The organism is Methylotenera mobilis JLW8, assembly GCF_000023705.1.
GTDB lineage: Bacteria > Pseudomonadota > Gammaproteobacteria > Burkholderiales > Methylophilaceae > Methylotenera > Methylotenera mobilis.
In genome coordinates this window covers 1,845,488-1,903,158 of the sequence record NC_012968.1, presented here as the reverse complement: position 1 = coordinate 1,903,158, position 57,671 = coordinate 1,845,488, and the positions used below count along the sequence as shown (strand labels likewise).

Sequence of the window (57,671 nt, the reverse complement as noted above, 5' to 3'; positions counted from 1 at the left end):
GCTGATGATAGTGGCGAGTTGTGCAATACGTTGTTTGGGCAATACGTGGGCGTTGTGCAGTGCGCCTGCAATTTGCTGTGCGCGTTGATGCTCGGCGGCGCTGGCCCAAGGTAGGACTAACTGTAAATTTAGCTTGGCTAATTCCGTTCCTAGTTGAATCCAGTGTGCGACTGGCCATAATTTACTGTCACGGCTGGTACCGTGTAGCCCCACCACGTAAGGAGATGTTAGATTTATGTCAGCTTGTGCAGAAGCGGCAATGCCGTAATTAGGTAAGTCAGTGGGAATGCTGTAGTCAAAAGTGAGTGCAGCCAGTGTGCGGATTCTGGCTACCGCATGTTGATTGCGTGTTACCGGGTGGCTGGTATTGTAAAAGTGGCTAGCGAGTGGTTCGCGTGCGGAGTTTTTATCAAAGCCATGTTTATGCCCATGACTCATTGCTGTAATCAGGCCGCTTTTAATTAATCCTTGCGTATCTAAAATCACATCATAAGAATGTTGGCTGATGCTGCGCTTGGCTGCTTTAATTTCAGCCCAGGTATTTTGGTTAAAAATTGCTTTGCGCCATCTGCGTAGTGCGACTGGAATTACACGGTTCACGCCGGGGTGCAGCTTGGGGATATCAGCAAAGCTTTCTTCCACTACCCAGTCAATCTCAGCATTTGGATATTGAGTGCGGATATCATGGATGATAGGTAGATTATGAATGACATCGCCTAATGACGAAGTTTTAACGATAAGCAGTTTCAGCATATGTGGCATTTTCGCATACAATTAGATTTTTTCATCCCCTGTATAAAGTTTCCTAGTCCATTGAAGTTTGCATTTCTTATTTTTAAAGTGTTTCCTTATGGCGGCGTGCAGCGCGATATGCTGCGTATTGCCCATGACTGTGTGGCTGCTGGGCATGAGGTGACTATTTATACAGGTGAGTGGCGTGGTGATATGCCTGATGCGCGTATCCGTGTGGAGATTTTACCTAGCCGTGGCTGGTTAAACCATCAACGACATCAGTCGCTGATTCAAGCCATGCAGCAAAAGCTACAGCAGCAGCCTGTAGATTTGGTGGTTGGCTTTAATCGTATGGCTGGTCTGGATGTGTATTATGCAGCAGATCCTTGTTTCGTTCAGCGTGCGCATGAAGAGCGCTCGTGGTTTTATCGCATGACCGGGCGCTATCGCTTTTTTGCCGCAGCAGAAGAGGCGGTGATGGGTGTGAATAGCACTTGTCAAATCCTGTTACTTACTGAACGCGAAAAACTTAGCTTTCAACAGTGGTATGCCACGCCAGACGCAAGATTCCATCTGCTGCCGCCTAGTATTCCAGCCGACAAGTTTGCTAATAAAGATCGCGAACAGTGCCGCAGTTATGCGCGACAGCAGTTTAGTTTGCCGGCAGATGCTAATATCGTGCTGACGGTAGGCTCTGCGTTTATACGCAAAGGGGTAGACCGGGTCATTGATGCGATGGCTGCCCTACCCAAAGACCTGCAAGACAAAACTTGGCTGGTTGCGATAGGGGAGTATGAGTCAAATAGTAATATCGCTGCTTATTGTGAGAAGCGCAGCATTGCCCATCGTTGCTTGCCTGTGGGCGGCCGTGCCGATGTTGCCGATTTGATGCTGGGTGCTGATGTGTTCGCGCATCCGGCACGCTCAGAGCTCGCAGGCCTGGTGCTGATTGAAGCGATGACTGCGGGCTTGCCGGTGCTGGTAACCGATGTGTGCGGTTATGCACCGCACATCGCACAGGCCGATGCTGGCGTGGTACTACCTGCGCCTTATACTCAAGCTGAAATGAACCGCGCGCTGATGCAAATGTTGCAGTCGCAGCAGCAGGCTACATGGCGAGATAATGGCATGCGTTACACGAACAATATTAAGAATACATCGTCAGATAGTGCTGAAGCGGATTACATTATCGCGCTAGCGCAAACCAAAGGTGGCTGTCGTGGCTAAACTAGATTTACCAGCTTTTATCAGTAAGCATTTAGGTGTAGATGCATTTGCTCAGATTATGCAATTGCGGGGGCGAGTGTACCGTAATGTAACTGGTAGGCGCACGGTGCAGGTGCAGTTTGGGGATGAAAGCTACTTTGTGAAGCAGCACTTTGGCGTGGGTTGGCGAGAGATTTTTAAGAGTTTTTTAAGCTTTAAAAAGCCAATTCTGGGTGCACTTACCGAGGTGCGCGCAATTCAGAAGTTGAATGAGATTGGTATCGACACTACGCCCCTAGTCGGCTACGGGGTGCGTGGCTGTAATCCGGCGACGCAGCAGTCTTTTATCATCACCAAAGATTTAGGCGATATTATTTCTTTAGAAGACTTATGTGCGAACTGGGTGAGCAATCCGCCGGATGCTCGCTTTAAAAGGCGCCTCATCATTGCTGTAGCAGCGCTCTCAAGGACACTGCATCAAAGCGGGCTGAATCATAGAGACTTTTATCTTTGCCATTTGTGTTTGGATGCGCAGGCTTTGCAGCAAAACCAGATCAAACTATATTTAATTGATTTGCACCGTATGCAAGTTCATGCACGGCCTGCGATGAAGGCGGTCATGAAGGATATTGCTGGCTTGTATTTTTCCAGCATGGATGTTGGGCTAACCGCGCGCGATTACCTGCGCTTCAAGCGCTATTATGCAGCTGATTTTTCTGAGGTGGGCGCTGGTTTTTGGCAAAGTGTTACCGCAAGGGCAGGTAAACTCTATGCCAAATTTCACAGTGCTAAGTTTCAGAAGCGGTTACAACAAGAGCACGCTGCAGTCGATTAAGCGGTTGATGTTATGTGGTTAGGTCCTTACATTTAAACTTTGACGATGCCAAGCGTTTAGTAACCAAGCAGGGCATGACACTACATGACCAGATAACCAAGCATAGTCTGATAACACGTGTGTGTTTAAAGGTCGTTTTCTGCTTTTCTTTGCTCGCGTTTGAGTACGCGGTTTCTTACCCTGTAGCGCGGGTATTGCCATAAATACTGCACAATATTGTTACTTACCTGCTGCTCTATCGCTTGGTTTAACAACGCGGGTGTGGCAACGGCACCTTCTTCCAGTTTGGTCATATGTACCTGAAACCCCTCACCGTTACTTAGGCGCTCGCCAAACACCATAATCACGGTAGCACCGGTCTTCTCTGCTAATTTTCCCACTAAAGTCATGGTGTATGCGGGCTTGCCGAAAAAGGGTGCCCATTCGCCTTCGCCTCTGCCTGGTACCTGGTCAGGTAAAATGCCTACCGCCTCACCACGTTTTAATGCTTGTATCAGGGTACGTACGCCTTGCAGGTTAGCTGGCGCTAACTTCACCTGCTGGCGAGTGCGGCCAGCTATTGTTAATGCATGTAACCAGTGTAATTTTGGACGGCGATACAGCACGGTAATGGGGTGATGTGCGCCGTAAAAAATAGAAGTGATTTCAAAGCTGCCCATATGCGGCGTTAAGAAAATTATCCCTTTTTTCTTGGCAATCGCTTCTTCCACCACATGCCAATCGGCACAAGGCTTCACCCACGACAAGACTTCTTGATCATCTTTTTGCCATAGCGCTAGGCTCTCTAGCAGCGATTTTCCAGCCTCAGCCATGTTCAGTTTAATTAGCGCTTTCATCTCGCAGCCTTGAGGCATTAAGCCGCTTTGTGTGAGATTTTCAGTAATAATAGTTTTGGCTTGGGGCATCAATAAATAGAGGAGTTTTCCCAGTGCAGTGCCTAATTTATGGATAGTTGGAAGCGAGAGTGAAGAAAGGGGCTTGAGTAGCAGTTTAAACATTGTTGAAATCATAGCATAGCAGGGGATAAAGGCTAGAGGAGTGAATCTGGATTAACTGATATAATCCTCTGGTATACGTAAAAGACTAGTCTACGCATAAAGAATTATTAGCTAAATTTTCATTCATGACAACATCATTCACTGCGCCATTTATTTCATCTCGGCATACTTCCATTTTAAGCCAGCACCAGCTCAATCGTTTTGATGCGGTTTGGGATTATGAAATTCAATGGTTTGAAGAACCGAATCATCGTCGTGGTGGCTGGAGTGGCGTTGGACGCATCGCGCTGGAGCATAATGGCGCAAGCCCGCTATTTTTATTTGTAAAAAAGCAGCAAAATCATGGCCGCAAAACCTTGCTGCATCCACTAAGTGGCGAGCCAACCTTCAGACGTGAGTTTGCATGGCTGCAGTTTTTAGAAGCGCGTCAGTTTCATGCGCCTAAAGTGGCCTTTTATGCGGAGCACGGCAGCGGCGAGCATCAGCGTGCGGTGTTGATGACGGTAGCTTTGAACGAGTATCAGCCGCTGGATGTTTTATCTGACGACTTACGTGCCAATGTGAGCCGCAAGCAGCAAATGGTGTTGATACAAAAAATTGCAGAAGAAATTCGTCGTTTTCATGACTTTGGCTTAGTGCATAGGGCGTTGTATCCTAAGCATATTTTTGTTAAAGATGCTGAAGGTGCCCCGGAAATTGCCTTGATAGACTTGGAAAAAACCAGAGCTAGCCGCTGGTTCATGTTTCGCGCTTTCTTTGATTTGGCGGCATTGAATCGCCATGCTGAAGGCTGGCGCTTTACGCAAAGGTTGGCTTTCTTTAAGCACTATTTGCATATTAATAAACTGAATTTTTTGAGCAAAATATTGTGCCGATTGATTATTAAGCGCTCGAGAAGATAAGATTAAACCCATTCTACCCATGGAATTAAATTGAACACTACGCCTACTCAAGCTTTGCCTAAATTTAGCATTGCGTTAGTTAATTACAAGACCTTAGAACTCACTAAGATTTGCCTAGAGTTATTAAAAAAACATCTGGATAGTGCAGATCTTGACCCTAACAGTGTGGATGTCTGGGTGGTGGATAATCACTCTCAAGATGAGAGTGTTGAATACTTACGTACGCTGGATTGGATTCATTTGATTGAAAGAGCGCCCACCGAGCATGAAGAAGGCTTTGTGGCGCACGGTAGAGGTTTAGATCTGATTTTGCAGCAAATCAAAACAGATTATTTATTCCTGATGCACACAGATACCTTTATCTACGACGCTAGCGTTTTTGGCTGGGCGTTAAAGTTCTGCCTCGCCGATGGAAAGGTGGCGGCAGTGGGTTGCCTGGAGCAGCTGAATCGTGGGTATTTGCGTACCGCATGGCGTATTAGTTCAAGGTTCTGTAAGCATTACTCCAGAAGATTTAAACTGTTTTTTGGTTTGAACGCAAGGCAACCTAAGCCTTATGTTGAGGCGTATTTAAAAAGCTTTTTTGCTTTATGGAATGTTAAGTTGATGAAGCAGCAGGGCTACGTGTTCCTGATGGAAAACCGTATCCCCGGCTATGCATTGCAAGACAAATTAAAGCAGGATGGTTATAAGCTGAAGGTCGTATCACCGATGAAACTGTTCAAGTTTCTAGATCATATTGAAGCCGGTACCGTGGGCTTGCGCGCGTTGTATAGCGATATGAATCGCCGTGTGAAAAGGAAAAAATCAATTTTGAAAAAGTTTGAGAGTTAATGATGAGCGACGTTAAATCACTGTTACCAATTGAGTCTACCGATGGTTTTGTGCTGGATCAGGCGGTATCGCGTGCGATAGGCGAAGATTTGATGGGTGAGTATGCTTTTGCAGAGCCATACCCGCACATAGTGATTGATAACTTTTTGCCTGCCGAAATGGCGGAACAGTTGTTGGCACATTTTCCAGAAGATGCTAAAGCACACGACAAGACCTATCAGAAAGGTTATGGCGGTACGCATAAGCGCCAGATACTGCCTTATGACTGTGATGTTTACATGCGTGATGCGTTTGCCTTTTTTAACTCGGCAGCTATGCTGCAGTTTTTAGAAGGCGTGACCAATATTCGCGGCCTGTTACCTGATCCGTATTTTTCAGGTGGTGGCTTGCATGAAACAAGCAACGGCGGCCTGCTGGGTATCCACGCTGATTTTAGGGTGAACGAGTCGCTGCAAACCTTAAGGCGCGTTAACCTGCTAATTTACCTCAATAAAGATTGGCAAGACGCATACGGTGGCAAGCTTGAGTTGTGGGATAGGGAAATGACCGCTATGGTGAAAAGTGTTTCTCCTGTTTTTAACCGCTGCGTGATATTCAATACCGATGAAGATAGTTTTCATGGTCATCCTGACCCTTTGACGTTGCCGGACGGCGTTAGTCGCCGGTCAATTGCGCTTTACTATTATACGGCAATGCCAATTAGCAATGATTCCGGTGAGTCTAGACATACGCTTTACGTAGCAAGGCCACATGACAGCGAGCAGGTGAAAGCTGACGTGCGTAAGCTCGCAAAAAAACGGGAAAAGCGCGCGAAAAAGCTGTTTCAAGCCCATGAGCAGCAGTCTATGAAGCAGAAGTTAGCCAGCATTAAATCGCGTTTGCTTAGCTTGTTTAAATGATTAAGTCTGAGCGTATTTAATCAGCAATGAATACAACCGCAACTGCGTTAAAGTTGGAGCAATTTGGCCTCGAGCATCACGCCATTACACTGGCCGATGGCACCGTGCTGGAGATTCTTGATGTGGTGCGTGTCGTGCCAGCCAAGCGCTTAGTGTGCCAGGGCATGTGGTGCGGGCAGTGGGTGTATGCCAAACTATTTTTTGGACAAGGTGCGGCGAAGTATTGGGCGCGAGATAAGCAGGGCGTAGCGTCGTTGCAGCATGCCAACATTGCCACGCCGCCATTGTTGTTCACGGGGTTGTCGCAAGATAAACAGCAGTATGTGTTGATATTGCAAGCGATTACGCCAGCAAAAAATGCAGAAGTGTGTTGGAGTGAATTAGCCCTGGATGCAGCCGCACGTCTGCAACTGGCGAAAAAACTAGTGCTGGAGGTGGCTGCGCACCATCAGGCGGGCTTGCTGCAAACAGATTTGTACTTAAAGAATTTTTTGCTACAAGCTACTACGGCAGGTGATGGTCGAGGTGCCAAGGTATTCACCTTGGATGGAGATGGCATTCGTCGCATGCCACGTTTGTTTGCATCACATGCGCAGCAGCAAAATCTCGCTACACTGTTTTCTAAAATGGATGTGCTGGATGATCACCATATTCCAGAGTTGTATAGGCTGTACTGCGAGCGTTTAGGGAAGCAGAGCTCACATCAGGCTGAAGCTAAAATCTGGCGGTTAACGCAGAAAATACGCCGACAGGTTGCGAGTGGCTATGCGGATAAGAAAGTGTTTAGAACTTGTACCGACGTTAAAGTAGCCACTAGCGCCAAGTCTTTTATTGCTGTTGCCAGTGCGTTTAGGGTGGAAGATTTTGCAGTACAAATCTTGGATGGCGCCTTGCTGGATAAAGCTGCCAACTTCAAGAATGGCAACACCTGTACGGTGGCAAAAGCTAGCGTAGCAGGTAGCGCTGTGGTGATTAAGCGTTACAACATCAAGAATTTTTGGCATGGCTTGAATCGTGCGTTACGTAGCACTAGGGCGGCCAAGTCGTGGGCTAATGCCTATCGCCTGATGATTTCCGGCATTTTGACGCCAGCACCGATTGCGCTGGTAGAAGAGCGCTGGGGCTGCCTGCGGCGCCGTGCATATTTTGTGAGTGCCTATGTTGAAGCGCCGGATGCGCAGCAGTATTTTGCACAGACCGTGAGCTTGCAAGCTAAAAAAACAGTGGCGCAGAATCTGGCGGCATTGTTTTATAAAATGTATTTACTCCAGTTTGCGCATGGGGACTGCAAGGCCACGAATATTAAAATAGTGGATGGTGCGCCGCTGCTGATTGATTTGGATAGCATGAATGCCTACCCCTTGCACTGGTTGGCTACAGCATGGTTCAAGTTGCAGCATATCAAGGATTTGAAAAGACTGATGAAAAACTGGGCGGATGACGCCGAAACATTGACGTTATTGAAACAAGCTTTTGCTGAAAAATACGGGCAAAACGGCTTGTGTGCAGAAGATAATATTTTAATTCGTGCAAAAATAGCTTAAGCCAGTAAAATAGCGGAAATTGTATTAGTCATAAAAACGGTATTTGCGTAAGAACATAATTTGAAAGTAATCGCATGATTGTATTAGGTTTATCTGGTGCTTTAGGTCACGATGCTTCGGCTGCTATATTGGTCGATGGTAAAGTGATTGCTGCAGCTGAAGAAGAGCGTTTTATTAGAGATAAGCACGCCAAGAATCAATTTCCGTATGAGGCTGCCAAGTTCTGCTTAAAGCAAGCGGGAGTTAAGGCTGAAGATGTGGATATTGTTGCTTTCCCCTATGCGGAAATCCCTTTGAGCACAAACGCGCGTTGGCACTATGCCAAGCGCCACTGGTATGCACCTGATCGTGCATTGGACGCTATTTTTAACGGTAACCGCCGTTTCCGTCGTAACCGTGATAAATCATTGAAATTGATGGCGGATTTAGGCTTAACTAATGCCAAATTCGTGCCGGTTGAACACCACTTGGCACACGCCTCCAGTGCTTATCATTTAAGCGGCTTTAAAGAAAAAACAGCGATTGTAGGTATTGATGGTAAGGGCGAGTACGCGACTACTTTTTTTGGCTACGGCGAGAACGGCAAGATCCATAAAATCAAAGAGTTTTATGACCCGGACTCTTTAGGCGGCATGTACGGTGCGATTACCGAGTATCTCGGTTTTGAGATGCTGGATGGCGAGTTTAAAGTTATGGGCATGGCGCCATATGGGGATGCCAGCAAATATGATTTGTCTAAGCTAATCACATTTGAAGATGGTGACTTGCGTGTCAACACCAAACTGGTAAACGTGGTTGGTTTGCGTCGCTATAAAGAGAATGGTAAAGGCTATTACTTCACGCCAGAGTTGATTGAGTGGCTAGGTCCTAAGCGTCATGGCGATGAGATTGATGACCCATACATCCATTACGCTGCTTCTGTGCAGGCGCTGCTAGAAGATGTTGCACTGAAAATGATTGATTACTACCTTGGTGACATTATCAAGGAAACCGGCCGCATTGCTATGGCTGGCGGTGTTGCGCTGAACGTGAAGTTGAATCAGCGCATTATCGCGATGCCTCATGTGAAAGAGCTGTTTGTGCAGCCAGCATCTGGCGATAACGGTACTTCATTGGGCGCTGCCACTTATGCTGCGCACTTAGCGGGCGACACCGTGCAGAAGATGGAGCATGCCTACTTAGGTCCAGCCTTCACTTCGGATGAATGTGTGGCGGCCTGTGAAGCGCACCCAGAGAAACCAATCTTCACCCGTGTAGAAAATGCTCCGCAAAAAGCGGCCGAGTTGTTGGCGAGCGGTAATCCGCTAGCATGGTTGCAAGGCCGAATGGAGTTTGGTCCGCGCTCGTTAGGTTGCCGTAGTATTTTAGGTGACCCTAGCTATCCAGGTGTGGCCGATCGCATCAATGCGCAGATTAAATACCGTGAGCGCTGGCGTCCATTCTGCCCGAGCATGTTAGACCGTGTTGCGCCGGATATTTTGCAAACCGAGCATCCTGCACCATATATGACGTTTACCTTTGATGTTGCTGAGCATTGGAAGTCACGTATTCCCGAGGTGGTGCATGAGGACGGTACTGCGCGTGCGCAAGTGGTCACCCGCGAAACCAACCCGCGTTATTACGAGCTGATTGAGCATTTGGAACAGTTGCGCGGGGTACCTGTGGTGCTGAATACTTCATTGAACCGCCGTGGCGAACCCATGATTTGCTCACCGACAGATGCCTTGAATATGTTCTACGGCTGCGACCTGGAGTATTTAATGATGGAAGATGTCTTAGTGACAAAAAAATGATTTGATATCAATCAATTAAGTCTAAATTTATATCAAACAGGCCGCTAAATCAGCGGCTTTTGTTTGACGATAAGCCTTAGTTTAGCGATAATCGGGGTTGAGGTTTGTCATTAACTTAGTAAGTCATTTTTATTATTAAGTTCCGCTAGTTAAGTCAGTTATCTGAGTAGAGTGTCTAAAATTATGAAACAGTCCCATATAGAAGTTACTGAACGTATTATTGAAAAAAGCCGCCCAACGCGTACGGCTTATTTGAACCGTTTGGATGATATTGTCAATCGACCACGCGGTGCTGACCGTCTGGGTTGCGCCAACGTTGCGCACGCTTTTGCTGCGATGCCAGCAAATGATAAGTTACGTGTTGTAGTAGAAAAAGCACCTAATATTGGTATTGTCACTGCATACAACGAGATGCTTTCAGCACATCAGCCGTATGTGAACTACCCAGATATTATTCGCGATGAAGCCCATAAATATGGCGCTACAGTGCAAGTGGCAGGCGGCGTGCCTGCAATGTGTGATGGCATTACCCAAGGTGAGCCTGGCATGGAGCTGTCACTGTTTAGCCGTGACACGATTGCCATGAGCACGGCGGTTGCGCTTTCACACGATGTGTTTGATGCCGCTTTGTTATTGGGCGTGTGCGATAAAATCGTACCAGGCCTATTAATCGGTGCCTTACAGTTTGGTCATTTGCCATGTGTATTCGTACCGGCAGGCCCGATGAGCACCGGTATTGATAACACCACTAAATCTAAAGTACGTGAGCAATATGCACAAGGTAAAGTAGGGCGCGAAGAGTTGCTTGCATCTGAATCTGCTGCTTACCACGGTGCAGGTACCTGTACTTTCTACGGTACAGCCAATAGTAACCAAATGTTGATGGAAGCCATGGGCTTACATGTGCCAGGTGCTGCATTTGTGCATCCACACGAAGGTTTACGCGAGTTGTTAACGCGTGAGTCTGTGAAAATGGTTTTGAACAACGTTAAAAACAAAAACTTTACGCCAATTGGTCGTATGGTGGATGAGCACGTGATTGTGAACGCGATGGTGGCCTTGCTTGCGACTGGTGGTTCAACCAACCATTTGATTCACTGGGTAGCGATTGCGCGCGCCGCAGGGATTATCATTGACTGGACCGACTTCTACCACTTGGCGAAAACCACACCATTGTTGGCGAGTGTTTACCCGAACGGTAAAGCTGACGTGAACGAGTTCCAAGCGGCTGGCGGCCCTGCATTTGTGATTCGTGAGTTGATTGATGCTGGTTACATGTTCCCGGATGTGCTGACGGTTGCGCATGGTGGTTTACGTGAATACGGTAAATTGCCAGTTAAAGAAGAAAACAAAGTAGTGTGGAAAGACCTGCCAAAAGAAAGCAGCGATGAAACCATCGTGCGTACCGCGGCATTCCCATTCAATGAGTCAGGTGGTTTACGCTTACTTAAAGGTAACTTGGGCCGTAGCGTGATTAAGATTTCAGCAGTGCCTGAAGACCGTCACATTATTGAAGCACCGGCGATTGTGTTTGATGCACAAGAAGAGTTATTGGCCGCTTTTGACCGTGGTGAGTTAGAAAAAGACTTCGTGGCTGTGGTGCGTTTCCAAGGCCCTAAAGCCAATGGTATGCCAGAGTTGCATAAACTAACCCCGCCGATGGCTGTGCTGCAGAATAAAGGCTTTAAAGTTGCGATTGTGACTGACGGTCGTATGAGTGGTGCATCAGGCAAGATTCCTGCTGCTATCCATTTAAGCCCTGAGGCTTCAGCTGGTGGCCCATTAGCCAAGGTGCGTGATGGCGACATTATTCGCTTAAATGCAACCGTTGGTATGGTGAATGTGCTGGTGGATGAAGATGAGTGGGCAGAGCGTGAGTTTGCCGAGCTGTCTGATAACAAACGCCATAGTAACGCGCATGGTTTTGGTCGTGAATTGTTTGGTGGTATGCGTAAAAACGTACTGTCAGCAGAAGAAGGCGCCGTCACCTGGTTATAACCGTTTGAAAATATAATTTATGCGGCGTTACTTTCGCTTGCCGTTCTGTTCGTACAGTCTGCGCTCAAGTGCCTTGCCTAAATTAATTTTGAAACGGTTTCTAGTTCTGAAAATTTTAAACACATGATTCACGCGTAAGCGGGAGTCGAATTAAATTAATATCATAGGTAGAAAACATGAGTACATTAGATTTAGCTAATCACGGCCCAGTGATTCCAGTGATTGTGATTAACCGCGTAGAAGATGCTGTGCCAATGGCAGAAGCGCTACTTGAAGGTGGTATCAAGGTATTAGAAGTAACATTGCGTACTTCATGCGCATTAGCTGGTATGGAGCAAATTGCTAAACACGTACCAGATGCGATTTTGGGTTCAGGTACTGTACGTAATCTTAAAGATGCACAAGCTTCTAAAGACGCTGGTTGTCAGTTTGCGGTAAGCCCAGGTTACACCAGTGAGTTGGGTCAGTACGCACGTAAAATCGGTTTGCCATTATTACCAGGCGTTTCTACCGGTTCTGAAATCATGATGGCGAATGCTGATGATTACTACTTCTTAAAACTATTCCCAGCTGTTGCTGTAGGCGGTATTAACCTGTTAAAGGGCTTTGCTGGCCCATTCGGTGATGTGAAATTCTGCCCAACTGGCGGCGTAACGGTTGAAAGCGCACCACAGTTCTTGGCACTACCTAACGTTGTGGTTTGCGGTGGTACATGGTTAACACCAGCTGATGCTGTTGCGCGCGGTGACTGGGCACACATCACTAAATTGGCTAAAGAAGCGAGTGCAATTAAAGCTGCTTAATTGAATGGGCTGAGCTGTGAGTGAGTGTCATTCCAGCTTCATATCAGCATTTATCTTACTAGCTGACTTACACGCTATCTGAGGCTTTATACTAAATGGGCTTTGTACTAAATTAGTGCAAAGCCCTTTTTGTTGGGGGTTTGAGCTTTTTTATTGGGCATTGTTATAGGGAATTTAATGCAGCTAGATATAACAAAATATAAAACGATTGTGTTTGATTGCGATGGTGTTGTGCTGGATTCTAACCTGGTGAAAACCGAGGCGTATTTTCGCACTGCCAAAAGCTTAGGCGCAACGGATGCGCAGGCACAGGCGCTGGTTGATTACCATGTGCGTTTAGGTGGCATTTCTCGCTATCATAAGTTTGATTGGTATCTGCGTGAGGTGCTGAACCAACCTGCAACGCAAGAGGCGGTTCAGGTATTGTTAGACGAGTTTGCACGCGAGCTTGAAGTGGTGCTGATGGAGTGTGCCGTTGCCGATGGCTTGCCTGAGTTGCGTGCGACGTCATCTGCTAATTGGATGATACTGTCTGGCGGTGACCAGCAGGAGATCCGCACTTTATTTGTCAAGCGCGATTTAGCCAAGTATTTCGACGGTGGATTATTTGGCAGCCCTGATAATAAAGACACGGTACTTGCGCGTGAAAAAGCGAATGGTCACTTACAGTTTCCAGCCTTGTTTATCGGTGATAGTAAATACGATTATGAGGCGGCAACTCGCGCAGGCTTGGATTTTGTCTTTTTAAGCGCTTGGACTGAGGTAGCAGATTGGCAGCAATATTGTGCTGAACACCAAATCCTGGTGTTGCCTGCACTTAAGGATCTGTGCGCGTAACTTTTTGTTCCCAGTTCCATGCGTGTTGCACTATCGTGTCTAGGCTGGAAAGGCTAGGATGCCATGTCAGCTCACGCTGTGCGCGTGTCGCGTCGGCAATCAGGCGTGCAGGATCTCCCTGGCGACGAGGGCTATCAATGACGTGGATAGCCTTTTCTGTCACTCGCTGTACGGTGTTAATCACCTCTTGTACAGAAAAACCTTTGCCGTTGCCTAAATTAAATTGATTGCTTTGCTGATGTTGTTCTAAATTCTTTAGGGCGAGTAAATGCGCTTTGCATAAATCTACGACGTGGATGTAGTCGCGAACGCAAGTGCCATCTTCCGTATCATAATCTCTGCCAAATACATTGATGGTAGGCTTACGCCCTGAGGCCACCTGTAGCAGCAAGGGAATAAGATGTGTTTCTGGCTCATGGCGCTCGCCAAGTTGACCTTCGGGGTCTGCACCTGCCGCATTGAAATAACGCAGGCAAATCGACTTTAAGCCGAATGCTACATCATAGTCGGCCAGTGCTTGCTCAATCATCCACTTGGATTTTCCGTAGGGATTCACTGGCTGCTTAGGGTGCAGTTCATCTATTGGCACTGCAACAGGCTCGCCAAAGATTGCTGCCGTGGATGAAAAAATGAATTTTTTCACATCATGTTTCACCATGGTATTAAGCAGGTTAAGCGTATTGCTGACATTGTTCTGGTAGTAAATGTCAGGGCGTTTAACTGATTCTCCTACCTGGATGTAAGAGGCAAAATGCATTACAGCTTCTGGCTGGTGTTGCGTGAATACCTGGTCTAGGGCTACAGTGTCAGCCAAGTCACCCTGTATAAACTCACCACCCAACACTGCATCACGATAGCCGCTGGATAGATTGTCAAAAGTCACCACCTGATGGCCAGCAGCCAGCAGCATTTTTAACATGTGCGAACCAATATAACCTGCGCCGCCAACTAACAGTATTTTCATCTGACTTTTAAACTCCCAATAACTAACTGGCCTGAGCGCCATACCTGACATTTGCTAGCCAACGTTTGCTACGTCTGAGCAGACTCTTCCAGTTGTATTTTTTTCTTCTGGCGACCTGACTAATATCGCTGACTTCATCTGGTGCTTGGTAGGCTACTGGCGGCTCTACCAGCAAAGTTTTCACATGATTCTGTAGCTGTTTGGCGTAAAAGTCGTCAATCGTCATGTTGGCTTGTGGTGCCTCATTGATTATTTTGTCATAGATGCTGGCTCGCACCATGTAGGCGTGGGTTAGGGTGATGCCAGTCACTGCAACCAGGTTCTTGCTTTTACGTTGGCGTAGGCCATATTTCTTTTGATTACCGCCTAAGTACAGCATATCCCAATCCAAGTCACTTACTTGCTCCATGACACGTTGCATGACGGTATTGGTGTACGGCTCAAACTCGCAGTCATCTTCTAAAATAAGCACATACGGCCAGTTTTGTGCTTTAGCATGCTTAATTACTGCTACGTGGCTGGATAAGCAGCCCCACATGGCTTTGATTTGATGCTCAGCGTTTTTTGCTTCATTTTTACGCTGCAATGCGGCCATAATCTTGGCTTTAAAGCCTTCTGGCGGCGGGTTGTTTTGCAGCTTTTCAAATGACACCGCAGAAAATCTTTGTGCATCTACAATGTTTACTTTGTTAAACTGGGTTTGCATGCCTTCCCAGCGGTCGGGACGAGAGTCTAGATTAATACAGCAAATGTACTTAAAAAAAGGTAGGTTCATATTCAGATTTTTGAGATGCTTGTGAATGGTACGGCTAATGGGGGGGTTAGTCGTTATTTCCGTGAATCTTCGTATAAATATGGCGAGCAAGCTCGAAGTCTTCATGGTAATCAATATCCACCACCATGTTGTCTGAAGCGAACAGATAAGGGTTAACGCCTATGTGGTAATTAAAGCGATTTACTGTAGTGCGCTTTAAGATAAACAGGCTCCACAATACGGAGTAAAGCTTAGGTAAGTCTTGCGATACTTTATGCCAGTAGCCGAAGCTATAGTTGACCGGATTGCCTTTATCGTCAAGCAAGTGGCCTTTAAATGGTTTTACTGCAACTAGTGAATCATAGTCGTCGCGCACTTTTTTCCATTCAGCCAGTGCTTCTTTAAACTGGTTAAATAGCGGTGAGGTCACTTGTATCCACATGATGTCATCATCGCCTGGCAATGGCTCGGTCAATGCTTTCACTAAGTCTGGCTGATAGATTTTATTGCCAGTTAAAGACTGGTCTCTTAGCATAAAGTGAAAGCCGTATTTTTCGCATAACGGGCGCACTTTTTCTTCATCTTCTGAAGACACATAGACATTGTCAGCAGCTTCAAACTCTAAAATCTGCTTTGCCTTAATGTCAAACAAAGAGTCGTCGTTATAAAAAGGGCGAATGTTCTTTAACGGAATACGTGTAGAGCAGGTTTGTAGCGGAATGATAATTTTCATAGTGTGTGCTGGTGCAATTTAATAGTTATTTTGATTGTGTACTGTAGCCAACGTTAGTGCTTGTTCCATGCTGATTTTAGGAATAATCTCATGTGGTAGTGTACTATCTTTTGACAGATTATAAACCTCAAATCCCATTGCTAGGCTGGCACGTTTGGCTTGTTCAAAACAAACGCGTATATATGGCTCGTAGTCACGCATAAAGTCAGGTGGTGCGTGGTTGCCGTCAGCATAAAAATGCTTCTTACCAGTGCCACCTAAATCCATGCCGATAATAAAATTCTGCTGATAACCTAAAGCTGGCGCCAACTGCGTGGACCAAGTAGCAACTGTTTTGCCTGAAAACAGGCCTTTTCTCAGGTTGGCGCTAAAGCCAACAGCTCGGCATAGTTCCGGAAACTTCTCATCTAAAAATATTTCAGCATCGTTTGCAGCTTGTTTCAGCAAATCGCTTTTGCTGACACGAGGCACGCCAAACTTTCTGGAGATGGATTCGATCAGGTAAATATTACCGTGCTGCAGTAACTCCGGCTCTCTTTCACAAATTCTAGATAAACCTACGTATGAGAAAAAGCAATTGGCACCAGATAGGATGGAGTCCCGAATGCATGCCCATTGATTTTCAAACACCCTACGGTCCACCACAATGCAGTGCGTTGGTGTTAGCCCTGCATCGTTAAATTTCTTGATAGCACAATTCAGGCTAATCGTGTCAAAAGCGGCAAGCTGTTTCAGGTCAATCTCAGCTAAGGAGGGGCCGGTTGCCACGGTAAAGCACGCGCCTTTATATTGATGACTTAATGTGTGTGCAAGCGCAACTTCAGCAATTGCTCTGCCTTTCCACACGATGGTGCAACGCTCGGCACCGCGTTTGATATCAAAATTCGGGTGGCAGCTATATTGGTGTTTAAACTTTTCACCTAGGCGCAAACGACGAAAAATAGAGGTAAGCTTGTTCATGGTTTGGATTTTGTCGTCTCGATAGCCCGTTACTGCTTAACGTAAAGCATAATCTTTTTCTTTTTATTCACGCCGTAAAACTCTTTTTCTAACCGATACTGGCTTAATTGCTCGCGGATGACTTTTGCTTGCTCGGCGCTATTCTCATCCACTTCAGCATAAAGCAGCAAATAATCATAGTGGTAGATAGAGCCGTCTTTAATCGCATCTAGCGTGTGTTGCCAATGGTCTGAATGTCTGCCATTAAATTGGGCTCCTGCATAAAAAACAGTTTTGTCGGTGACGAAGAATATTCTATCGTTCGTAATGTTTTTTTGCTTTACATAAGCAACAGCGTCTTTCTCAAAAGTGTAGCCCTCTTTTTTAGGCAAGGTGTTTTTAATGTAGGACGCACTAAAAATAATGATTAAACCTATGGTGATCCATTTTTGCCATGGGCGATCAAAAGCGTTGCTACGCAGTTTTTGCATAAGCGATGCCAGGCAAAATGCCGCAAAAATAAGCGCGATAAAGCCAATGGTTACGATGTATCTATTCGACAATACAAACACTCTGGCCATGCTGGCGCAAGCATTGATGATGCTAATTACAGCTACGCTATAAAAAATAATACGCGTGTCGTCTTGCAACGGGAGTGCTGGTGAGTCTTGCTGCGTGCGATGAAGTGCATTGCGATTGAGCGCGTACAGTGCAATCACGGGCCAACTGATGATACTGACTATTTTTAAAAGCAAAATACTGAGCAGGCCTGTTACTAAAGCAATCAGACCATAATCTTCAAAATAGCTGCCAAGCACATTGCCCATCATGACAGCTTTGACATTAAATGCTTGAGAAACATCCGATATCAGAGAAATCACTTCTTTGATGCGACCAAAGTCACTAAGGGTGACAGACGGTGATAGTACTAAGGCTGCCAATATGCCGACTACTGTCAAGATGGATAAGCTATTGATAAGCAAAAATTGTTTGAGTCTTTGCGTAAAACTTAGGTGATAGCGTAACCATAAAATAAGCGGCAGCATGGCAAGGAAGGCTAAGCCTTCAATTCTAAATAGCATAGCCACGATAGTTGATAGCTGCCAGAGCAAGGCGTCACTGATTTTCTGGGTACGATAATACCGCACAAAAAACACTAAACTAGTTAAGAATGCCGCCCAGAAACCTTGGTCACGCAGCAGCATGGGCAACACATCGCCAACGATATACGGTGTGCTAAGCAGCAAGAACGCGCCGCAAGCGATAGTTAGTTTATTACCGCCAGCCAGTTTGATCAGGTAGCTAAAGCTAAATGCGGTAATCGCGAAGAACACAATATCCAGCACTTGCGCTGAGGTATGGATGCTGAGGCTGGTGATGCGATGCACTGCACTAATTAGTAGTGAGTATAAAGGCCAGTTAAATACTGCCGCCCCTTCTTTAAACTCACCGATGGCAAATAGTCGGGCAGATTCAAAATAGAGTAAAGAGTCTACGTTAAGCCAGCCATGCTGGATATAAATAACGCGCCATGCCGTGATGGCCGCTAAAAGCGACATCAATAAAATGAACTTGTTATCACTTAATTGCTGAATGTAAGCTGTAACCTTTTGCATCTGCTTACGCCAAAAACTTGATGTCTTGAAGAATAGATTGTGGTGTTAGCTTTTTTAAGCATGCAAGTTGTGCCTCCGGCTCGGTAAGTGGGCACACGCGTTTAAAGCACGGGCTGCAGCTTAACCCCAAGTAGGCGACTACCGCATCTGGATGCATAGGCGGGGTGTGGTGAGGGTCACTGGAGCCGTAAATTGCTATCACCTTTTTATCAAGTGCAGCGGCAACGTGCATTAAACCAGAGTCATTACTGATGACGGTATCGCACAGTGACATCAAGTCAATCGCGTCACCTAGTTTGGTTTTGCCGCCAAAATCCTGGCAGCGGTTGTCTGCAAGCCGATTGATTTCTTGCGTCACCGGCAGGTCTTTATCTGAGCCAAATAACCATACCTGCCAGCCGTGGCTTAATGCTGCATTGGCAACTTCTGCATAATATTCTGCAGGCCAGCGCTTGGCTTCACCGTACTCAGCGCCTGGGCATAGCCCTAGTACTTTAGTCACGGGTGCATTTAAACCCATGTTGGATAAGGCCTGCAGGGCATTGTTGCGGTCTGCAATCAGGCGTGGGTTAGGAATGCTGTAGTTGCTTGGTATTTGATGTCGATCTGTGCCCAAGGCAACAAATCTATCCACAGTACGTGGTAGCTTGGTTTTATCTAATGGGCGGATATCATTGAGCAAACCATAGCGGCACTCACCCAAAAAGCCGGTACGCTGCGGAATGCCTGCCGCCAACGGTAAAACAGCTGACTTCAGCGAATTTACCAGAGTGATGGATTGCGTGTAACCTTGTTTTTTAAGGGCTCGGCCAAACTTGATGCGGTCTAGTAGTGCTAATTGCCTATGCTTGAACGGCAAAGCAATACCTTGGTTAATTTCAGGCATGCGCGCGATTAGCGGTAGTGTCCACGCTGGTGCCGCCACGTCAATGATGGCATTTGGATGTTGTGTTTTGAGCGTTTGGAATAGGCTATGTGCCAGCACCATGTCGCCCACCCAAGATGGGCCGAGAATCAGGATTTTTTCAGCGGACATGTTTGGTACGGTATTAACTCTCAAGTTTTTTGATGATGTTGCTGGTGCTGCGACCCGCTACTAAATCAATTAAGGCAATTTCACCGCCCCATGACTCTACCTCTTTACCGCCCACCACTTGGTCAGCGGTATAGTCGCTGCCTTTTGCAATCACATTGGGTTTTACCGCGTTAATTAAATTCAGCGGTGTGTCTTCATCAAATAAGATAACAGCATCGACGGATTCCAGTGCAGCAAGTACGCGCGCACGGTCATTTTCATGCACCACTGGGCGGGTAGGCCCTTTCAGTGCGCTCACCGAGCGGTCAGTGTTCAAGCCTAAAATCAGTTTGTCACCACGTTTTTTTGCAGCTTCTAAATATGTCACATGGCCGGCATGCAGTAAATCAAAGCAGCCATTAGTGAACACGATTTTTTGCGCAGCTTTTTTCCAAGCCTCTACTTTTTGCATCAAATGAGGCAAGTCACATACTTTATGCGCCTGCTCTGATGACTGTTCACTAGCTAGCGCTTCGATTAGTTCATTGCGGTTAATCGGTACGGTGCCTACTTTGCCGACCACCACACCTGCCGCAATATTGGCAAGCTGCAGCGCCTCTAGCGGACTAAGCTGGTGGATTAAGCCGGCAGCTAAGGTCGCAATCACGGTATCGCCTGCGCCAGATACGTCAAATACCTGTTTTGCCGTGGCCGGTAAGAGATGGCTGTCGGCATCAATCAATGAGATGCCTTCTTCGCCGCGCGTGACCACTAAGAACTCTAGATTCAATGTGTTTTTAAGCGCGGTGGCTTTTTCAATCAAGCTGGCATCATGGATAGAGGTACCACAGGCTTCTGCGGTTTCTTTTTTGTTAGGGGTGAGTGCTGTTGCCCCTTGGTATTTGGCGTAATCATGGCCTTTGGGGTCAACTAGCACGGTAATACCATGCGTGTGGCATTGTGAGATTAGCTGTTGGCAAACCTCTGCGCTTAATAGGCCTTTTGCGTAGTCAGATAAAATAACCACTGCAGGTTTGCGCGCAATTTCAGCTTGAATTGCACCTAATAACTGTGCGTTTTCTTCTGTGCTGAACGTGGTGTTGTCCTCTTGATCTAAGCGCATCATCTGCTGATGTCCGCCTAAAATACGTGTCTTGGCCACGGTAGGACGTTGTTTGGAGCGAATGACATGCTCAACATTGATGTTGGTGGCTGTCATTAAATTAAGCAGAATGTCGGCTTCAATATCTGTACCTACGCAGCCAATCACCCGAGTACTGATGCCCAGTAGCGATAAGTTTGCGGCAACATTGGCCGCACCGCCGGCTCTATCGTGCTGTGATTTGATCAGCACCACTGGGACTGGTGCCTCTGGCGAGATACGGTTCACTTCGCCCATTAAATAGCGATCGAGCATGACATCACCCACCACGAGTACGTGCTCGGTGAGGCTGCCAAAATGTTTAACGGTGTCTAGAAGTTTTTGCTGGGTCATGGTGAGGGTGATTATACATCTAAGCGTGTGATATGCATTTTGTCATGCCGATGAACGTCGGCATTTGATGTGGTGGAAACGGGGATTGAGCACACTAGACTCAATCCATCGCTTTAAACCGACTCTAGAATTTCGCAGAGCGAGTGCCCAACAAAAATATGTGCTTCCTGAATGCGAGCGGTGACGCTGGATGGAATCACGATATTGTAGGTACATAACTCATTCAGTTTGCCGCCAGTACCACCGGTTAAGCCTACTGTTGTAGCACCAATTGCATTGGCGGCTTCAATCGCGTTCACAACATTAGCGCTATTGCCGCTGGTGGTGAGCCCAATTACTAGGTCTTCAGGGCGGCATAACGCTTCAATCTGCCGTGCAAAAATATAGTGGTAGCCATAATCATTACCAACCGAAGTGAGGATAGAAGTGTCGGTGGTGAGGGCGATGGCAGGCATGCCTTTACGTTCTTTTTTAAAGCGCCCCACAATTTCGGCTGCAATATGCTGGCTGTCGGCTGCACTGCCGCCATTGCCCATTAGCAAAATTTTTCCACCATTCTTAATGGTATTTTGCATAGCGATGCCTACATCGCTGATGAGTGGGAACAGTGGCTCCAGTGCGTTAAACATGGCCATGTGGGCGGCATGCTCATCTTTTAGGTAGTTAACGTACTTCATTAGCAGTATTTATCCTCTTGCATTAAGTAGTTCTGTACATAATCACGCACGCCTTCTTCCAAGCTGTGGAAAGGTTGGCTGTAGCCGGTATTAGCGAGTTTTTGCATAGTCGCTTCGGTAAAATATTGATATTTACCCTGTAAATCCTGCGGCATATCCACATAGGTAATATGCGGTTCACGCTGCATACTTTGCATTACGTTGGTGGCCAAATCTTTAAAGCTTCTAGCATGGCCGGTCCCAATGTTGTAAATGCCATTCGGCACCGCTTTTTTAGCGATGGCTGATGTGGCAAAGTGGTTCACCACCGCGGCAGCATCTTTTACATACACAAAGTCACGCATTTGCATGCCGTCTTCCACCCCGGCCTTGGTGCCTTTAAACAGCTTCATGGTGCCGGTGGCGCTGAACTGGTTAAAGGTATGGAAGGCAACGCTCGCCATACGTTCTTTATGGTATTCGTTTGGACCATACACATTAAAGAACTTGAAACCAGCCCAAGCCGGTGGTGTTGGCAGCTTGTTGCTGACTTGGCGTAATGCCCATTGGTCAAAAAAGTGTTTGGAATAACCGTAGCCGTTGAGTGGTCTGAGGTTTTCTATGCTGGCATCGTCATAGCCCAAATTGCCATCACCATAAGTTGCAGCTGAGCTCGCGTAGAAAAACGGTACTTGTTGTTGGGCACACCATGTCCATAAGTTTTGGGAGTACTGGATATTGGCTTCTACCAGTTTATTAAAATCACGCTCAGTAGTGGCGCTAATCGCACCCATATGAATAACGGCTTCAATGTCAGTACGGGCAACACCATTTTCACCTTGCAGCCAAGACATGAGTTGGTCTTTATCCAGATAGTGCGCATATTGGCGATGCGCCAGATTTTGCCATTGCTCTTCGTGCGTGATGCGATCTACGATGACTAAGTCATCACGTTGCAGTTCGGTGTTGAGATGCCAAGCGATGATAGAGCCTATCATGCCGGCGCCGCCAGTAATTACGATCATTGATCAGTACCTAAATTACGCCGCCCAAAGTGACGGCGTGTTTGAAATTGTAAAACGTCCAGTATAACGCTTATTAATTGTTGGCTAAACCTTGCGCCCTCAATTTTGTCATTTCTGCGTCCTTTTTAGCTTGGTTTGCATCCCAGTCGGTGCTGACCCAGCCGTGCAGGTTTTCCAGTGTAATCGCGGTCATGGCGTGTATCCATGCCTCACTCTCATTAAGGGCTGGGATATAGTGGTATTCTCCACCGCCATTGCTTTGGAATATATGTTTGCCTTCCATTGCGATTTCTTCCAGCGTTTCCAAGCAGTCACTGGAGAATCCAGGACAAATCACATCAATACGATTGACTTTAGATTTGCCTAAAGATTCTAATATATTGGCCAAATATGGCTTGAGCCACTCTTGTTTGCCGAATCTGGATTGAAAAGCGATGACGTATTGGTCTTGATTCAACCCCAGTGCTTCCGCAAGTAGACGTGCCGTTTTGTGGCATTCGCAGTGATACATATCGCCTTTGAGTAGATGAAACTTAGGCACGCCATGGAAGCTCATGACTAATTTATTGGGCTTACCATTGATGCGCCAGTGCTCACGTACGCTTTGCGCCAACGCCTCAATATAAGCAGGGTGGTCATGATAGTGCTTAATGGTGCGAATCGCTGGCATATTGCGGGTTTTAAGCAGTACACGCCAAACGGCATCTAATGCACTGGCTGTGCTGCTGGCTGCGTATTGCGGATAAAGCGGAAATACCAGTATGCGGTCACAGTGCTGGGCTTTTAGTTTCTGTATGGCGCTTTCCATAGAGGGATTGCCGTAGCTCATGCCTAACTCCACCGTAAACGGGGATTGGATTTTTTGCGCTAAAAAGCCACGTAACAGTAGGGCTTGTTTTTTAGCATGGACCAGTAAGGGGGAGCCCTCGCTGGTCCAGACGCTTGCGTATTTTTCAGCAGATTTTTTGGGACGGATGGCTAAAATAATGCCGTTCAAAATAAACCACCAAACTAGGCGTGGAATCTCCACGACACGACGGTCACTTAAAAACTGACGTAAATAAGGGCGCAGTGCTTGTGCGGTAGGTGCGTCTGGCGTGCCGAGATTCGCAAGCAGAATGCCTACTTTCAGTTGGTCGCCGTGTTCGTATTTGGGTTCGGGGTTGAAATATGCCATGTTGCCTATCTTTATATATGTTACTTGTATGTTAATAGATGCCTTGTTGTTTCGGGGGTAGCAACTTAGGTCGATGAAAGTGCATTAGAGAGTAGCTTTGCGGTGATATCTACAATCGGGATCACGCGTTCATATGCCATGCGCGTAGGGCCAATTACGCCTAGTGTGCCTACGACTTGCCCATCGGCTTCGTATGGTGCTGTAATCATGCTGCATTCGTCCAGAGGTAAGTAACCACTTTCTCCACCGATGAATATTTGTATGCCATCAGCATGCTGGCTGTTGTCTAATAACTGCATCAGACTAGTGCGCCGTTCAAAAATTTCAAATAATTTGCGCAAGCTGGCAACGTTGGTAGAGAGGTCGTCCACTTGTAGTAAATTACGCTCACCTGCAATCACCACGCCATCTTCATCCGCCTTTTTATTGCTGGCCTCCAGCGCAGCGGTCATGAGCTGATTCATGTCGTTTTGCATCTGCTTCAGTTCAGCATGCAGTTTTTGCTGTACTTCTTCAAAGGTATGGCCGGAAAAGTGCGCGTTAAAATAATTACCGGCCTGTGTCAGTTCACTCGCGCTGAATTTCTTTTCCGTGAGGATAATGCGGTTTTGCACGTTGCCATCACTGGTGACAATGATAACCAGTATCCTTTTATCTGAAAGCGTTAAAAACTCCAGATGCTTAAATGCAATGCGCTTATGTTTGGGGGTCATCACCAAACCGGCAAACTGGGTGAGCTGCGACAGCATATCCGCGGCATTGGTAATCAGCTCGCTAGGGTTAGGCGAAGCCAAGCCGCTTTTCAGCTGCTGTACGATTTGTGATTCTAGAGGTTTGACTGTGAGCAGAGAGTCTACAAATAAGCGATAGCCTTTTTGTGTGGGGATACGACCAGCGGAGGTATGTGGGCTGGCAATAAACCCTAGCTGCTCCAAATCGCTCATGACATTGCGAATGGTGGCGGGGCTGACGTCTAAACCTGAGTGCTGCAATAAAGTACGTGACCCGATTGGTTGACCATCACTAATGTAATGTTCAACCAAGGTTTTGAGTAAAATTTGCGCACGTTTGTCGATACTGGAGCTCATGCGCAAATTATCGGTCAGTTAGCCTGATAAGGCAATGCTATCGGGGGGGTGCTGGTCTGTGACCATCTTTTTTCTTGAAGAATTTACTTAAATCCTGCACCAATTGCAGCATGGCAGGCTGTTTCTGCTGCAATAATCCCTTACGTTCATCGCTAGGCAGCGCTGTGTCATCGCCCCTGCTGGAGGTCATCAGCGCGAAACTTTTAGCATTTACTGGCTGGGTGATTTTCACATCATCATCCACGTAAGTGACTTTGTCCCAATCTGAAATATAAGTGTGAGTGCGCTTTTCGCCAGCTAACAGGTTGTAACCAGTGGAGTAGTCGCTACTTGGATTGCTCACACCGATTAATGGCATGATGGTGGGCACAACGTCCATATGGCTGGTCATTTGGTCGCTCACCAACGGTGCTGAGCCTGGCTTGTAAATAACGAGTGGGGTACGTACCTGCTGGTCTACAAACGTAGAGTTGTGGCCCCAGAAGCCGTGCTCCATAAACTCCTCGCCGTGATCGCCGATGAGGATAACAATCGTGTTGTCTAACAGTTGGTGCTGTTTCAAGTAGTCGAATATACGACCATATTGCATATCTAAATGATGCACGGAGTTAATGTAGCGATTTTTAATCGGCACAATATTGTCACGTAGCGCAGTTTTACTTAAGGTAGCGTAGTTGAGGTCATCGCGATATGGCGTTGCAATCACGCTTTCAGGCGGAAAGTAGTAGCGTGCGTGCGGTGATTCAAAAAACATAAATGTGAAGAACGGTTTGCTTTTGTCGCGTTGATCAATAAACGACAGCAAATCAGTGACATTGTTACGGTCATTTTCCCAACCGCTGGCACCTTTGTTCTTGTCGTGTAGTTGCTCGGCTGGCACGTGTGCAAAAATAGTCTTATCAAACTCCGGGTAAGAGAATTTGGCGCTGGTGTAAAAGCTCATTTGGTATTGCTGTTGCTGCAACACATCAATAATGGCGGCACCGCGGCGTTCTTCCAAGAAAGGAAACCAATAGTTGCCAGGCATGGCGGTAAACATGCCAAATACGCCCATACGTGTACCATTGCCGGTGCTGTAGTTACGGGTAAATCTAGCCGCGCCTTTGGCAAACTCCCAGCTGTTAGGCATGATTTTTTCGTTGAGGGTATCTGCGCGCCAAGACTCTGAAGTTAACCAGATAATATTGTATGGCTTGGCTGGTTGTTTGAATTGAATCGGGTTAAGTGGGTAGTTGAGCTTACCTTTTAGTTTAAGTTTAGCTTCACGCTTAGTGGTCAGCCCTAGGCTTTTAAAGAAGCCACGAGCCGATACTGTTTGGTAAAACGGAATGGCTTGTGCAACGACATTTAACTGGTTAGTGGTGTAGCTATCTAAAGCAAAGCCCATATGTACAAATACAGTGGCAACGAGAGCGGTAATCGGTAGAAATTTGAACGATAACTGCGGTGCTGATTTTTTTATATAAAAATAGTGTACTAACCATAAAGCTAGGGCTTGTGCGCTCATAAACCCGAGCGCAATCAGTGCGAAGCCCACGTCAGATGCACTGCTTCCACCTAGGGACTCAATGCCGCCAGGGGTGGCGACTAGGTTGAGGATAAATCCATTAAAGAACATGCCGTAAAGTGAAAACAATTTGGCATTTGCATACATGACTAAGGTGGTGAGGCCTCCGCTAATCACTGCGGTTGCATACACAGCACGGGTATTTTTTTTGCTAATAAATTTAACTAATGCGGTAACGACGATGGCTGGTAGTAAGTAATATAAGCCATATAGCAACCAGGTGATGAGCATAAAGCCGGTAGGGATTAAGCCATCCTGGAAAATGCTCGCAACCGGGATTGAATCAGATACCAGCGCTAGCACTGCAACGTAAGTGAGTAAGAAATATGTTTTCAGTATGTTGTTTTGAATTGGAGCCGTCATATAGGTTTTATTATTGGAAAATGTTAGATTGGGCTGGATAAGCAAAAATTACGCCAGTAGGTTTTTATCGCATTTATTTTTGTTAACTTTTTGATTATTAACACAATGTGTTAAATATTCATTTGTTGATATATGGCTTGTTGGTCATTATGACGCAAAAAATGTAGGGGTGGATGATATTTATTGCATGCTATGTATGGTTTTCGCTTTGCTAAGATTTACTGACTATGTTTTAATTCTGCCGTGCAGACAAACTTTAAAAAAATAGCGCTTATCGGCAAATATATGAATGTATCGGCTTTACAGTTGATGCAGGCGGATTTAGCAGACTTAGCCCGACATTTATCCGCCCGGCACTATGAGGTGTGGGTTGAGGAAAATACCGCACATCATGCTCAGCTTACTAGCTACCAAACGTTAGCTATAAGTGAAATCGGTCAGGTTGCAGATCTTGCAATCGTCATGGGTGGTGATGGCACCATGCTCAGTGTTGCTCGTAGTTTAATTGACGCTGATGTTCCTTTGGTCGGTGTCAATCGTGGTCGTTTTGGTTTTTTAACCGATTTGCGCGCAGAAGATATGCTGGTTGAAATTGATCGCATCCTCGCGGGAGATTCCATAGAAGAACCGCGTATGTTGTTATCCACCGATGTGGTGAGAGATAACCAGATTATTTACACTAGCCATGCACTGAATGATGTGGTGATTAAGAGCGGTTTGCGCTTGATCGAGCTGGAAATTGAAATCGATGGTAAGTTCGTTTATAAGCAGCGTAGTGATGGCCTGATTGTTGGCACACCGACCGGTGCAACAGCCTATGCGTTGTCGGCTGGCGGGCCGATTCTACACCCTAATTTAGAAGCAATCTCACTAGTGCCCATCTGTCCGCATACGCTGAGTAACCGCCCAATTGCAGTGAGTAGTGCGAGTAATATCGTTGTTACCGTAGTGCAGTTTGATGAAGCCCAGTTAAGCTTTGATGGTCAATTCCAACTTGGTTTGGAAGTGGGTGATAAAATCGTAATACGCCGTGCAGAAAAGACAATCTCACTGCTACATCCCGTGGAGTATTGCTATTTTGATATGCTCAGAAATAAACTAAACTGGGGTTAATACCTGTACTTTTACAGAGTCGCTGGCGCCATATCTCTCCGCAAAGGCTATGAAATAATAGTGGGTGTGTCTGTAACAACAATTGAGCAATCTTGAGTTGTAATCATCATGTTGCACTCTAATCTATATCTACTGCACCGCTCTAAGCCTTGTCATTTTGATTTGGCAATAAAATGGACTGATTGAATTATGCTACAAACACTTTCAATTCGCGATTTCGTCATTGTTGATCAGCTTGATCTGGATTTTCAATCAGGGTTTACGGTGCTGACGGGTGAAACTGGTGCAGGTAAATCAATTCTGATTGATGCGCTGTCTTTGGCTTTGGGCGCACGCGGTGAAGGTGGCGTGACCCGTGCTGGCTGCGACAAAGCTGAGATTAGTGCATGTTTTTCACTGCAAAATAATGTTGAAGCATTAACTTGGTTGGCCGAGCAGGAGATTGCGCATGATGAGCCTGAGCTGCTATTACGCCGTGTTATCTACGCTGATGGCCGCTCACGTGCTTTCATTAATGGCGCTTCAGCCACCATGCAACAGCTTAAAGAGCTGGGTGAGTTTTTGGTTGATATCTACAGTCAGAATGCCCATCACTCTCTGCTTAAAGCCGTAACTCAGCGTCAAATTCTAGATGAGTTTGGCGGCTTGTTAGGTGTGGCAAAAAATGTAGCGGAGCAATATAAGCATTGGTATCGCCTGCATGGCCTGCGTTTGGAGTTGGAGAAGAACGCAGAGGCTTATGCCGATGAGTTAGCTTTGCTGCGAGATAACGTACGTGAACTCTCGGCGCTAGCGTTTGAAGCGCAAGAGTGGGATGCGTTGCAGCATGAGCATTTGTTGCTTTCCAATGGCGCCAGCTTAATTAATAGTGGTGAAAATTGCTTGGAGCTATTGAGCGAAGGCGAGTTGTCTGCGCTCAATTTATTGGCGCAAGTGCAGCACCATCTGCAAGGCATGCAGGCTTATGATGCCAGTTTGGTTGAGGTTTCTGAGTCTCTGGACTCAGGTGTGATTCAACTGCAAGAAGCAAGCCGTTCTCTAAATCGCTACATTCAGCGCATGGAGCTGGATCCTGCACGTTTGAGTGAGGTGGATGCGAGGATACAGTCTATACACGCTGCCGCGCGCAAATATCGGTCGCGAGTGGAGGATTTACCCGTTCTACTTCAAAGCTGGCAGGAGAGAATGGCTGAGTTGTCCAGTTTTGCAGACGATGGCGCACTGGCTGAGCAGGAGCGTGTGGCTTTTAGTGAGTATACAAAGTTAGCTGAAAGTTTAAGTACGGGCCGGGCAGCTGCTGCCGCTATCCTGCACCAAAAAATCACTGCTGAAATGCAGCGCTTGTCTCTCAGCGGGGGACAGTTTTCAGTAGCGTTAACGCCTGTTGCGCCTAGTGCCAGTGGTTTGGAACAGGTTGAGTTTTTGGTGGCAGGTCACGCGGGCGTTGCGCCACGTTCACTCAGTAAAGTGGCTTCTGGAGGTGAGTTGTCACGTATCAGTTTGGCAATACGTGTGGTGACGGCACAACAAGGCAGTATCCCAACCATGATTTTTGATGAGGTTGACGTTGGTATTGGCGGTGGCGTAGCAGAAGTGGTAGGTAACTTGCTGAAGCAATTGGGTGAGCAGCGACAAGTGTTAGTGATTACCCACTTGCCACAGGTGGCGGCGCTTGGTAAGCATCATTTGCGAGTAAGTAAATCTCAGGCTGGCGGTCAAACCTTAAGTACGATTGCCGCATTAAGTGCAGATAGCCGGATTGAGGAAGTAGCACGTATGCTGGGTGGGATAGCGCTTACCGAAACAACAAGGCAGCATGCCAAGGAAATGTTGTTAGGGTAAGTTTTTACTGCGGGTGGGTGCGCTAAAGCTGCACTGTTTTACTAATCTATGCGGATTTACTCTTTGCTCTCGCATGGCTGCTTAGAGCAAACGCCGTAAATGGTCAGTGAGTGATCTTGCATGGTGAAGCCTAGTTTAGCCGCTGCACTTTCTTGTCTTTTTTCGATTTCTGGGTCATAGAACTCTTCAACGCGACCACATTTAATACAGACGATGTGGTCATGGTGTCCACCACTATTCAGCTCAAACACTGCTTTACCGCTTTCAAAGTGGTGTCTAATCAATAGGCCTGCTTGCTCAAATTGTGTCAGTACGCGATAGACCGTAGCCAAACCCACATCCTCACCAGCGTTAATCATAATCTTGTAGATATCTTCGGCCGATAGGTGGCGTTCTTTGCTGTTCTCAAAAAGGTTTAACACCTTAAGTCTTGGTAAGGTGGCTTTGAGCCCAGCGTTTTTTAAATCTTTTTGATCTTGCATGATTTTGGAATATTCACAATTAATAGGGTGGATGTTTTGGCTTCAGTCGCTACGTGGTATATTAACGCCAATTCAAATTAAAGTCATGATATGCGTTATTTTTCTAGTTTACGTTATCTAGTTGTTTTGCTGGTTTTGCTTTGCACTGCATGTGGTACGGCGCTTCCTAGCATTAAGCCATATAAGCTGGATGTTCAGCAGGGTAATGTGGTCACTTCTAAAATGCTGTTGCAACTACGTCCTGGCATGACCAAATCTCAAGTGCGCTTTATTATGGGGACTCCGCTGATTCAGGATAGTTTCCACGGTAACCGTTGGGACTATGTGTATCAAATGCGCGAGGCTGGCAAGATTATCGAACAGCGTCGTGTGATTCTTGATTTTGAAAAAGACTTGTTAAAAGCAGTGCGCGGTGACGTGATTCCAGCTGGCAGTGCTGCACCTGAAACTGAGCGTGCCAATACCGGGACTCGCTTGGTCGAGCCGTATAAAAAGCCAGAAGAAAAGAGCTTAATTAATAAGCTGAAATTCTGGGAAAAAGACGAAGCTGCGCCGGCTAAGGCGCCTGAGGAAAAAGCGCCGGCAGCAAAAGCTGATGTGAAAAAAGTGCCAGAGCTTAAGGCGGTTGAGCCTAAAGCTGCAGAGCAAATCAAGGTCGATGCTGTTGAGCAGCCTGCGGCTACCGACGCGTCGCCATCCATGCTGGCAGTTCCACTAGCAGTGCCTGTGGCTCCATCAACTGAGGCAGCTGTTGCTGCGCCAGCCGCTGTGGCTAGTCCTGCACCTGTGGTCGAGGCTACTCCAGTAATACCTGAGGTGGTTAAGCAGTCTGAGCCAGAAGTTGTGCCACAAGTTGCTGCGCCTGTTGAGTCACCAGTGAACTCTCCGCTTTATGAATCGGCGTCAGGTATGGTGTTCGACCGCAAGTTACGCTCATTGCCAGAAGAGGTTGAGTCTGATGCCGTGGCTGCTCCTGCCGCGCCGCGCGTAGGCAATAAAGTTGCGCCTAAGCCTCAGGATTTGCCGCCAGAAAATGAGCCTAGCTTCTTTGATCGCATGTTGGAAAAGATTGGCTTTTAATCTTGCAGTAAAGTAATTTGTATAGAAAAGTAATTTGTAGAAATTGATAGGTTTTTTGATATGGCAAATCCATTGAAAGTTGTAATTGCAGGTTGCTCAGGCCGGATGGGCCACGCTTTGTTAGAGGGCGTGTTTTCCGACGTTGAGTTGGTATTGCACGGTGCGCTAGATCGTGCAGAAAATGTACATTTAGGCCGTGATGCGGGCGAGCAGTTTGGTCGTGTGTCAGGGGTGCGCGTGGTTTCTGATATTGACGTTGCGCTAAAAGATGCAGACGTGCTGGTTGATTTCACAAGGCCGGAAGCAAGCATGGCTTATTTAGCGGCATGTCAAAAATACAAGGTAAAGATGATTATCGGAACCACTGGCTTTTCTGTGGAAGAAAAGCAGGTAATTGAGGCTGCGGCAAAAAATATTGCCATTGTATTTGCGCCGAACATGAGTGTAGGTGTGACCTTGCTAATTAATCTGGTAGAGCAGGCTGCACGCGTGCTCAATGAAGGCTACGATATTGAGGTGGTGGAAATGCATCATCGCTATAAAGTGGATGCGCCATCTGGTACCGCTTTGCGTTTGGGTGAGGCGGCAGCTCAAGGTCTGGGGCAAGATTTGAAAGACTGTGCAGTGTATGCGCGCGAGGGTGTGACCGGTGAGCGTGAGGCGGGTAAAATTGGTTTTGCCACCATGCGTGGCGGTGACGTGGTGGGTGACCATACTGTGGTGTTGGCTGGTATTGGCGAGCGCGTGGAATTAACGCACAAGGCAAGCAGCCGTGCAACTTTTGCCTTGGGTGCGCTGCGTGCTGCCAAGTATTTAGCAGTTAAAGATTCAGGTCTGTACGACATGCGGGATGTGTTGGGTTTGCGCTAGAGGCTTCTGTCACTGCTATCCTCATCAATGATGACCGCACATCGTTGTTGCTACTACATTGTTTTACTCAGTCTCCTGGGTGTTGCGTTTGTTTGGTCTGCAATCCATCCTGTTGATAGGTTGACATGGGCGCTGGAAGTGGCGCCTGTGATGATTGCCTTGCCTGTATTGTTTGCTACCTACCGTTCTTTTGTTTTTACCCAGTTGGTTTATGCGCTGATATTAATTCACGCTGTCATTTTGTTGGTTGGTGGGCATTACACCTATGCTGAGGTGCCTTTGTTTAATTGGTTGCGCGATACGTATGAACTGTCTCGCAACTATTACGATAGGGTTGGGCATTTTGCACAAGGGTTTGTGCCTGCGATGGTGGCGCGCGAAATCTTATTAAGAAAATCCCCTTTGGTGGCTGGTCGTTGGCTGTTCTTTATTGTGAGCTGCATTTGCCTTAGCATTAGTGCGTTTTACGAGTTTATCGAATGGTGGGTGGCGGCTTATGAGGGCGGCGCTGCGGATGCGTTTTTGGGGACGCAAGGTGATGTGTGGGATACGCAGTGGGACATGCTGATGGCCCTAATAGGGGCGATGGCTGCGCAGGCGTTTTTGGCAAGACTGCAGGACCGGCAGATGATGAATGTGTCACGTTGACATTGATTAGTCGGTTTTTTTTCGCTATAATTCGTTAATTCTGAAACGGGAAGAGTATATACAAGCTCCTCCCGTTTTGCACATCTGCCATCTGTTCATGATGGACTAAAGATTAGAAGTTTTTAATGTCGTAAATTTTAATTATCGTAAAACCGAGGAGTTATTGTGTCACAAAACCTGCCCGCCATACTTGTACTAGCAGATGGAACCGTGTTTCGTGGCATGTCAATCGGAGCTTCTGGGCATGCTGTAGCTGAAGTCGTGTTTAACACTTCGATGACAGGCTACCAAGAGATATTGACAGACCCATCTTATACCAAACAAATTGTTACACTGACTTATCCGCACATCGGCAACTACGGTGTTAATAATGAAGACGTAGAGTCTGGCAAAGTGTATGCCAGCGGTTTGGTGATTAGGGATTTGCCGCTAACACATAGTAACTTTAGAAACACCCAATCTTTGTCTGAATACTTGGTCGCTAACAATGTAGTAGCGATTGCTGACATCGACACACGTAAACTCACAAGAATCCTGCGCGAAAAAGGCGCGCAAACTGGCGTTATCGTTGCTGGTGAAGCAGATGAGGCTACCGCGCTATCATTGGCAACTCATGCTATCGCTGGTTTCCCAGGTTTGGCTGGCATGGACTTAGCCAAAGTGGTGAGTTGTGAGAAGTCTTACCAGTTCACTGAAGGCGAGTGGGCATTGGGTCAAGGCTTCACGCAGGCGCCTGCAGAGCAATTCCATGTGGTTGCATTCGATTACGGTGTTAAACGTAATATCTTGCGTATGCTGGTTTCTCGCGGCTGTAAAGTAACCGTGTTGCCAGCGCAGGCAACGGCTAAAGAGGCGTTGGCACTGAATCCTGATGGCGTATTCTTGTCAAATGGACCTGGTGACCCAGAGCCATGTGACTACGCAATTTCCGCAATTAAAACGATTGTAGACAAAGGTATTCCTACTTTCGGTATCTGTTTAGGCCATCAATTGTTAGCGCTTGCGTCTGGTGCTAAGACCTTGAAAATGAAATTCGGTCATCATGGTGCAAACCATCCGGTGCAAGATGTGGAAACTAAACGTGTTTATATTACTAGCCAAAACCACGGTTTTGCAGCGGATGTAGATACTTTGCCAGCAAACGTTAAAGTAACGCATGTGTCGTTGTTTGATGGTAGCTTGCAAGGTATCGCACGTACTGATAAACCAGCATTCAGTTTCCAAGGCCACCCAGAGGCTAGCCCTGGCCCAACTGAAATGAGCTACTTGTTCGATAAGTTCATCGACTTGATGCGTGCGCAGTAAATGAAGTTCATCCGGCCGTCTATAGTAGGTGGTCCGGATATAGAGCATCACGCGGCTTCGCGTGGATTGATGCAAGACAAATTTGTTAAAAAGTAAATCTAATGGCAAAACGTACAGACATAAAATCAATTCTTATCATCGGTGCAGGTCCAATTGTAATTGGCCAGGCTTGTGAATTCGACTACTCAGGTGCACAGGCATGTAAGGCGCTGCGAGAAGAGGGTTACCGCGTTATCTTGGTGAACTCTAATCCTGCAACGATTATGACCGACCCGGAAATGGCCGATGCAACCTATATCGAGCCAGTCACCTGGCAAGTGGTTGAAAAGATTATTGAAAAAGAACGCCCAGATGCGTTGTTGCCAACGATGGGCGGCCAAACTGCGTTAAATTGCGCTTTAGATTTAGACAAACACGGTGTGCTTGCTAAATTTAACGTTGAGTTAATCGGTGCGTCTAAAGAAGCGATTGATAAAGCGGAAGATCGCCAAAAATTTAAAGAAGCCATGACCAAAATTGGTTTGGGTTCTGCGCGCTCAGCCATTGCGCACAGTATGGAAGAGGCCTTGCAAGTGCAAGCTAGCATTGGCTATCCAGCGATTATTCGTCCGTCATTCACCATGGGTGGTAGTGGTGGCGGTATTGCGTACAACCGCGAAGAGTTCATCACCATTTGTGAACGCGGTTTGGATGCGTCACCAACGAATGAATTGCTCATTGAAGAATCTCTGTTGGGCTGGAAAGAGTATGAGATGGAAGTGGTGCGCGACTCTGCGGACAACTGCATCATTATCTGCTCAATTGAAAACTTAGACCCGATGGGCGTACACACTGGCGACTCTATCACTGTAGCGCCAGCGCAAACTTTGACCGATAAAGAATACCAAATCATGCGTAACGCCTCATTGGCGGTATTGCGTGAAATCGGCGTGGATACCGGTGGTTCCAACGTGCAGTTTGCGATTAACCCAGATGATGGTCGTATGATTGTGATTGAGATGAACCCGCGCGTGTCACGTTCATCTGCACTAGCGTCTAAGGCAACAGGTTTCCCGATTGCTAAAGTGGCGGCTAAATTAGCGGTAGGCTTTACATTGGATGACCTGCGTAATGAAATTACCGGTGGCGCAACTCCAGCGTCATTCGAGCCAAGCATTGACTATGTTGTCACCAAGATTCCTCGCTTTGCTTTCGAGAAATTCCCGCAGGCAGATTCTCGTTTAACCACACAGATGAAATCTGTGGGCGAAGTAATGGCAATGGGCCGCACGTTCCAAGAGTCATTCCAAAAAGCATTGCGTGGTTTGGAAGTGGGCGTAGATGGCTTGGATGAAAAAACCACAGATTTAGACACGATTACCAAGGAAATGGGTGTACCTGGCCCTGAGCGTATTTGGTATGTGGGTGATGCATTCAGAATGGGCTTGAGTGTTGATGAAGTATTTAATATTTCCAAAATTGACCCATGGTTCCTGGTGCAGATCAAAGATATTATTGACCGTGAGCAAGCGCTAAAAGGCAAACATATTGCTGATTTAGATAAAGCAGCCTTATTGCAATTAAAACGTCGTGGTTTCTCTGACAGACGCCTAGCTAAATTGCTGGACACAGATCAGCACGCAGTGCGCGCGTATCGTCAGGCATTGAGCGTACGTCCGGTTTACAAGCGCGTAGATACTTGTGCGGCTGAGTTTGCGACCAACACAGCGTACATGTACTCCACTTATGAAGAAGAGTGCGAATCAAAGCCTACCGATAAAAAGAAAATCATGGTGTTGGGCGGTGGTCCTAACCGTATTGGTCAAGGTATTGAATTCGACTATTGCTGTGTACACGCGGCGTTTGCAATGCGTGAAGACGGCTATGAAACTATCATGGTGAACTGTAACCCTGAAACCGTTTCTACCGATTACGACACTTCAGATCGCTTGTACTTTGAGCCAGTGACATTGGAAGATGTATTAGAAATCGTAGCGCTGGAAAAACCAGTAGGCGTGATTGTGCAATATGGTGGTCAAACCCCATTAAAATTAGCACGTGACTTGGAAAAGGCGGGTGTGCCTATTATTGGTACTACCCCAGATGCGATTGACATGGCAGAAGACCGTGAACGCTTCCAGAAAATGTTGCAGGAATTAGGCTTGAAGCAACCGCCTAACCGTACTGCGCGTACCCCTGATGAAGCGATTCGCTTAGCTACAGAAATTGGTTACCCATTAGTGGTGCGTCCTAGCTATGTATTGGGTGGTCGTGCGATGGAAATCGTACAAGAGCAAAGCCAGCTTGAGCGCTATATGCGTGAAGCGGTTAAAGTTTCTAATGAGTCACCAGTATTGCTGGATCGTTTCTTGAATGATGCGTTGGAAGTGGACGTAGATGCGCTGTCTGACGGCGAAGAAGTGATTATCGGCGGCATCATGGAGCACGTGGAACAAGCTGGTGTACACTCAGGTGACTCAGCATGTTCATTGCCGCCTTATAGCTTATCAGCTGCGTTGCAAGATGAGTTGCGCGTGCAAACCAAACAAATGGCAAAAGCGCTAGGCGTCGTAGGTTTAATGAATGTGCAGTTCGCCATTCAGGGCGAAACGGTTTACGTGCTCGAAGTGAATCCACGTGCGTCACGTACTGTGCCTTTCGTATCTAAGGCTTGTGGTTTGCAATTGGCGAAAGTGGCAGCACGTTGTATGGCAGGGCAGACGCTTGCATCACAAAATGTGACACGCGAAATCATTCCACCATTCTACTCAGTGAAAGAGGCAGTATTCCCATTCATTAAATTCCCGGGTGTAGATACGATTCTTGGGCCTGAAATGAAATCAACCGGTGAGGTGATGGGCGTAGGTGCCACCTTTGCTGAAGCGTTCTTGAAGTCACAATTAGGAGCTTCTACCAAATTACCTGAAGGCGGTCGTGCATTTATCAGTGTACGTAAAGAAGACTACTTGAAAGTGGTTGAAATCGGACAGCAATTGCATCAACTCGGTTTCGAGTTGGTGGCAACTAAAGGCACTGCAGCTGCGCTAGCTGAGCATGGTTTGAAAGTGCAAGCTGTGAATAAAGTGGCTGAAGGCCGTCCGCATATCGTTGATATGATTAAGAATGATGATATTAGCTTTATTGTGAATGTGACTGAAGATAAGCGTGCAGTGGCTGACTCTTACGAGATTCGCCGTTCTGCATTGCAAAACAAAGTGACCTACTACACGACTATTGCTGGTGCTAAAGCGGCATGTATCGGTATGGCACACATGCAAGAGATACAAGTAGAGTCATTACAGAACTTGCATAAACAACTAAGCTAAAATAAACTAAAGCTAGTTTCGCGATTTAATTTTACTTCTGGAACCACGCTCGTGTGAGTGTGGTTTCTTTTTTATTTGAGGGTGTAGTATGGCATTAAGTCAATTTCCAGTAACCGTGCGCGGTGCAGAATTGTTAAAAGAGGAATTACAGCGCTTACGCGGTGTGGATCGTCCTAATATTATTCAGGCGATTGCTGAGGCACGTGCGCAAGGTGACTTGTCTGAAAATGCAGAGTACGAGTCAGCAAAAGAGCGACAAAGCTTTATTGAAGGCCGCATTGCGGAGTTGGAAGCAAAGTTGTCTAATCTACAAATTATTGATCCGCAAACCTTGAATGCAGAAGGTCGTGTAGTGTTTGGCGCTACCGTAAATATTGAAGATTTGGATTCAGGTGACAATAAAACTTACCAAATCGTGGGGGAAGATGAAGCCGATATTAAAAATGGCAAGATTTCTGTCAGCTCACCAATCGCACGTGGTTTGATTGGTAAATCTGCTGGTGATATCGCTGAGGTTTCAGCACCAGGTGGCGTCAGAGAGTATGAAGTTCTAGATGTGCTTTATATCTAAATGCTAATTATCTAAATAAGGTGATGACAGTGGCTTCCCGACTATCTTTGATTCTGATTGCGTTATGGGCTGGTGCATTGTGGAGCACAGGTGTGAGTGCTTATGTGCTGTTCGATGCGCTGCAAGATAAACAGTTGGCGGGTAGCCTCGCTGGTAAGTTGTTTAACGTTGTCACTTACATAGGTTTTGCTAGTGCATTTTATTTGTTAACTCATCGCTTAGCACAGTTTGGTACCGCTGCTTTGAAGCAGGCATTTTTTTGGGCGGTGTTTGTGATGTTGTTGCTGGTGCTGGCTGGGCATTTTGGCATACAGCCAATTTTAGAGGGTCTGAAGTCACAAGCTTTCCCGGCGGATGTGATGCAAAGCGTATTTGCAGACAGATTTAGAAACTGGCACGGTGTTGCCAGTTTAGCGTATGTGTTTGAATGCGCACTTGCTATAGTAATGGTGTTGAAGGCGCGTTAGTTGATAACAAGGCTTTAAACGCTATTAGCAAGCAAAGTATTCGGCCTGGTAATAATACGCAGGCCGAATGTTTTTCAGGGTGAATATTTTAAAGCTTAGGAATAACGACTTTGGCACTTTCTTTTACAGTGCTACTCGCCCTGTAGAATACCAGCTGTTTACCGATGTGATGTACTGCAACAGCATTAGTCAGTTTGCAGATTTCATCAAATATGGCTTTGCGAGCCACACGGTCATCACCTGCTACCTGTACTTTAATCAGTTCATGGACGTTTAAATTAAGCTCGATTTCTTTAACTACATTTTCCGTTAAACCATTGTTGCCTATCATGACAACAGGGTTTAAGCTATGAGCAAGGCCTCGTAGGTGTGCGATTTGTTTAGTACTTAGTTTCATATTTTTTAACAGAATTAATTAGTTAACTATTTTAACACGAAGCAATGTTTATTTGATGGCAAAGTATCAACGATGAAACCTTCACGCACTAGTAAAGCTTGGATGCAAGAGCATTTAAATGACCCTTACGTAAAACTCGCACAAAAAGATGGCTATCGTGCACGTGCCGCCTATAAGTTAATGGAAATTGACGATAAAGATAAAATCATCAAACCGGGGATGACAGTCGTGGATTTGGGCTCGGCACCCGGTAGCTGGTCACAAGTGACGGTACAGCGTTTAAAGGGGCAAGGTAAAGTAATCGCGTTGGATATTCTAGAGATGACCCCGATTAGTGGTGTTACTTTTATTCAGGGCGATTTTCGAGAGGATGCTGTCCTAAAATTATTAGAACAAACCTTAAATAATCTGCAAGTAGACCTTGTAATTGCAGATATGGCCCCCAATATCAGTGGGGTAAAAGATGTAGACCAAGCGGGTGCCGCTTATTTAACTGAACTGGCACTGGAATTTAGTAAAGATTGGTTGAAACCAAACGGCAACTTTTTGGTCAAGGTTTTTATCGGGGCTGGCTTCGAAGAGATTTTGCAGTCTATGCGCCAAATGTTTACCAAGGTAGTGACACGTAAGCCTAAGGCATCACGTGATAGAAGCAGTGAAGTTTATTTGCTAGGGATAGGTCGTAAAGAATAGGTCGTAAACCTTAAAAAATTGGGTTAAACTGCTTTTGTAAGATCTAAAATGCTTAAGAGATTTTAAGCGTGATTGTTGTTGATAAAGGAAAAGATTTTGAACAACGTGTTTAAGAATGTCGCTATTTGGATAGCAATCGGCATGATACTGGTGGCGGTGTTTAACCTGTCTGGTGTGAAGGGTAACGCGGACAACCAAATCGTATATTCACAATTTATTCAAGACGTTAAAAGCGGTCGTATTGCCAAAGTGCAGATAGATGGCCGCGTGTTGCACGGCACTACGCAAGATGGTAAAAAATTCAATACTTACGCACCTTCCGATCCGTGGTTAGTGTCAGATCTACTTAAATACAATGTAGCAGTAGAGTCTAAACCAGAAGAAGAGCAGTCATTGCTCATGAGTATTTTTGTTTCATGGTTCCCGATGATTCTGCTGATTGGCGTTTGGATATTCTTTATGCGCCAAATGCAAGGTGGCGGCAAAGGCGGTGGCCCATTCTCGTTTGGTAAAAGCAAGGCGCGTCAGTTAGATGAAGGTAACAACCACACTACTTTTGCTGATGTAGCCGGTTGCGATGAGGCTAAAGAAGAAGTATCTGAATTAGTAGAATTTTTGCGTGACCCATCTAAGTTCCAGAAACTAGGTGGCCGTATCCCGCGTGGTGTATTGATGGTGGGTCCTCCTGGTACTGGTAAGACCTTGTTGGCACGTGCGATTGCAGGTGAGGCTAAGGTGCCATTCTTTACAATTTCAGGCTCCGACTTCGTAGAGATGTTTGTGGGTGTGGGTGCATCACGTGTGCGTGATATGTTCGAAAACGCGAAGAAAAACTCACCTTGCATTATTTTTATCGATGAAATCGACGCAGTAGGCCGTAGCCGTGGCGCGGGTACTGGCGGTGGTAACGATGAGCGCGAACAAACACTTAACCAAATGTTGGTGGAAATGGATGGCTTTGAGGCTAATTCAGGCGTGATTGTGATTGCCGCTACTAACCGTGCGGATGTGTTGGATAAAGCCTTATTACGTCCAGGCCGTTTTGACCGTCAAGTGATGGTGGGCTTGCCTGATATTAAAGGTCGTGAGCAGATTTTGCTGGTGCATATGCGCAAAGTGCCGATTGATCCAGATGTGAAAGCGGATATTTTGGCACGTGGTACGCCAGGCTTCAGTGGTGCCGATTTAGCCAACTTGGTGAATGAGTCTGCACTGTTCGCAGCGCGTCGTAATAAGCGCACGGTGGACATGCAGGATTTTGAAGATGCTAAAGATAAAATTTTCATGGGTCCTGAGCGTAAATCTATGGTGATGCGTGAAGATGAGCGTCGCAATACCGCTTACCATGAATCTGGTCATGCTGTGGTAGCTAAGCTGTTACCTAAGGCGGATCCTGTGCATAAAGTGACCATTATGCCGCGTGGTTGGGCGCTGGGTTTAACATGGCAGTTGCCTGAGTTTGACCGCATTAGTAACTATAAAGACAAAATGCTGGAAGAGATTTCTATCTTATTCGGCGGCCGTATCGCTGAAGAAATCTTCATGAATCAAATGTCGACAGGTGCTTCAAATGACTTTGAGCGTGCGACCAAGCTGGCGCGCGATATGGTGACGCGTTATGGTATGAGTGATGCGCTGGGTACTATGGTGTACAGTGGTAATGAGCAGGATTCATTTTTCGGCAGCATGAGCTCTAAAACTGTTTCGGAAGCGACACAGCAGAAGGTAGATGCTGAGATTCGCCGCATCTTAGATGAGCAGTACGCTATTGCACGTAAGTTGCTAGAAGATAACCGCGACAAAGTTGAGGCAATGACAGCTGCTTTACTTGAGTACGAAACCATTGATGCTGAGCAGATTAATGACATCATGGCTGGTAAGCCTGTGCGTGAGCCTAAGCCTAGACAAGCCAAGGTGCCTCCAGCGTCTGGCTCATCAAGCTCAGGCTCAAGTCCGGCAACAGCTGGCGAGCCACAGCACTCTGCCAATACTTAAATTGATTTAAGTGGTTTTATCTAAAAAAGGCTAGCGTAAACTAGCCTTTTTTATTGTCAAAAATCATTCATGATGACAAGTATTTTGACGCGTGTGCATCCTAGAGCCTTAACATAGGTCTTTTACCTCCTAACGACTTTTCATCGGATTTAGTATAATTAGCGTATGCAAACTCAATATCAATTTAACTGCGGTAAATACCAGCTGAATTTAAATCGCCCACACGTGATGGGCATCGTTAATGTGACACCGGACTCATTTTCGGATGGCGGCAAGTACACCAGTATAGATCTGGCCGTGGCGCATGGTTTAGAGTTGATTGCAGAGGGGGCTGATATTTTAGATATCGGTGGCGAATCTACCAGGCCAGGTGCCGAGCCAGTGAATCTGGATGATGAGTTAAAGCGCGTGATTCCTGTGATTGAGGCTTTGCGTGCAGTATCTACGGTGCCGCTTTCTATCGACACTTATAAGCCAGAAGTCATGCGCCAAGCGATTGCCGCTGGTATTGATATCGTGAATGATATACGTGCCTTGCAAGAAGAGCGTGCCGTTGAAATCGTTGCAGACAGTAACGTAGGTGTGTGCTTGATGCATATGCAGGGTATGCCGCAAACGATGCAATTCGCGCCTAGCTATCAGGATGTGGTCGCCGAGGTTAGGCAGTTTTTGGTTGAGCGTTTGCAGGTAGTAACATCGGCTGGCATCGCACAAGAGCGCATTGTGCTAGACCCTGGTTTTGGCTTTGGCAAAACAACAGCACATAATATTGCGTTGATACAGCATTTGGGCGAAATTGGTGAGCTAGGGCCTTTGTTGGTTGGGCTATCGCGCAAAGCAGTATTGGGAAAAATCGCTGGTGGTGATGAGCAACAACGCTTGCATGCAGGATTGGCCGCGTCGGTCATATCAGCCATGAAAGGTGCAAAAATTGTGCGTGTGCATGACGTGAAAGCCACAGTAGATGCGCTAAAAGTAGTGACGGCCGTGCTGCCAGCTTAGCCTGCCAGATCACTAATTCGCCATGAATATATGATTGTAATGAACGCCTGAAAGAAATTGAATGAGTAAAAAATACTTTGGTACCGATGGGATTCGTGGTCGCGTAGGGGATGCCCTGATTACCCCAGAATTTGTGATGCGTTTAGGTTATGCGGCTGGCCGCGTGTTGACCAGTATTGATAGCCACTTAGCAAAAGGTGCACACCCTGCCGTGTTGATTGGTAAAGATACACGTATTTCTGGCTATATGCTGGAAGCAGCACTAGAGGCTGGTTTGTCCGCTGCTGGTGTAGATGTGTTACTAACAGGCCCGATGCCCACACCAGGGGTGGCGTATTTGACCCGCGCATTGCGTGCGCAGGCAGGTATAGTAATTTCTGCATCACATAATCCTTATTACGATAACGGGATTAAGTTCTTTTCAAGTCTAGGTACCAAGTTACCGGATGATGTTGAGCATGCCATTGAAGCGGCATTGGATGAGCCTATGCAGGTGATGGAGTCTGCCAAATTAGGTAAAGCGCGTCGTATTGATGATGCAGCAGGGCGTTATGTAGAGTTCTGTAAAAGCACTTTCCCCAATCATTTAGATTTGCGCGGTTTGAAAATTGTATTGGATTGCGCACATGGCGCTACCTATCATGTGGCACCGCCAGTGTTTCATGAGTTAGGCGCAGAGATTGTGGTAATCGGTAATCATCCAGATGGTTTGAATATCAACGAACAAGTTGGCTCCACCCATCCACAGGCCTTACAAAATGCGGTGGTTGAGCATCAGGCTGACCTAGGCGTTGCTTTTGATGGAGATGGTGACCGTGTGATGATGGTTGATCATAGCGGCCGCTTGTTGGATGGTGACCAGCTACTTTATATCATTGCGGCGGCACGCCAACAGGCCGGTGCATTGCAAGGCGGTGTAGTGGGTACGCTGATGACCAATCTTGCGTTGGAACATAAGCTTGCGGCGATGAGTATTCCTTTTGCTCGCGCCAAGGTGGGCGATCGTTATGTACTTGAATTGCTGAATCAAAACAATTGGCAATTAGGCGGAGAAAATTCAGGCCATATTTTAACGCTAGATAAACACAGTAGCGGTGACGGTATTATTGCTGCGCTGCAAGTGCTACATGCAGTGATTCAAAGTGGTAAAACTTTAAGTGAGCTGGGGGCAGACCTGACGCTTTACCCGCAGGTGTTGATTAATGTCACCACCAAGCAAAAGGTGGATTTGAATAACAGCTTGATTAAAGCCGCGGTGCAGCAAGCAGAAGCCGAGCTGAAAGATTCAGGACGTGTGCTGCTCAGAGCCTCTGGTACCGAGCCAAAAATTCGCGTGATGGTGGAAGGCGAAAATCAATCTCAAGTAAGCACATTGGCACAAAGTATTGCCGATGTAGTGCAGCGGGTAGCAGCTTAATTAAGGATTAGGGCGATGCCTCCATCGCCCTACCGGTATTGATAGGCGTTCAGCCATATGCGGTTTGTAGCCTAGCATTATAGTCTTAGTCTGGCTGTTTCAATAAGCTGAGTGCATTGAGCGCGCATTGATTTTGCGTGCTTAATTCAACAAAGCTTCATCTTCGTTTCATCAATTATTCACATTGCAGTGACAAGCTAGCTTCACATTAGTTTAATGGGAACTAAACACTGGAGGTGAATGATGACATCTAAAACACGTTTATATTTGCACCGCATGCACCAGTTAGATAGTAATGTTTGCGTAGCGGTTAACCATACCAGTCGCTATCGCTTGGTACGTGATAGCTTTCGATTAGCGAGTCGCTTGGGTGATGGTGTATTTTGGTATGTGCTGATGGCAACGATATTATTAGTATATGGTAGCGATGGCATGGTGCCGGTACTGCACATGGGGTTGGCTGGGTTATGCGGCACCTTGTTGTATAAATGGTTAAAAGGGAAAACGCTGCGTCCACGCCCTTATGAGGTAAGACAGGACATCTGGTTAACCGGTAAGCCGCTGGATAAGTTTAGCTTCCCATCTGGCCATACCCTGCATGCAGTGGTGTTTAGCATGGTGGCGTTAAGTTACTATCCGCAGCTAGCTTTTATCCTCGTGCCATTTACTCTCATGGTAGCGCTATCTCGCGTGGTATTGGGTTTGCACTATCCAAGTGATGTATTAGCTGGTGCACTAATCGGCGCCTCAATCGCGGGCCTATCTTTTCTCGTGGTGTAAGGCCTTATTCAGCACTAAGCAATGTTAAGCGTGTGATAGCGCTGCACTAATGTCTGTAGCTCTTAGTGTTTTTGCGATGTGAAGTATTGCACCGGTTGTGGGTGCATATGCTGTAAATGATTCAAGCACTCTGCACGCCACTGTTCTAATTGCTCTATGCTGATATTTTTTAACTCAGCTTCAAATGCGGGTTGATTCCCGTCCAATACTTTTCCAATGTCAGCTAACGCGATTTGCGTTTTTGAGATGTAATATACAAAGTTCTGAGCTGTACCGCGGTCTACTAAGCGTGCCAATCTGTGAATAAACTGCGGTAGTCTAACCATCCTTAATAGGCTATCTCCTACGGCCAGTCGCCTAATTGCAGCGCTAGTGGTATTTTCGGCGCAATTAAAGTGATTGCTGACAAATTGGGTAATCGCAGTGCGATTCTTACTCAGCAAACGGTGTGGTGATGTTTTGAGCAGCGGTGTTAAATAGGCATCCATTGCCCATTCTGACGTGATATGGGTGAACATTGTATTTTTAAACCACATGGCCTCATGGGCAGGTACAAAGTGATTGTGTGCGATCACGTCTATATATAAGTGGCTAGCATAGCCAATCGCAAGCGCTATTTCTTCATCAGATTGGGCTGCAGCCAGTAACTGATGAGCACTTTTCCATGCATGCGTGTTGTTAAACGGCTGGCTTACTAGTGCCAAGTCAGGGATGCATGCGCCAGCCATCACTAGATCCGGAAACTTCTTGATGGCGTTTTGCAGCTTGGGGTCTAGCAGCGGCATAGCCCATAACAGTGATTGTGCAAAGTAGAGGTGGGTCATTAGTCCCCATGCATTAGCATCACCTGAGTAAATACAGCACGGCAACCACCAGTAATATTGTTTGATTAGCTTAGGTACTTGCATGCGAGCTAATGTGCCAAAACGATGTGAAATAAAAATGACAATATGATGATGTTTTATGGAATATATCTCCCAACCCATACTGGTATTTGTCTGATATTTACCTGATTTTGCGTGGTGCTATTGCGCGTTTTTTATTTCATTAAACTGTCATATAGCGTGTTTATATTGTTGATAACGAATTGAATTTATTAACAGATTGGTGAACAGTGCGCATGAAAATATTATTTATTTCTGATGTATATTTCCCACGTATTAACGGTGTTTCAACTTCGATTAGAACCTTTGTCGAGCAAATGCAAGGTTTGGGTCATGAGGTGCATTTGATTGCGCCAGACTATGGCATTGCCACACAAGACGAGTCATGGATTAAGCGCATTCCGGCGCGCAGTATTTATTTCGATCCAGAAGATAAACTGATGAAATACGGTGAGGTGCTACAGCGTTTGCCGGGGTTGAAGCGAGAAAAGTATGACATCGTACACATCCATACGCCGTTTGTTGCGCATTATGTAGGCTTGAAGCTGGCGAGTGAGTTAAATGTACCGTGTGTAGAAACCTACCATACCTTTTTTGAAGATTACCTGCATCATTATTTACCTTGGATACCTAAGCCTATGGCGCGTGGTGTTGCGAGAATGATCTCCAAGCGCCAGTGTAATGCTGTGGATGCGATAGTAGCACCGTCGCAACCGATGCTGGATGTTTTGCGCGGCTACGGCGTTAAAGTGAATGCAGAAGTAGTGCCTACTGGCTTACAAATGGAAAGCTTTAAGGCTGCAGACGGCAAGGCGTTCAGGCAAAAATATAAAATACCTTTAGAGCGCCCTATGTTGCTGTATGTGGGTCGGGTTGCATTCGAGAAGAACATTGCTTTCTTGCTGCAAATGCTCAAAGTGTTAGTACAAGACGTGCCGGATGCATTGTTAGTCATTACTGGCGAAGGTCCTGCTGAAGGCAGTTTGCATCGTTTGTCTCAAGAACTGGGGCTGGCACATAACGTGAAATTTATTGGCTACTTGGATAGAGAGTTAGAGCTGAATGCGTGTTACCAAGCTGCAGATGTGTTTGTGTTTTCTTCAAAAAGTGAAACTCAGGGGTTAGTGTTACTGGAAGCGATGGCCCAGGGTACTCCGGTAGTTGCAATTGCAGAGCTTGGCACCGCTTCAATCTTGTTGGATGGACAAGGGGCTTTGATTGCGCCTGACCATGTTGAAGGTTTTTCTGACAAAGTGAAGCACTTATTAATGTACCCAGAAGAGCGTTTTGAGCTAGGTATTCGTGCCAGAACTTATGTGTTGGCAAAGTGGACAGCATCTATCCAGGCGGAGCGTATGGTGCAGTTTTACGGCAGTTTGATTAATACACGGCCCGTGGCAAATGGCGCGTATGTGTCAATTGCCGGATAATTGTTGTACTGACAATTTCTGAGCATAAACTTCCTGTACTAGCTAAGATTGGCTAGTACAGGAAATGTGCGTTATTTTCAAATAAGCGTTGCTGAAAGCAGATGATAGCAACGCAATCTCTTTTATACTGTTAAGCAATACAATTAATGAAGTGATTGCTTAATTATGGACATAAAATCTAACGCTACTCCTAAGACCATCTATCTAAAAGACTACACGCCTGCAACCTACCGAGTTGGGCACGTTGACCTTTCATTTGCATTGTTTGAAGACAAAACCATAGTAAAGTCCGTGGTGCAATATATCAGAAGCGAGGGCGCTGTTTCTGCTGACTTGGTGTTAAATGGGCAAGATCAAGTAGTCACTGGCGTGGAGATGGATGGCGTTGCATTTGATGGCTATACGCTGACTGAGCATCAAATGATCATCAAAGATGCTGCCGAGAAGTTCACACTAAGCATCACCTCCGAAATTGACCCCGCATCCAACACCGCGCTAGAGGGGCTTTATAAATCCCAAGGCAGCTATTGCACGCAATGCGAGGCAGAAGGTTTTCGCCGTATTACTTATTTCCAAGATAGGCCAGATGTGCTGAGCACATTCTCAGTCCGTATTGAGGGTGACAAAAGCAAGTATCCCGTGTTGCTATCCAACGGTAACCTGATTGCTGCTGGTGATTTGGAGCATGGCCGTCACTTTACTGCTTGGAGTGATCCTTTCCCTAAACCGTGCTACCTGTTTGCACTGGTGGCTGGCAATTTGGTGCGTATTGAAGATACTTTCCAAACCATGTCTGGGCGCCAAGTGGCTTTGCATATTTATGTGCGTGCCGGTGATGAGCTACAGTGCGACCACGCCATGCAATCGCTGAAAAAAGCCATGAAGTGGGATGAAGAAAAGTACGGCCGAGAATACCAGCTCGATTTGTTTAATATCGTCGCTGTCAGCGATTTTAATATGGGTGCGATGGAAAACACCTCGCTCAATATTTTTAATACGAAGTTAGTACTAGCTCACCAGGAAACCGCGACGGACACTGATTTTTACAGTGTTGAAGCCGTCATTGGCCATGAATACTTTCATAACTGGACCGGTAACCGCGTTACTTGCCGCGATTGGTTCCAGTTATCGCTTAAAGAAGGCCTTACCGTATTTAGGGATCAAGAGTTTAGTGCAGACATGAACTCACGCGCAGTGCAGCGCATTGATGATGTGGACCAATTACGTCGCCTGCAATTCTCTGAAGATGCTAGTCCATTAGCACATGCGGTTCAGCCTGATAATTTTATCGAGATCAGTAATTTCTACACGACTACCGTGTATGAAAAAGGCGCCGAGTTAATTCGTATGCAGCACACGTTATTGGGTACAGATACTTACCGTAAAGCGACTGACCTGTATTTTGAGCGTTATGACGGACATGCGGTGACTTGCAATGATTTTGTGCAGTGCATGGCTGATGCTTCTGGGCGCGATATGTCACAGTTCTTCTTGTGGTACAAACAGGCAGGCACCCCTACGTTAGCGGCCTCTGGTCAATATAATGCAGCGCAACAGCAGTACACTTTAAGCTTAACGCAGTCACAGCCTGATACCTCAGGGCAAACAGATAAGAAACCGTTGCATATTCCGGTGGCGGTGGGTCTGTTAGACGAGCACGGCAATGAAACACATAGAACACAAATACTAGAAATGACTGCACGTGAACAAAGCTTCACGTTTGATCATGTCGCGTCACGCCCAGTGCCTTCTATCTTACGCGGCTTTTCTGCACCGGTGAAACTCATCACTGACTTAAGTGACGATGACTTGCGTCTGCTGCAGCTAAAAGACACTGATGGTTTTAATAAATGGGAGTCTGGCCAAACGCTGGCACTACGTAATATTGAACGTGTGATGGCCGACAGCGCAGCCGATATTTCGCAATTTGTGGATGATTTTGGCGTGGTGATTGAGCAAGCAGTTGCCGGTGCTGGCGATAAGGCCTTGTTTGCAAGGGCGCTCACCCTGCCAACCATCGCCGTGATTGCACAGACGCAAACCGTGATTGATCCGGCTGCGATAGATCAGGCGCGTACCCATATCCTCACAAGCATTAAACGCGCACACAAAGACGCCTTGGTACGTTTATATGATGACAATGCAAATACAGGTGCATTTTCTGTATCACCTGCGGCCATGGGGCGTAGGGCATTGCAAAATATCGCGCTGGAGCTGCTCACCGTGACCAATGGCACAGGTTGCGCTACTAGAGCCAAAGCGCACTATGATGGCGCCAATAATATGACGGACCGTGTAGCCGCAATGGCTTGCCTGACAGATAGCACACAAGCTGAGCGTGAGTTAGTGTTTGCTGACTTCTACGAACGCTTTAAAGCTTATCAGCTGGTGGTTGATAAATGGTTTACGCTGCAAGTAATGGCGAATAGACCTGCGATTTTTGATGACTTTGCCAAACTACGCCAGCATCATGAGTTTAATATCAAGAACCCTAATCGCGTACGTTCACTGTATTCTGCATTTGCACTTAATAACCCTGTGCAGTTCCATCATCCTAGCGGGCAAGGTTACGCTATTTTGAGGGATGCCATTATTGAGTTAAATGCAATCAACCCGCAAATTGCTTCGCGCCTAGTGACGCCTTTGCGTGAGTGGAAACGCTACGCGCCAGTGCTACAAGTTCAGATGCAGAGTGCGCTGCAAGCGATTATGGATACCCCTAACTTATCTAATGATGTGTTCGAGTTGGTAAGTAAAAGCTTAAAAGGCTAGGGTGGTTTGTTATGTTGATTACTGCCTAGTTTTTGAAGGTTGTTAGCGTATCAACATAGTCTTCGGAAGGACGCAGTGTTTTCTAGTAGCACACCTGTCATAGCAGCCTCAGCGGAGACTATCGTATTCGTCCGATGCAAATAATAAAAGCCAACATTGTTGGCTTTTATTATTTGCAGAAGCTAGTTAACAGCTACGGTTAAGTCTTAACCAAACTTACCCGTAATGTAGTCTTCAGTCTCTTTACGTGACGGGCGGGTGAAAATGCGGTCGGTTTCACCATGCTCAATCAACTCACCTAGGTACATGTAAGCGGTGTAGTCAGAAACACGCGCAGCCTGTTGCATGTTGTGGGTTACCACTAAAATAGTAAGCTTATTGCGTAACTCGCTCATCAGTTCTTCAATATTAGCGGTAGCGATTGGATCAAGCGCTGATGTTGGCTCGTCAAACAGCATAATTTCCGGGTCAGTTGCTAAGGCACGTGCAATACACAGACGCTGCTGTTGACCACCTGATAAGTTAAACGCCAAGTCTTGCAAACGGTCTTTTACCTCGTTCCACAGTGCGGCACCTTTTAATGCTTCTTCTACCTTGTCATCCACTACGCGACGGTTTGTTTCGCCACGTACACGCAGGCCGTATGCTACGTTCTCGTAAATAGATTTTGGAAACGGATTTGGTTTTTGAAACACCATGCTAATACGCATGCGCACTTCAATTGGGTCTACATTTTTTTCTAAAATGTTGGTGTCATCCGGGTGCATGATGATTTGACCGTCGTATTTATTACCAGGGTACAAATCGTGCATACGATTAAAGCAGCGTAAAAATGTAGATTTGCCGCAACCAGAAGGTCCAATCAATGCTGTGATTTTATTTTCATACAAAGGCATTGAAACATTTTTAACTGCATTGTGGCCACCGTTATAAAAAAAACTGAGATTGCGTGCTTCAGCTTTTACTGGTGTAGTTGTCGTCATCATGAGAATTTAGATTCCTGTTGATAGATATATAGAGATAAGCCGTGAATTACCACTTAATGTTTTTACGCATTTTGTAACGCATTCTGATGGCAAAGCCGTTCATGATCAGGGTCACTAAAATGATGATGACACCTGCCGCTGCCGCATTCACATGGAACGCTTCGCTTGGGCGTGATAACCAGCTAAACATTTGAATCGGTAATACGGTAAAGCCAGATGAAAGCCATTCAAAGTTGAGGAATGGAGCCGTAGTGGTTACTGGGGATGGTGGCAAGAACGCGATGAAGGTCAATGCGCCAATGGTAATGATCGGTGCAGTTTCGCCAATGGCACGCGCCATGCCGATAATTACGCCGGTTAGAATGCCACCGAAAGAGTATTTAATCACATGGTCATACACAACTTGCCATTTGGTTGCGCCCACAGCGTAAGCTGCTTCGCGGATTGCAATCGGGATGCTACGGATTGATTCACGTGTTGCCACAATCACCACAGGTAGTATCAGCAAGCCTAGTGTTAGACCTGCGGTAACGATACTTTGACCAAGATCTAAAATGTAAACAAATAAGCCTAATGCCAGCAAACCATAAATAATAGAAGGCACAGCGGCTAAGTTAGAAACGTTAATTTCAATCAGATCAGAGAACCAGTTCTTAGGTGCGTATTCTTCTAGATAGATTGCAGCCATCACGCCTACCGGTACTGCTGACAGGAAAGTGACCAACATAACCAGTGATGAGCCCACCAAAGCTGACAGCAACCCAGCGCTAGAAGCGCGACGTGATGGAAAGTCTGTATAAAAGCTTAGCGATAATAACTTAGGGTAGCCTTGAGTGATCAAGTCAATAAATAGGGTTAGCAAGGTAATTAGGCCAACCATTAGGCACAATAAGCCAACGATAGAGAATATATAGTCTTTGAGTTTGTGCCGATGAATCATGGCACGTACTTCGTCTAAATTTTTGTTGATGTTATTTGCAGATTTGGTGTTCATTTTAATATCTCTCGCTATATTTCTTGCGTGTGATGTGACCGATAATGTTGAGCGTTAGTGTCATCAGCATCAGCACTAGACCTGCAGCAAAAATACTTTGATAGCCTATGCTGCCGTGTGGTAAGTCGCCCATGGCAACTTGCACAATGTAAGCGGTGATGGTGGCTGCTGCATCCATCGGGTTGAAAGTCAGGTTAGGCTGTTGGCCTGCGGCAATCGCTACCACCATGGTTTCACCAATGGCGCGTGAAATGCCTAAAATGTAAGCGGCTACTATGCCTGAAATGGCAGCGGGCGTTACTACGCGAATCGCTGTTTGAAAACGAGTTGCGCCCATCGCATAAGAGCCTTCGCGCATGCTCATCGGTACTGCACGCATTGCGTCTTCTGAGAGTGAAGCAATGTAGGGAATAATCATAATGCCAATCACAATGCCTGAACTCAGCATGTTAAAAGTTGGCAGCCCCGGCATGATTTTTTGTAATAGCGGGGTAATAAAGAGTAATGCAAAAAAACCAAACACAATGGTTGGCACGCCTGCAAGTAACTCTAGCACTGGCTTAATTGTTTCACGCACGCGGTGTGATGCAAATTCAGACAGGTAAATGGCGCTAATGGTACCAATTGGCACGGCGATCAGCAGTGCCACGCCAGTCACGGTTAATGTGCCGGATACCAAAGGTAAAATGCCATAACGTGGATTTTCAAATAATGGCGTCCAGACTGTGTCGGTCAAAAAGTCAGACACAGGCACAAATTCAAAGAAACCGTAAGATTCATACAACAAAATGCCAACAATGGCCGCAGTAGTTAATACCGCAGACAATGCCGCTAGCATCAAAATAAACTCAATCACACGCTCTTTTAAGTGGCGGGTGAAGTTCTTTGATAAGCGAGCGCTAATTTGTGGGGTTAATGATTTATTTAACACTTGGGTTGCCGTATTCACGTTATATATACCAGCTTGTTGTCATGATAAGTAAAAGACACTTGTAAAGAAAGCAGCTTTAAGGTGCTTTCAAACAAGTGTCAGTTAAACGTACTACTTGATACGCGTTAGCAATTCTTCAATTTTTACGCCAACTTCTGGTTTGCCACCAAAGCCTGTGCCTGGTTTAAGCGCTTTCCAGTGAGTAATCACTGCTTTTTGCTCTTTAGCAGGTAATGCAACGTATTTTACCTCTTCAATCAGCGGTTTGCTATTTTCCAAGTAGTAGTTAACAAATGCTTTAACTTCTGGCTTGAACGCTGCTGCTGTTGCATTCACGTAGATGAAGATAGGGCGAGCTAATGGTTGGTATGTGCCATCTTCAATCGTTGCTTTTGAAGGCAATACACCTGGCTTACCTGCTTTTTCAATAATTGAAACTGCAGTTAACTTGTCTTGGTTCTCTTCGTAGTAAGCATAACCAAAGTAAGCTAAACCGCCTTTGTCACCAACTACGCCTTTAACTAAAACGTTATCATCTTCTGATGCAGTAAAGTCACCACGGCTTGATTTTGCTTTACCAACAATCGCTTCAGTAAAGTAGTCAAATGTACCTGAATCAGCACCTGGACCAAATAATTTAACTGGTGTGTTCGGCCATGCAGGGTTTACTTGATTCCAAGTTTTTACTTTACCTTGCGCTGCAGGCTCCCATAATTTTTTAAGCTCTGCCGTTGTCATTTTTTTAGCAAAATCGTTAGCTGGGTTAATCACCACAGTTAACGCGTCATAAGCTACAGGTAGTTCAATAAACTGTACACCAGCTTCTTTACAAGCATCGATTTCTTTTTGCAGAATAGGGCGTGAAGCATTTTGCACATCGGTTTCACCACGGCAGAATTTTTTAAAGCCGCCACCTGTGCCTGAAATACCTACGGTTACTTTAGTTTTTGTTGATTTTTGGAACTCTTCAGCAACCGCTTCAGTAATTGGGTAAACTGTGCTTGAGCCGTCAATCTTAATGATTTTGTCGGCAGCTACAGCAAAGTTTGGTAGTGCAAATAATGATGTAACCAAACTAGCTATTGTTGAATATTTAGTAAACTGGTATTGCATTTGTTGCTCCTTAGAGAGTAGTCAGTTGTTGAACTGAACGTATCATATGAAGCTAATGTGACAGTATCATGACAAAAATTAAATTAGTACAATTGGCTAAATAAAAAAAGGGCTCAAACTGAGCCCTTTTCTACGATTGCCGTTACCTAGTTACATAAAGCTGCGGCCTAGGTGGTAACCAATCGCAGCCATCAAGCCGGCACATGGAATCGTGAGTACCCATGCCCATACGATTCTTGAGGCTAAGCCCCAGCGCACGGCAGAGGCGCGGCGTGATACACCTACGCCAACAATCGCACCCGTGATAGTGTGTGTGGTTGAAACTGGAATACCAAATGATGTGGCTAGGAATAATGCGATAGAACCAGAGGTTTGCGCACAGAAAGCGCCAGTTGGGCGCACTTTAGTAATGCCCATACCCATTGTACGTACAATACGCCATCCACCCATCAAGGTGCCTAGGCCCATGGCTAGCTGGCATGAAATCACTACCCAGAATGGCACATGAAAATCGCCTTGCAGATAGCCATTTGCGAATAGTAGCACGGTGATAATCCCCATGGTTTTTTGCGCATCGTTAGCACCATGCCCTAAGCTAAATAGAGAAGACGAGATAAATTGCATCTTATTAAAGCGGTTCTCTGTTTTGTAAGGTGAAGATTTTTGAAATAACCATAGCACTATGACTGAAAGCAGCATTGCCAGTAGCATACCAAACAGTGGTGATAAGACAATGGCAACACCGGTAGTGATTAGCTTAGTACCGAGAATGATGCCTTTCGTACCGGCATGTGCCACACCGGCACCCAGTAAACCACCAATCAGTGCGTGTGATGATGATGACGGAATACCGAACCACCAGGTGATGATGTTCCATGCAATTGCACCAATCAGTGCGCCAAATATTACCGCATTATTCACAATGTTGGGGTCAATAATCCCTTTACCCACCGTGTCAGCCACATGTAAGCCGAAAAACAGAAATGCACTGAAATTGAAAAACGCAGCCCATACTACCGCAGCCTGCGGTGTAAGTAAGCGTGTAGAAACCATGAGTGCAATAGAGTTGGCTGCGTCGTGAAAGCCGTTCATAAAGTCAAATATGAGGGCAACCACGACGAGAAACGCCATGATGAGAATTGCGTGATCCATTGTTTACCCCTTAAATGCGCTCAAGTACTACGCCATGGATAACGTCGGCAACGTCTTCACAGCTATCAACTGCTTCTTCAAATAGATCGTAGAGTTCTTTAGAACGGATTAAGGTGCGGGCATCATCTTCTTCAGCGAATAAACGATGCATGCCTGAGCGCATTACGTGGTCAGCTTCACCTTCGATACTGCTGATTTCTTCACAGGCTTGTAGAATGCGGCCTGAATTTTTCATGTCGGACAGCATGCTCACTGCTTCGCGTACTTTTTCTGATGCACGTAGCAGAATTTGGCCTAGCGCTACCATTTCAGGTGTAAATGCAGTGTGACCGTAAATTTTTGCACTTTGTGGAATAGCTTCCATGTAGTCGATGATGTCGTCTAGTGCCATGGCAAGTTCGCGAATTTCACGACGGTCGAATGGGGTAATAAAGGTTTTATGGAGGGAGAGTAAAATTTCTTTGGTGTATTCGTCTGCTTCAGATTCGATTTTTCTAATTTCAGCAAAATGCTCATCGAATTTTTCGCTATCTCTTACTGCTGCCATCATGGCGAGTACTTTTGAACCTTTGACGGCACAGTCTGCCAGGTTGTTGAAAAGCACGAAGTAATTGTCATTACGTGGTGAAATCGCAGCCATTAATCGACCAAGTGCAGCATTTGCCATAGTTTTTTAACTCCCTTATTTATTACCGTTTTGTTACTTTTAGATTAAAAATTATTGAATATCGCAATTTTAACCGCCTAGACCAAAATCTGCGAGTATTTATATGGTTTTAATGGAACTTTTTTAAATGTAGCTAGTTAGCATGCGTGTGAGATTAGCTGCTTTGGCAAAGCCTGGTGTGGGTGAGTGTGGCTTATAAAGCTAGGTAATGTATAGGGTTGGCCATACTTAAATCCGGCAATATGGTGTGGTAAGCCTTTGCTGTATAATGTCGTTTTTTAGCAACACGTCAGTATTATGGAAGCAGAACAACTCAATATTATTGCTAATCGTTTAGGCGATTTAAGCGAGCGTAATCATGCCCTACGGGGGTATCTTTGACTTTGAGTCCAAGAGCCAGCGTTTAGAAGAGGTAAATGGCCTACTGGAAGACCCTAAGATCTGGGATGACAACGCTAAAAGTCAGGCGTTAGGCAAAGAAAAGCGTACGCTTGAGCTGGTGGTGAATACACTCATCCACGTGCAAGGTGGGTTAAAAGATGCGCAAGAGTTGTTTGAAATGGCACGTGAAGAGAATGATGACGATACCTTGCTCAGCGTGGAGCATGATTCTTTGGCGTTAGAGAAGGAAATCGCCGAGATGGAGTTTAGGCGTATGTTCTCTGGAGAGTTAGACTCCGCGAATTGTTTTATTGAGTTTCAGTCAGGCAGTGGCGGCACCGAAGCGCAAGACTGGGCGAACATGCTACTGCGTATGTACTTGCGCTATTGTGAGCGTAAAGGCTTTAAGGTCGAGGTGCTGGAGGAGTCTGAAGGCGACGTTGCCGGTATTAAGGGTGCGTCTATTAAGGTGTCCGGCGATTACGCCTACGGTACTCTGCGCACCGAGAATGGCGTGCACCGTTTAGTGCGCAAGTCACCGTTTGACTCTAATGCAAAACGCCATACTAGCTTTGCTAGTGTGCAGATATTCCCTGAGGTAGATGATTCAATTGAAATTGATATTAACCCAGCGGATTTGCGTGTCGATACTTATCGTGCCAGCGGCGCGGGCGGACAACACATCAATAAGACAGACTCTGCAGTACGTATTACGCATATTCCGACCAATACTGTGGTGCAGTGTCAAAATGACCGTTCGCAACATCGTAACCGTGAAGAGGCGATGAATATGCTGAAAGGTGCGCTTTATAACTTAGAGTTAAATAAGCGCAACCAAGAAAAACAAGCGCTGGAAGATGCCAAAACCGATATTGGTTGGGGACATCAAATCAGGTCTTATGTGCTAGACCAGTCACGCATTAAAGATTTGCGTACTGGCGTGGAAATTGGCAATACGCAAGGCGTGCTGGATGGCGACCTTGACCCATTTATTACCGAAAGTTTGAAGCAGGGAGTGTAGTGTGAGTAACGTGCAAAATAATGAACAAAATAATGAAGTGATTGCAGTGGATGAAAACCATGTGATTGCAGAGCGCCGCGAAAAATTAAAAACGATTCGTGAGAGTGCTAAGCAAAATGGCTCAGCTGCTTTCCCTAACGACTTCAAACCAGAACATCACGCTGCAGCACTGCATGCTGAGTTTGGTGGGTTTGATAATGAGATATTGCAGCCTAGAGCTGTGCATGTGAGCATTGCTGGCCGCATGATGCTAAAACGTGTGATGGGTAAAGCCAGTTTTGCTACAGTGCAAGATAGCACAGGGCGTATTCAACTGTTTGTATCCAAAGACAACTTCACCGATGAAAACAGCGAGGCAGTTTACGAGGCATTTAAGCACTGGGACTTGGGCGATATTATCGCGGCCAAAGGCGTATTGTTTAAAACCAAAACTGGTGAGCTTTCAGTCAAAGTATCTGAACTGCGTTTGCTGACCAAATCATTACGCCCATTGCCTGAAAAATTTCACGGCTTGCAAGACCAAGAAGTGAAATACCGTCAGCGTTATGTAGATTTGATGGTGTCAGAAGAAACACGCGCCACCTTTATGGCACGCAGTAA

General features: G+C 46.1%; 51 protein-coding genes (2 of these 51 running past the window's edge). 28 read left to right on the top strand and 23 right to left on the bottom strand.

The genetic code is table 11. From position 1 onward, the window contains the following. Positions 1 to 753, bottom strand: the 5' portion of a protein-coding gene (waaC, locus tag MMOL_RS08795) for a lipopolysaccharide heptosyltransferase I (RefSeq protein ID WP_015832675.1). The gene continues 207 nt to the left of window position 1, outside the view; 753 of the gene's 960 nt are visible here — the first part of the coding sequence; its start codon is at positions 751 to 753; the stop codon falls past the left edge of the window. Positions 754 to 813: 60 nt separating this feature from the next. Here waaC and MMOL_RS08790 point away from each other — a divergent pair, with 60 nt between their 5' ends. Together MMOL_RS08790 and rfaP are read left to right on the top strand one after the other, a co-directional pair. After that, positions 814 to 1,959: a glycosyltransferase family 4 protein gene (locus tag MMOL_RS08790; protein ID WP_015832674.1), complete on the top strand. Its 1,146-nt coding sequence runs from the start codon at positions 814 to 816 to the stop codon at positions 1,957 to 1,959. Next, on the top strand, positions 1,952 to 2,773 hold the full coding sequence (gene rfaP, locus MMOL_RS08785) for a lipopolysaccharide core heptose(I) kinase RfaP (protein WP_015832673.1): 822 nt from the start codon (positions 1,952 to 1,954) through the stop codon (positions 2,771 to 2,773). The genes MMOL_RS08790 and rfaP overlap by 8 nt, the downstream gene beginning before the upstream one ends. A gap of 125 nt (positions 2,774 to 2,898) precedes the next feature. Here the strand turns inward: rfaP and MMOL_RS08780 are convergent, their stop codons facing one another. After that, complete coding sequence (locus MMOL_RS08780; protein WP_015832672.1) at positions 2,899 to 3,771, bottom strand: lysophospholipid acyltransferase family protein; 873 nt, start codon at positions 3,769 to 3,771, stop codon at positions 2,899 to 2,901. Between the two features lie 125 nt (positions 3,772 to 3,896). Between MMOL_RS08780 and MMOL_RS08775 the strand changes: the two genes are divergently transcribed. The 8 genes from MMOL_RS08775 (at position 3,897) to MMOL_RS08740 (ending at position 13,381) form a co-directional block, all read left to right on the top strand. Further along, positions 3,897 to 4,673: a lipopolysaccharide kinase InaA family protein gene (locus MMOL_RS08775; protein WP_015832671.1), complete on the top strand. Its 777-nt coding sequence runs from the start codon at positions 3,897 to 3,899 to the stop codon at positions 4,671 to 4,673. Positions 4,674 to 4,703: 30 nt separating this feature from the next. Then, a complete protein-coding gene (locus MMOL_RS08770) occupies positions 4,704 to 5,507 on the top strand; it encodes a glycosyltransferase (RefSeq protein WP_015832670.1) in 804 nt (267 codons plus the stop codon). Positions 5,508 to 5,509: 2 nt separating this feature from the next. Next, positions 5,510 to 6,406 (top strand): 2OG-Fe(II) oxygenase, encoded by an 897-nt coding sequence (locus MMOL_RS08765; protein WP_041928569.1) that lies wholly within the window; start codon positions 5,510 to 5,512, stop codon positions 6,404 to 6,406. Between the two features lie 26 nt (positions 6,407 to 6,432). Next, the gene (locus tag MMOL_RS08760; RefSeq protein ID WP_015832668.1) at positions 6,433 to 7,950 is read left to right on the top strand and encodes a lipopolysaccharide kinase InaA family protein; all 1,518 of its coding nucleotides are present in this window, start codon (positions 6,433 to 6,435) and stop codon (positions 7,948 to 7,950) included. 74 nt (positions 7,951 to 8,024) lie between these two features. Beyond that, positions 8,025 to 9,743 (top strand): carbamoyltransferase family protein, encoded by a 1,719-nt coding sequence (locus MMOL_RS08755; RefSeq protein WP_015832667.1) that lies wholly within the window; start codon positions 8,025 to 8,027, stop codon positions 9,741 to 9,743. A gap of 183 nt (positions 9,744 to 9,926) precedes the next feature. Continuing rightward, a complete protein-coding gene (gene edd, locus MMOL_RS08750; protein ID WP_015832666.1) occupies positions 9,927 to 11,741 on the top strand; it encodes a phosphogluconate dehydratase in 1,815 nt (604 codons plus the stop codon). Positions 11,742 to 11,917: 176 nt separating this feature from the next. Beyond that, positions 11,918 to 12,544: a bifunctional 4-hydroxy-2-oxoglutarate aldolase/2-dehydro-3-deoxy-phosphogluconate aldolase gene (gene eda / locus MMOL_RS08745; protein ID WP_015832665.1), complete on the top strand. Its 627-nt coding sequence runs from the start codon at positions 11,918 to 11,920 to the stop codon at positions 12,542 to 12,544. Between the two features lie 177 nt (positions 12,545 to 12,721). Further along, a complete protein-coding gene (locus MMOL_RS08740; protein ID WP_015832664.1) occupies positions 12,722 to 13,381 on the top strand; it encodes an HAD family hydrolase in 660 nt (219 codons plus the stop codon). Here MMOL_RS08740 and galE read toward each other — a convergent pair. The 12 genes from galE to MMOL_RS08680 form a co-directional block, all read right to left on the bottom strand. Continuing rightward, positions 13,362 to 14,345, bottom strand: coding sequence for a UDP-glucose 4-epimerase GalE (gene galE / locus MMOL_RS08735; protein WP_015832663.1), 984 nt, complete (start codon positions 14,343 to 14,345; stop codon positions 13,362 to 13,364). The genes MMOL_RS08740 and galE overlap by 20 nt on opposite strands. 22 nt (positions 14,346 to 14,367) lie before the next feature. Further along, positions 14,368 to 15,120, bottom strand: a complete 753-nt coding sequence (locus tag MMOL_RS08730) for a glycosyltransferase family 25 protein (RefSeq protein WP_015832662.1) — start codon at positions 15,118 to 15,120, stop codon at positions 14,368 to 14,370. A 46-nt stretch (positions 15,121 to 15,166) separates the two neighbouring features. Then, positions 15,167 to 15,832 carry a cytidylyltransferase domain-containing protein gene (locus MMOL_RS08725; RefSeq protein WP_015832661.1) on the bottom strand — a complete coding sequence of 222 codons (666 nt, stop codon included), beginning with the start codon at positions 15,830 to 15,832 and terminating at the stop codon, positions 15,167 to 15,169. Positions 15,833 to 15,850: 18 nt separating this feature from the next. Then, on the bottom strand, positions 15,851 to 16,792 hold the full coding sequence (locus MMOL_RS08720) for a hypothetical protein (RefSeq protein WP_015832660.1): 942 nt from the start codon (positions 16,790 to 16,792) through the stop codon (positions 15,851 to 15,853). A gap of 29 nt (positions 16,793 to 16,821) precedes the next feature. Beyond that, positions 16,822 to 18,387, bottom strand: coding sequence for a hypothetical protein (locus MMOL_RS08715; RefSeq protein ID WP_015832659.1), 1,566 nt, complete (start codon positions 18,385 to 18,387; stop codon positions 16,822 to 16,824). 4 nt (positions 18,388 to 18,391) lie between these two features. Further along, on the bottom strand, positions 18,392 to 19,423 hold the full coding sequence (gene waaF / locus MMOL_RS08710) for a lipopolysaccharide heptosyltransferase II (RefSeq protein WP_015832658.1): 1,032 nt from the start codon (positions 19,421 to 19,423) through the stop codon (positions 18,392 to 18,394). A 13-nt stretch (positions 19,424 to 19,436) separates the two neighbouring features. Then, entirely contained in the window at positions 19,437 to 20,897 is a 1,461-nt protein-coding gene (gene hldE, locus MMOL_RS08705; RefSeq protein WP_015832657.1) for a bifunctional D-glycero-beta-D-manno-heptose-7-phosphate kinase/D-glycero-beta-D-manno-heptose 1-phosphate adenylyltransferase HldE, read from the bottom strand. 113 nt (positions 20,898 to 21,010) lie between these two features. After that, positions 21,011 to 21,574 carry an SIS domain-containing protein gene (locus tag MMOL_RS08700; RefSeq protein WP_015832656.1) on the bottom strand — a complete coding sequence of 188 codons (564 nt, stop codon included), beginning with the start codon at positions 21,572 to 21,574 and terminating at the stop codon, positions 21,011 to 21,013. Next, complete coding sequence (gene rfaD, locus MMOL_RS08695; RefSeq protein WP_015832655.1) at positions 21,574 to 22,578, bottom strand: ADP-glyceromanno-heptose 6-epimerase; 1,005 nt, start codon at positions 22,576 to 22,578, stop codon at positions 21,574 to 21,576. Before rfaD ends, MMOL_RS08700 begins: the two co-directional genes overlap by 1 nt. 73 nt (positions 22,579 to 22,651) lie before the next feature. After that, positions 22,652 to 23,755, bottom strand: a complete 1,104-nt coding sequence (gene hemH / locus MMOL_RS08690) for a ferrochelatase (protein ID WP_015832654.1) — start codon at positions 23,753 to 23,755, stop codon at positions 22,652 to 22,654. A 65-nt stretch (positions 23,756 to 23,820) separates the two neighbouring features. Continuing rightward, positions 23,821 to 24,843: a heat-inducible transcriptional repressor HrcA gene (gene hrcA, locus MMOL_RS08685; RefSeq protein ID WP_015832653.1), complete on the bottom strand. Its 1,023-nt coding sequence runs from the start codon at positions 24,841 to 24,843 to the stop codon at positions 23,821 to 23,823. A gap of 37 nt (positions 24,844 to 24,880) precedes the next feature. After that, a complete protein-coding gene (locus MMOL_RS08680; protein ID WP_015832652.1) occupies positions 24,881 to 26,773 on the bottom strand; it encodes a sulfatase-like hydrolase/transferase in 1,893 nt (630 codons plus the stop codon). Between the two features lie 243 nt (positions 26,774 to 27,016). Between MMOL_RS08680 and MMOL_RS08675 the strand changes: the two genes are divergently transcribed. Further along, positions 27,017 to 27,886 (top strand): NAD(+) kinase, encoded by an 870-nt coding sequence (locus MMOL_RS08675; protein WP_081433027.1) that lies wholly within the window; start codon positions 27,017 to 27,019, stop codon positions 27,884 to 27,886. 189 nt (positions 27,887 to 28,075) lie between these two features. Then, positions 28,076 to 29,728, top strand: coding sequence for a DNA repair protein RecN (gene recN / locus MMOL_RS08670; protein WP_015832650.1), 1,653 nt, complete (start codon positions 28,076 to 28,078; stop codon positions 29,726 to 29,728). Positions 29,729 to 29,784: 56 nt separating this feature from the next. Here the strand turns inward: recN and fur are convergent, their stop codons facing one another. Continuing rightward, positions 29,785 to 30,210, bottom strand: a complete 426-nt coding sequence (gene fur / locus MMOL_RS08665) for a ferric iron uptake transcriptional regulator (protein ID WP_015832649.1) — start codon at positions 30,208 to 30,210, stop codon at positions 29,785 to 29,787. A gap of 90 nt (positions 30,211 to 30,300) precedes the next feature. On the opposite strand from fur, the gene MMOL_RS08660 reads away from it, so the two are divergent. From MMOL_RS08660 to MMOL_RS08630, 7 genes are all read left to right on the top strand, one after another. Further along, a complete protein-coding gene (locus MMOL_RS08660; RefSeq protein ID WP_015832648.1) occupies positions 30,301 to 31,290 on the top strand; it encodes an outer membrane protein assembly factor BamE in 990 nt (329 codons plus the stop codon). A 60-nt stretch (positions 31,291 to 31,350) separates the two neighbouring features. Beyond that, positions 31,351 to 32,160 carry a 4-hydroxy-tetrahydrodipicolinate reductase gene (gene dapB / locus MMOL_RS08655; protein WP_015832647.1) on the top strand — a complete coding sequence of 270 codons (810 nt, stop codon included), beginning with the start codon at positions 31,351 to 31,353 and terminating at the stop codon, positions 32,158 to 32,160. Positions 32,161 to 32,187: 27 nt separating this feature from the next. Further along, entirely contained in the window at positions 32,188 to 32,808 is a 621-nt protein-coding gene (locus MMOL_RS08650; protein WP_015832646.1) for a DUF2238 domain-containing protein, read from the top strand. A 165-nt stretch (positions 32,809 to 32,973) separates the two neighbouring features. Continuing rightward, complete coding sequence (gene carA / locus MMOL_RS08645) at positions 32,974 to 34,113, top strand: glutamine-hydrolyzing carbamoyl-phosphate synthase small subunit (RefSeq protein ID WP_015832645.1); 1,140 nt, start codon at positions 32,974 to 32,976, stop codon at positions 34,111 to 34,113. A 101-nt stretch (positions 34,114 to 34,214) separates the two neighbouring features. Beyond that, a complete protein-coding gene (carB, locus tag MMOL_RS08640) occupies positions 34,215 to 37,418 on the top strand; it encodes a carbamoyl-phosphate synthase large subunit (protein WP_015832644.1) in 3,204 nt (1,067 codons plus the stop codon). An 88-nt stretch (positions 37,419 to 37,506) separates the two neighbouring features. After that, positions 37,507 to 37,989: a transcription elongation factor GreA gene (gene greA, locus MMOL_RS08635; protein WP_015832643.1), complete on the top strand. Its 483-nt coding sequence runs from the start codon at positions 37,507 to 37,509 to the stop codon at positions 37,987 to 37,989. A gap of 23 nt (positions 37,990 to 38,012) precedes the next feature. Then, positions 38,013 to 38,456 (top strand): DUF4149 domain-containing protein, encoded by a 444-nt coding sequence (locus MMOL_RS08630; RefSeq protein ID WP_015832642.1) that lies wholly within the window; start codon positions 38,013 to 38,015, stop codon positions 38,454 to 38,456. Positions 38,457 to 38,544: 88 nt separating this feature from the next. Here the strand turns inward: MMOL_RS08630 and yhbY are convergent, their stop codons facing one another. Next, the gene (gene yhbY / locus MMOL_RS08625; RefSeq protein ID WP_015832641.1) at positions 38,545 to 38,853 is read right to left on the bottom strand and encodes a ribosome assembly RNA-binding protein YhbY; all 309 of its coding nucleotides are present in this window, start codon (positions 38,851 to 38,853) and stop codon (positions 38,545 to 38,547) included. A 72-nt stretch (positions 38,854 to 38,925) separates the two neighbouring features. Here yhbY and rlmE point away from each other — a divergent pair, with 72 nt between their 5' ends. The 5 genes from rlmE (at position 38,926) to MMOL_RS08600 (ending at position 44,740) form a co-directional block, all read left to right on the top strand. Further along, positions 38,926 to 39,546: a 23S rRNA (uridine(2552)-2'-O)-methyltransferase RlmE gene (rlmE, locus tag MMOL_RS08620; RefSeq protein ID WP_015832640.1), complete on the top strand. Its 621-nt coding sequence runs from the start codon at positions 38,926 to 38,928 to the stop codon at positions 39,544 to 39,546. Positions 39,547 to 39,642: 96 nt separating this feature from the next. Next, on the top strand, positions 39,643 to 41,541 hold the full coding sequence (ftsH, locus tag MMOL_RS08615) for an ATP-dependent zinc metalloprotease FtsH (protein WP_015832639.1): 1,899 nt from the start codon (positions 39,643 to 39,645) through the stop codon (positions 41,539 to 41,541). 165 nt (positions 41,542 to 41,706) lie between these two features. Further along, on the top strand, positions 41,707 to 42,543 hold the full coding sequence (gene folP / locus MMOL_RS08610) for a dihydropteroate synthase (RefSeq protein ID WP_015832638.1): 837 nt from the start codon (positions 41,707 to 41,709) through the stop codon (positions 42,541 to 42,543). Between the two features lie 61 nt (positions 42,544 to 42,604). Further along, positions 42,605 to 43,960: a phosphoglucosamine mutase gene (gene glmM / locus MMOL_RS08605; protein ID WP_015832637.1), complete on the top strand. Its 1,356-nt coding sequence runs from the start codon at positions 42,605 to 42,607 to the stop codon at positions 43,958 to 43,960. A 243-nt stretch (positions 43,961 to 44,203) separates the two neighbouring features. Next, positions 44,204 to 44,740, top strand: a complete 537-nt coding sequence (locus tag MMOL_RS08600; protein ID WP_015832636.1) for a phosphatase PAP2 family protein — start codon at positions 44,204 to 44,206, stop codon at positions 44,738 to 44,740. A 62-nt stretch (positions 44,741 to 44,802) separates the two neighbouring features. Here the strand turns inward: MMOL_RS08600 and MMOL_RS08595 are convergent, their stop codons facing one another. Further along, positions 44,803 to 45,564: a zinc dependent phospholipase C family protein gene (locus tag MMOL_RS08595; protein WP_238524368.1), complete on the bottom strand. Its 762-nt coding sequence runs from the start codon at positions 45,562 to 45,564 to the stop codon at positions 44,803 to 44,805. A 296-nt stretch (positions 45,565 to 45,860) separates the two neighbouring features. On the opposite strand from MMOL_RS08595, the gene MMOL_RS08590 reads away from it, so the two are divergent. Continuing rightward, positions 45,861 to 47,054, top strand: coding sequence for a glycosyltransferase (locus tag MMOL_RS08590; protein WP_015832634.1), 1,194 nt, complete (start codon positions 45,861 to 45,863; stop codon positions 47,052 to 47,054). Positions 47,055 to 47,219: 165 nt separating this feature from the next. Then, positions 47,220 to 49,826: an aminopeptidase N gene (gene pepN / locus MMOL_RS08585; RefSeq protein ID WP_015832633.1), complete on the top strand. Its 2,607-nt coding sequence runs from the start codon at positions 47,220 to 47,222 to the stop codon at positions 49,824 to 49,826. 206 nt (positions 49,827 to 50,032) lie between these two features. On the opposite strand, the gene pstB is transcribed toward pepN, so the two are convergent. The 6 genes from pstB to MMOL_RS08555 form a co-directional block, all read right to left on the bottom strand. Further along, entirely contained in the window at positions 50,033 to 50,812 is a 780-nt protein-coding gene (pstB, locus tag MMOL_RS08580) for a phosphate ABC transporter ATP-binding protein PstB (RefSeq protein ID WP_015832632.1), read from the bottom strand. A gap of 46 nt (positions 50,813 to 50,858) precedes the next feature. Beyond that, positions 50,859 to 51,806 carry a phosphate ABC transporter permease PstA gene (gene pstA / locus MMOL_RS08575; RefSeq protein ID WP_015832631.1) on the bottom strand — a complete coding sequence of 316 codons (948 nt, stop codon included), beginning with the start codon at positions 51,804 to 51,806 and terminating at the stop codon, positions 50,859 to 50,861. A gap of 1 nt (position 51,807) precedes the next feature. Then, complete coding sequence (gene pstC, locus MMOL_RS08570) at positions 51,808 to 52,755, bottom strand: phosphate ABC transporter permease subunit PstC (protein ID WP_015832630.1); 948 nt, start codon at positions 52,753 to 52,755, stop codon at positions 51,808 to 51,810. A 93-nt stretch (positions 52,756 to 52,848) separates the two neighbouring features. Next, positions 52,849 to 53,850 (bottom strand): PstS family phosphate ABC transporter substrate-binding protein, encoded by a 1,002-nt coding sequence (locus MMOL_RS08565; RefSeq protein WP_015832629.1) that lies wholly within the window; start codon positions 53,848 to 53,850, stop codon positions 52,849 to 52,851. A 150-nt stretch (positions 53,851 to 54,000) separates the two neighbouring features. Continuing rightward, the gene (locus MMOL_RS08560) at positions 54,001 to 55,002 is read right to left on the bottom strand and encodes an inorganic phosphate transporter (protein ID WP_015832628.1); all 1,002 of its coding nucleotides are present in this window, start codon (positions 55,000 to 55,002) and stop codon (positions 54,001 to 54,003) included. A gap of 10 nt (positions 55,003 to 55,012) precedes the next feature. Next, positions 55,013 to 55,669, bottom strand: coding sequence for a DUF47 domain-containing protein (locus MMOL_RS08555; RefSeq protein ID WP_015832627.1), 657 nt, complete (start codon positions 55,667 to 55,669; stop codon positions 55,013 to 55,015). Positions 55,670 to 55,966: 297 nt separating this feature from the next. Here MMOL_RS08555 and prfB point away from each other — a divergent pair. Together prfB and lysS are read left to right on the top strand one after the other, a co-directional pair. Further along, positions 55,967 to 57,071, top strand: a protein-coding gene (prfB, locus tag MMOL_RS08550) for a peptide chain release factor 2 (protein ID WP_015832626.1) whose coding sequence is annotated in 2 segments (ribosomal slippage) — positions 55,967 to 56,047 and positions 56,049 to 57,071 — 1,104 coding nt in all. Because the reading frame shifts where the segments join, the coding sequence is not laid out codon by codon here. 1 nt (position 57,072) lies between these two features. Next, a protein-coding gene (lysS, locus tag MMOL_RS08545; RefSeq protein WP_015832625.1) for a lysine--tRNA ligase crosses the window boundary here: on the top strand, positions 57,073 to 57,671 show its 5' end (the start). The gene runs 952 nt beyond the window's last position; only the first 599 of its 1,551 coding nucleotides appear in the window; the start codon lies at positions 57,073 to 57,075; its stop codon lies beyond the right edge, outside the window.

Coding starts and splice junctions, on each gene's coding strand:
- MMOL_RS08555 (WP_015832627.1), bottom strand. CDS start 55,669: ATGGCAAATGCTGCACTTGGTCGATTAATGGCTGCGATTTCACCACGT.
- MMOL_RS08780 (WP_015832672.1), bottom strand. CDS start 3,771: ATGTTTAAACTGCTACTCAAGCCCCTTTCTTCACTCTCGCTTCCAACT.
- MMOL_RS08740 (WP_015832664.1), top strand. CDS start 12,722: ATGCAGCTAGATATAACAAAATATAAAACGATTGTGTTTGATTGCGAT.
- greA (WP_015832643.1), top strand. CDS start 37,507: ATGGCATTAAGTCAATTTCCAGTAACCGTGCGCGGTGCAGAATTGTTA.
- MMOL_RS08600 (WP_015832636.1), top strand. CDS start 44,204: ATGACATCTAAAACACGTTTATATTTGCACCGCATGCACCAGTTAGAT.
- MMOL_RS08715 (WP_015832659.1), bottom strand. CDS start 18,387: ATGCAAAAGGTTACAGCTTACATTCAGCAATTAAGTGATAACAAGTTC.
- rlmE (WP_015832640.1), top strand. CDS start 38,926: ATGAAACCTTCACGCACTAGTAAAGCTTGGATGCAAGAGCATTTAAAT.
- waaF (WP_015832658.1), bottom strand. CDS start 19,423: ATGTCCGCTGAAAAAATCCTGATTCTCGGCCCATCTTGGGTGGGCGAC.
- fur (WP_015832649.1), bottom strand. CDS start 30,210: ATGCAAGATCAAAAAGATTTAAAAAACGCTGGGCTCAAAGCCACCTTA.
- MMOL_RS08590 (WP_015832634.1), top strand. CDS start 45,861: ATGAAAATATTATTTATTTCTGATGTATATTTCCCACGTATTAACGGT.
- recN (WP_015832650.1), top strand. CDS start 28,076: ATGCTACAAACACTTTCAATTCGCGATTTCGTCATTGTTGATCAGCTT.
- MMOL_RS08660 (WP_015832648.1), top strand. CDS start 30,301: ATGCGTTATTTTTCTAGTTTACGTTATCTAGTTGTTTTGCTGGTTTTG.
- MMOL_RS08755 (WP_015832667.1), top strand. CDS start 8,025: ATGATTGTATTAGGTTTATCTGGTGCTTTAGGTCACGATGCTTCGGCT.
- glmM (WP_015832637.1), top strand. CDS start 42,605: ATGAGTAAAAAATACTTTGGTACCGATGGGATTCGTGGTCGCGTAGGG.
- MMOL_RS08630 (WP_015832642.1), top strand. CDS start 38,013: ATGACAGTGGCTTCCCGACTATCTTTGATTCTGATTGCGTTATGGGCT.
- MMOL_RS08765 (WP_041928569.1), top strand. CDS start 5,510: ATGAGCGACGTTAAATCACTGTTACCAATTGAGTCTACCGATGGTTTT.
- hemH (WP_015832654.1), bottom strand. CDS start 23,755: ATGGCATATTTCAACCCCGAACCCAAATACGAACACGGCGACCAACTG.
- MMOL_RS08730 (WP_015832662.1), bottom strand. CDS start 15,120: ATGAACCTACCTTTTTTTAAGTACATTTGCTGTATTAATCTAGACTCT.
- MMOL_RS08760 (WP_015832668.1), top strand. CDS start 6,433: ATGAATACAACCGCAACTGCGTTAAAGTTGGAGCAATTTGGCCTCGAG.
- rfaD (WP_015832655.1), bottom strand. CDS start 22,578: ATGATCGTAATTACTGGCGGCGCCGGCATGATAGGCTCTATCATCGCT.
- pepN (WP_015832633.1), top strand. CDS start 47,220: ATGGACATAAAATCTAACGCTACTCCTAAGACCATCTATCTAAAAGAC.
- edd (WP_015832666.1), top strand. CDS start 9,927: ATGAAACAGTCCCATATAGAAGTTACTGAACGTATTATTGAAAAAAGC.
- MMOL_RS08565 (WP_015832629.1), bottom strand. CDS start 53,850: ATGCAATACCAGTTTACTAAATATTCAACAATAGCTAGTTTGGTTACA.
- carB (WP_015832644.1), top strand. CDS start 34,215: ATGGCAAAACGTACAGACATAAAATCAATTCTTATCATCGGTGCAGGT.
- pstA (WP_015832631.1), bottom strand. CDS start 51,806: ATGAACACCAAATCTGCAAATAACATCAACAAAAATTTAGACGAAGTA.
- MMOL_RS08775 (WP_015832671.1), top strand. CDS start 3,897: ATGACAACATCATTCACTGCGCCATTTATTTCATCTCGGCATACTTCC.
- folP (WP_015832638.1), top strand. CDS start 41,707: ATGCAAACTCAATATCAATTTAACTGCGGTAAATACCAGCTGAATTTA.
- MMOL_RS08650 (WP_015832646.1), top strand. CDS start 32,188: ATGATGACCGCACATCGTTGTTGCTACTACATTGTTTTACTCAGTCTC.
- MMOL_RS08595 (WP_238524368.1), bottom strand. CDS start 45,564: ATGACCCACCTCTACTTTGCACAATCACTGTTATGGGCTATGCCGCTG.
- MMOL_RS08680 (WP_015832652.1), bottom strand. CDS start 26,773: ATGACGGCTCCAATTCAAAACAACATACTGAAAACATATTTCTTACTC.
- yhbY (WP_015832641.1), bottom strand. CDS start 38,853: ATGAAACTAAGTACTAAACAAATCGCACACCTACGAGGCCTTGCTCAT.
- MMOL_RS08720 (WP_015832660.1), bottom strand. CDS start 16,792: ATGAACAAGCTTACCTCTATTTTTCGTCGTTTGCGCCTAGGTGAAAAG.
- hrcA (WP_015832653.1), bottom strand. CDS start 24,843: ATGAGCTCCAGTATCGACAAACGTGCGCAAATTTTACTCAAAACCTTG.
- hldE (WP_015832657.1), bottom strand. CDS start 20,897: ATGACCCAGCAAAAACTTCTAGACACCGTTAAACATTTTGGCAGCCTC.
- MMOL_RS08560 (WP_015832628.1), bottom strand. CDS start 55,002: ATGGATCACGCAATTCTCATCATGGCGTTTCTCGTCGTGGTTGCCCTC.
- eda (WP_015832665.1), top strand. CDS start 11,918: ATGAGTACATTAGATTTAGCTAATCACGGCCCAGTGATTCCAGTGATT.
- MMOL_RS08700 (WP_015832656.1), bottom strand. CDS start 21,574: ATGAAGTACGTTAACTACCTAAAAGATGAGCATGCCGCCCACATGGCC.
- galE (WP_015832663.1), bottom strand. CDS start 14,345: ATGAAAATACTGTTAGTTGGCGGCGCAGGTTATATTGGTTCGCACATG.
- pstB (WP_015832632.1), bottom strand. CDS start 50,812: ATGATGACGACAACTACACCAGTAAAAGCTGAAGCACGCAATCTCAGT.
- MMOL_RS08725 (WP_015832661.1), bottom strand. CDS start 15,832: ATGAAAATTATCATTCCGCTACAAACCTGCTCTACACGTATTCCGTTA.
- dapB (WP_015832647.1), top strand. CDS start 31,351: ATGGCAAATCCATTGAAAGTTGTAATTGCAGGTTGCTCAGGCCGGATG.